General features: G+C 69.6%; 53 protein-coding genes and 2 pseudogenes (2 of these 55 cut by a window edge). 39 read left to right on the forward strand and 16 right to left on the reverse strand.

The genetic code is table 11. From position 1 onward, the window contains the following. From ACFXN1_RS23440 to ACFXN1_RS23460, 5 genes are all read left to right on the forward strand, one after another. Window positions 1-254: the 3' end of a peptidoglycan DD-metalloendopeptidase family protein gene (locus ACFXN1_RS23440; RefSeq protein WP_379443108.1), read on the forward strand. It extends 1,726 nt beyond the left edge of the window; 254 of the gene's 1,980 nt are visible here — the last part of the coding sequence; the start codon falls outside the window, past its left edge; its stop codon occupies window positions 252-254. A 44-nt stretch (window positions 255-298) separates the two neighbouring features. Continuing rightward, the gene (locus ACFXN1_RS23445) at window positions 299-778 is read left to right on the forward strand and encodes an RrF2 family transcriptional regulator (RefSeq protein ID WP_379443106.1); all 480 of its coding nucleotides are present in this window, start codon (window positions 299-301) and stop codon (window positions 776-778) included. Between the two features lie 66 nt (window positions 779-844). Continuing rightward, a complete protein-coding gene (locus tag ACFXN1_RS23450; RefSeq protein ID WP_379443105.1) occupies window positions 845-2,050 on the forward strand; it encodes an MFS transporter in 1,206 nt (401 codons plus the stop codon). A gap of 172 nt (window positions 2,051-2,222) precedes the next feature. Further along, the gene (locus tag ACFXN1_RS23455) at window positions 2,223-3,821 is read left to right on the forward strand and encodes an ABC-F family ATP-binding cassette domain-containing protein (RefSeq protein WP_379443104.1); all 1,599 of its coding nucleotides are present in this window, start codon (window positions 2,223-2,225) and stop codon (window positions 3,819-3,821) included. A gap of 209 nt (window positions 3,822-4,030) precedes the next feature. Continuing rightward, entirely contained in the window at window positions 4,031-6,391 is a 2,361-nt protein-coding gene (locus tag ACFXN1_RS23460; RefSeq protein ID WP_379443102.1) for a RelA/SpoT family protein, read from the forward strand. Window positions 6,392-6,428: 37 nt separating this feature from the next. Here ACFXN1_RS23460 and ACFXN1_RS23465 read toward each other — a convergent pair whose 3' ends face one another. Beyond that, window positions 6,429-6,743 (reverse strand): hypothetical protein, encoded by a 315-nt coding sequence (locus tag ACFXN1_RS23465; protein WP_379443101.1) that lies wholly within the window; start codon window positions 6,741-6,743, stop codon window positions 6,429-6,431. Window positions 6,744-6,996: 253 nt separating this feature from the next. Between ACFXN1_RS23465 and ACFXN1_RS23470 the strand changes: the two genes are divergently transcribed. From ACFXN1_RS23470 to ACFXN1_RS23485, 4 genes and pseudogenes are all read left to right on the forward strand, one after another. Continuing rightward, window positions 6,997-7,914: a patatin-like phospholipase family protein gene (locus ACFXN1_RS23470; protein WP_379443100.1), complete on the forward strand. Its 918-nt coding sequence runs from the start codon at window positions 6,997-6,999 to the stop codon at window positions 7,912-7,914. Window positions 7,915-8,004: 90 nt separating this feature from the next. Continuing rightward, window positions 8,005-8,313, forward strand: a complete 309-nt coding sequence (locus tag ACFXN1_RS23475) for a pyrimidine/purine nucleoside phosphorylase (protein WP_379386956.1) — start codon at window positions 8,005-8,007, stop codon at window positions 8,311-8,313. Between the two features lie 78 nt (window positions 8,314-8,391). After that, a pseudogene (locus tag ACFXN1_RS23480) lies at window positions 8,392-8,928 on the forward strand (LLM class flavin-dependent oxidoreductase); the annotation flags it as partial. Window positions 8,929-8,968: 40 nt separating this feature from the next. After that, window positions 8,969-9,265 (forward strand): hypothetical protein, encoded by a 297-nt coding sequence (locus ACFXN1_RS23485; RefSeq protein ID WP_379443112.1) that lies wholly within the window; start codon window positions 8,969-8,971, stop codon window positions 9,263-9,265. 25 nt (window positions 9,266-9,290) lie between these two features. Here the strand turns inward: ACFXN1_RS23485 and ACFXN1_RS23490 are convergent, their stop codons facing one another. Then, window positions 9,291-10,439: an epoxide hydrolase family protein gene (locus ACFXN1_RS23490; RefSeq protein ID WP_379443098.1), complete on the reverse strand. Its 1,149-nt coding sequence runs from the start codon at window positions 10,437-10,439 to the stop codon at window positions 9,291-9,293. Window positions 10,440-10,502: 63 nt separating this feature from the next. Here ACFXN1_RS23490 and ACFXN1_RS23495 point away from each other — a divergent pair, with 63 nt between their 5' ends. Then, window positions 10,503-11,447, forward strand: coding sequence for a helix-turn-helix transcriptional regulator (locus ACFXN1_RS23495; RefSeq protein WP_379443097.1), 945 nt, complete (start codon window positions 10,503-10,505; stop codon window positions 11,445-11,447). 96 nt (window positions 11,448-11,543) lie between these two features. Here the strand turns inward: ACFXN1_RS23495 and ACFXN1_RS23500 are convergent, their stop codons facing one another. The 4 genes from ACFXN1_RS23500 to ACFXN1_RS23515 all read right to left on the reverse strand — a co-directional run bounded on the left by ACFXN1_RS23500 (window position 11,544) and on the right by ACFXN1_RS23515 (window position 15,548). Then, complete coding sequence (locus ACFXN1_RS23500; protein ID WP_379395067.1) at window positions 11,544-12,374, reverse strand: alpha/beta fold hydrolase; 831 nt, start codon at window positions 12,372-12,374, stop codon at window positions 11,544-11,546. A gap of 146 nt (window positions 12,375-12,520) precedes the next feature. Beyond that, window positions 12,521-13,555: an NAD-dependent epimerase/dehydratase family protein gene (locus ACFXN1_RS23505; protein ID WP_379443096.1), complete on the reverse strand. Its 1,035-nt coding sequence runs from the start codon at window positions 13,553-13,555 to the stop codon at window positions 12,521-12,523. A 13-nt stretch (window positions 13,556-13,568) separates the two neighbouring features. After that, on the reverse strand, window positions 13,569-13,877 hold the full coding sequence (locus ACFXN1_RS23510; RefSeq protein ID WP_379443094.1) for a hypothetical protein: 309 nt from the start codon (window positions 13,875-13,877) through the stop codon (window positions 13,569-13,571). Window positions 13,878-13,886: 9 nt separating this feature from the next. Beyond that, on the reverse strand, window positions 13,887-15,548 hold the full coding sequence (locus tag ACFXN1_RS23515; protein WP_379443093.1) for a fatty acid CoA ligase family protein: 1,662 nt from the start codon (window positions 15,546-15,548) through the stop codon (window positions 13,887-13,889). Between the two features lie 430 nt (window positions 15,549-15,978). Between ACFXN1_RS23515 and ACFXN1_RS23520 the strand changes: the two genes are divergently transcribed. From ACFXN1_RS23520 to ACFXN1_RS23540, 5 genes and pseudogenes are all read left to right on the forward strand, one after another. Then, window positions 15,979-17,025 (forward strand): 3-oxoacyl-ACP synthase III family protein, encoded by a 1,047-nt coding sequence (locus ACFXN1_RS23520; RefSeq protein WP_379443092.1) that lies wholly within the window; start codon window positions 15,979-15,981, stop codon window positions 17,023-17,025. Between the two features lie 4 nt (window positions 17,026-17,029). After that, a complete protein-coding gene (locus tag ACFXN1_RS23525) occupies window positions 17,030-17,935 on the forward strand; it encodes a hypothetical protein (RefSeq protein WP_379443090.1) in 906 nt (301 codons plus the stop codon). A gap of 200 nt (window positions 17,936-18,135) precedes the next feature. Continuing rightward, window positions 18,136-20,172, forward strand: coding sequence for a LuxR C-terminal-related transcriptional regulator (locus ACFXN1_RS23530; RefSeq protein ID WP_379443089.1), 2,037 nt, complete (start codon window positions 18,136-18,138; stop codon window positions 20,170-20,172). Between the two features lie 87 nt (window positions 20,173-20,259). Beyond that, window positions 20,260-20,682 (forward strand): annotated as a pseudogene (locus ACFXN1_RS23535) (lipase family protein); the annotation flags it as partial. A 196-nt stretch (window positions 20,683-20,878) separates the two neighbouring features. Next, a complete protein-coding gene (locus ACFXN1_RS23540; RefSeq protein WP_379443087.1) occupies window positions 20,879-21,286 on the forward strand; it encodes a hypothetical protein in 408 nt (135 codons plus the stop codon). Between the two features lie 20 nt (window positions 21,287-21,306). Here ACFXN1_RS23540 and ACFXN1_RS23545 read toward each other — a convergent pair whose 3' ends face one another. Both ACFXN1_RS23545 and ACFXN1_RS23550 read right to left on the reverse strand, forming a co-directional pair. Beyond that, window positions 21,307-22,116 carry an SDR family oxidoreductase gene (locus ACFXN1_RS23545; RefSeq protein WP_379443086.1) on the reverse strand — a complete coding sequence of 270 codons (810 nt, stop codon included), beginning with the start codon at window positions 22,114-22,116 and terminating at the stop codon, window positions 21,307-21,309. A gap of 41 nt (window positions 22,117-22,157) precedes the next feature. Beyond that, window positions 22,158-23,192, reverse strand: coding sequence for an alpha/beta hydrolase (locus ACFXN1_RS23550; protein WP_379443084.1), 1,035 nt, complete (start codon window positions 23,190-23,192; stop codon window positions 22,158-22,160). A gap of 231 nt (window positions 23,193-23,423) precedes the next feature. Between ACFXN1_RS23550 and ACFXN1_RS23555 the strand changes: the two genes are divergently transcribed. Further along, window positions 23,424-24,197 (forward strand): metalloregulator ArsR/SmtB family transcription factor, encoded by a 774-nt coding sequence (locus tag ACFXN1_RS23555; RefSeq protein WP_364613085.1) that lies wholly within the window; start codon window positions 23,424-23,426, stop codon window positions 24,195-24,197. After that, entirely contained in the window at window positions 24,197-24,730 is a 534-nt protein-coding gene (locus ACFXN1_RS23560) for a hypothetical protein (protein ID WP_379443082.1), read from the forward strand. Before ACFXN1_RS23555 ends, ACFXN1_RS23560 begins: the two co-directional genes overlap by 1 nt. Before the next feature lie 52 nt (window positions 24,731-24,782). Here ACFXN1_RS23560 and ACFXN1_RS23565 read toward each other — a convergent pair whose 3' ends face one another. Continuing rightward, entirely contained in the window at window positions 24,783-25,544 is a 762-nt protein-coding gene (locus ACFXN1_RS23565; protein ID WP_354837256.1) for a 3-hydroxyacyl-CoA dehydrogenase, read from the reverse strand. 303 nt (window positions 25,545-25,847) lie between these two features. On the opposite strand from ACFXN1_RS23565, the gene ACFXN1_RS23570 reads away from it, so the two are divergent. The 13 genes from ACFXN1_RS23570 to ACFXN1_RS23630 all read left to right on the forward strand — a co-directional run bounded on the left by ACFXN1_RS23570 (window position 25,848) and on the right by ACFXN1_RS23630 (window position 39,131). Beyond that, window positions 25,848-26,528, forward strand: a complete 681-nt coding sequence (locus ACFXN1_RS23570) for a hypothetical protein (protein ID WP_379443081.1) — start codon at window positions 25,848-25,850, stop codon at window positions 26,526-26,528. Between the two features lie 16 nt (window positions 26,529-26,544). Then, on the forward strand, window positions 26,545-27,420 hold the full coding sequence (locus ACFXN1_RS23575) for a MinD/ParA family protein (protein ID WP_379443079.1): 876 nt from the start codon (window positions 26,545-26,547) through the stop codon (window positions 27,418-27,420). Continuing rightward, window positions 27,417-28,070 carry a hypothetical protein gene (locus ACFXN1_RS23580; RefSeq protein WP_379443078.1) on the forward strand — a complete coding sequence of 218 codons (654 nt, stop codon included), beginning with the start codon at window positions 27,417-27,419 and terminating at the stop codon, window positions 28,068-28,070. The genes ACFXN1_RS23575 and ACFXN1_RS23580 overlap by 4 nt, the downstream gene beginning before the upstream one ends. A 178-nt stretch (window positions 28,071-28,248) precedes the next feature. Further along, window positions 28,249-28,539 (forward strand): hypothetical protein, encoded by a 291-nt coding sequence (locus tag ACFXN1_RS23585; protein WP_213556317.1) that lies wholly within the window; start codon window positions 28,249-28,251, stop codon window positions 28,537-28,539. Next, window positions 28,539-28,820 (forward strand): hypothetical protein, encoded by a 282-nt coding sequence (locus tag ACFXN1_RS23590; protein ID WP_354837264.1) that lies wholly within the window; start codon window positions 28,539-28,541, stop codon window positions 28,818-28,820. Before ACFXN1_RS23585 ends, ACFXN1_RS23590 begins: the two co-directional genes overlap by 1 nt. A gap of 53 nt (window positions 28,821-28,873) precedes the next feature. Next, entirely contained in the window at window positions 28,874-29,698 is an 825-nt protein-coding gene (locus ACFXN1_RS23595) for a hypothetical protein (RefSeq protein WP_379443076.1), read from the forward strand. Window positions 29,699-29,741: 43 nt separating this feature from the next. Continuing rightward, window positions 29,742-31,220, forward strand: coding sequence for a hypothetical protein (locus ACFXN1_RS23600; protein WP_379395037.1), 1,479 nt, complete (start codon window positions 29,742-29,744; stop codon window positions 31,218-31,220). After that, a complete protein-coding gene (locus ACFXN1_RS23605; RefSeq protein WP_379395035.1) occupies window positions 31,217-32,707 on the forward strand; it encodes an SCO6880 family protein in 1,491 nt (496 codons plus the stop codon). Before ACFXN1_RS23600 ends, ACFXN1_RS23605 begins: the two co-directional genes overlap by 4 nt. An 891-nt stretch (window positions 32,708-33,598) precedes the next feature. Continuing rightward, window positions 33,599-35,791, forward strand: coding sequence for a hypothetical protein (locus ACFXN1_RS23610; RefSeq protein WP_379443141.1), 2,193 nt, complete (start codon window positions 33,599-33,601; stop codon window positions 35,789-35,791). 23 nt (window positions 35,792-35,814) lie between these two features. Continuing rightward, window positions 35,815-36,096, forward strand: coding sequence for a transposase (locus ACFXN1_RS23615; protein WP_354837274.1), 282 nt, complete (start codon window positions 35,815-35,817; stop codon window positions 36,094-36,096). A 155-nt stretch (window positions 36,097-36,251) separates the two neighbouring features. Further along, entirely contained in the window at window positions 36,252-36,812 is a 561-nt protein-coding gene (locus ACFXN1_RS23620; RefSeq protein WP_379443115.1) for a hypothetical protein, read from the forward strand. Window positions 36,813-36,849: 37 nt separating this feature from the next. Further along, window positions 36,850-38,751 (forward strand): TraM recognition domain-containing protein, encoded by a 1,902-nt coding sequence (locus tag ACFXN1_RS23625; RefSeq protein ID WP_379443117.1) that lies wholly within the window; start codon window positions 36,850-36,852, stop codon window positions 38,749-38,751. Continuing rightward, window positions 38,748-39,131, forward strand: a complete 384-nt coding sequence (locus ACFXN1_RS23630; protein ID WP_354837280.1) for a DUF4913 domain-containing protein — start codon at window positions 38,748-38,750, stop codon at window positions 39,129-39,131. The genes ACFXN1_RS23625 and ACFXN1_RS23630 overlap by 4 nt, the downstream gene beginning before the upstream one ends. Window positions 39,132-39,222: 91 nt before the next feature. Here the strand turns inward: ACFXN1_RS23630 and ACFXN1_RS23635 are convergent, their stop codons facing one another. Both ACFXN1_RS23635 and ACFXN1_RS23640 read right to left on the reverse strand, forming a co-directional pair. After that, window positions 39,223-39,783 carry a hypothetical protein gene (locus tag ACFXN1_RS23635; protein WP_379395025.1) on the reverse strand — a complete coding sequence of 187 codons (561 nt, stop codon included), beginning with the start codon at window positions 39,781-39,783 and terminating at the stop codon, window positions 39,223-39,225. A gap of 403 nt (window positions 39,784-40,186) precedes the next feature. Then, the gene (locus tag ACFXN1_RS23640) at window positions 40,187-41,044 is read right to left on the reverse strand and encodes a peptidylprolyl isomerase (protein WP_379443118.1); all 858 of its coding nucleotides are present in this window, start codon (window positions 41,042-41,044) and stop codon (window positions 40,187-40,189) included. A 181-nt stretch (window positions 41,045-41,225) separates the two neighbouring features. Here ACFXN1_RS23640 and hisS point away from each other — a divergent pair, with 181 nt between their 5' ends. The 3 genes from hisS (at window position 41,226) to ACFXN1_RS23655 (ending at window position 44,486) form a co-directional block, all read left to right on the forward strand. Continuing rightward, entirely contained in the window at window positions 41,226-42,506 is a 1,281-nt protein-coding gene (hisS, locus tag ACFXN1_RS23645) for a histidine--tRNA ligase (RefSeq protein ID WP_379443120.1), read from the forward strand. Between the two features lie 186 nt (window positions 42,507-42,692). After that, a complete protein-coding gene (locus ACFXN1_RS23650; protein ID WP_379443121.1) occupies window positions 42,693-43,340 on the forward strand; it encodes a hypothetical protein in 648 nt (215 codons plus the stop codon). Window positions 43,341-43,484: 144 nt separating this feature from the next. Further along, window positions 43,485-44,486: a malate dehydrogenase gene (locus tag ACFXN1_RS23655; RefSeq protein WP_379443122.1), complete on the forward strand. Its 1,002-nt coding sequence runs from the start codon at window positions 43,485-43,487 to the stop codon at window positions 44,484-44,486. Window positions 44,487-44,509: 23 nt separating this feature from the next. On the opposite strand, the gene ACFXN1_RS23660 is transcribed toward ACFXN1_RS23655, so the two are convergent. Continuing rightward, window positions 44,510-45,382 carry a TIGR03619 family F420-dependent LLM class oxidoreductase gene (locus ACFXN1_RS23660; RefSeq protein WP_379395019.1) on the reverse strand — a complete coding sequence of 291 codons (873 nt, stop codon included), beginning with the start codon at window positions 45,380-45,382 and terminating at the stop codon, window positions 44,510-44,512. Between the two features lie 247 nt (window positions 45,383-45,629). Between ACFXN1_RS23660 and ACFXN1_RS23665 the strand changes: the two genes are divergently transcribed. Beyond that, a complete protein-coding gene (locus ACFXN1_RS23665; RefSeq protein WP_379443124.1) occupies window positions 45,630-46,379 on the forward strand; it encodes an SDR family oxidoreductase in 750 nt (249 codons plus the stop codon). Between the two features lie 174 nt (window positions 46,380-46,553). Here the strand turns inward: ACFXN1_RS23665 and ACFXN1_RS23670 are convergent, their stop codons facing one another. Together ACFXN1_RS23670 and ACFXN1_RS23675 are read right to left on the reverse strand one after the other, a co-directional pair. Further along, window positions 46,554-47,840, reverse strand: a complete 1,287-nt coding sequence (locus tag ACFXN1_RS23670) for a hypothetical protein (RefSeq protein ID WP_379443125.1) — start codon at window positions 47,838-47,840, stop codon at window positions 46,554-46,556. Next, window positions 47,837-48,166, reverse strand: a complete 330-nt coding sequence (locus ACFXN1_RS23675; protein ID WP_379443126.1) for a type VII secretion target — start codon at window positions 48,164-48,166, stop codon at window positions 47,837-47,839. The genes ACFXN1_RS23670 and ACFXN1_RS23675 overlap by 4 nt, the downstream gene beginning before the upstream one ends. Before the next feature lie 137 nt (window positions 48,167-48,303). Between ACFXN1_RS23675 and ACFXN1_RS23680 the strand changes: the two genes are divergently transcribed. The 4 genes from ACFXN1_RS23680 to ACFXN1_RS23695 all read left to right on the forward strand — a co-directional run bounded on the left by ACFXN1_RS23680 (window position 48,304) and on the right by ACFXN1_RS23695 (window position 53,560). After that, on the forward strand, window positions 48,304-49,290 hold the full coding sequence (locus tag ACFXN1_RS23680) for an NAD-dependent epimerase/dehydratase family protein (RefSeq protein ID WP_379395013.1): 987 nt from the start codon (window positions 48,304-48,306) through the stop codon (window positions 49,288-49,290). 31 nt (window positions 49,291-49,321) lie between these two features. Continuing rightward, window positions 49,322-50,335, forward strand: a complete 1,014-nt coding sequence (locus tag ACFXN1_RS23685) for an Rv2578c family radical SAM protein (RefSeq protein WP_379443128.1) — start codon at window positions 49,322-49,324, stop codon at window positions 50,333-50,335. 106 nt (window positions 50,336-50,441) lie between these two features. Further along, window positions 50,442-52,481, forward strand: a complete 2,040-nt coding sequence (locus ACFXN1_RS23690) for a 2-oxoacid:acceptor oxidoreductase subunit alpha (RefSeq protein WP_379443129.1) — start codon at window positions 50,442-50,444, stop codon at window positions 52,479-52,481. Continuing rightward, window positions 52,481-53,560 (forward strand): 2-oxoacid:ferredoxin oxidoreductase subunit beta, encoded by a 1,080-nt coding sequence (locus tag ACFXN1_RS23695; RefSeq protein WP_379443130.1) that lies wholly within the window; start codon window positions 52,481-52,483, stop codon window positions 53,558-53,560. Before ACFXN1_RS23690 ends, ACFXN1_RS23695 begins: the two co-directional genes overlap by 1 nt. A gap of 10 nt (window positions 53,561-53,570) precedes the next feature. Here ACFXN1_RS23695 and ACFXN1_RS23700 read toward each other — a convergent pair whose 3' ends face one another. Beyond that, complete coding sequence (locus tag ACFXN1_RS23700; protein ID WP_379443132.1) at window positions 53,571-54,116, reverse strand: hypothetical protein; 546 nt, start codon at window positions 54,114-54,116, stop codon at window positions 53,571-53,573. Window positions 54,117-54,306: 190 nt separating this feature from the next. Next, window positions 54,307-55,230 carry a neutral zinc metallopeptidase gene (locus tag ACFXN1_RS23705; protein WP_379395006.1) on the reverse strand — a complete coding sequence of 308 codons (924 nt, stop codon included), beginning with the start codon at window positions 55,228-55,230 and terminating at the stop codon, window positions 54,307-54,309. 120 nt (window positions 55,231-55,350) lie between these two features. On the opposite strand from ACFXN1_RS23705, the gene aspS reads away from it, so the two are divergent. Next, on the forward strand, window positions 55,351-56,084 hold the 5' end (the start) of the coding sequence (aspS, locus tag ACFXN1_RS23710; protein WP_379395004.1) for an aspartate--tRNA ligase. 1,060 nt of this gene lie beyond the right edge of the window; only the first 734 of its 1,794 coding nucleotides appear in the window; the start codon lies at window positions 55,351-55,353; its stop codon lies off the right edge, out of view.

The raw sequence follows: 56,084 nt of genomic DNA on the forward strand, positions 1-56,084 counted from the left end.
CCGCGGTGTTCGCCGCCAGCGGCAGCACCATCAGCCTGCCGCGCACGGCCGAACAGCAGTGGGAGCAGGGCGTGGAGGTCCAGCTGCTCAATGCCAGGCCCGGTGATCTGGTGTTCGGGTCCTTCGGCCCGCGCGGACCCTCGGATGTCGGCGTCTACACCGGCAGCGGCCGCATGCTGCACGCCGAATCCGGCGGCAAGGTGACCGAGGTGCCGCTCTCGAACGGCATGAAGGCCCGCCGCATCAGCCGCTGAATCGGGCTTGGCCCGGGTATCCGGGACATGTATTATCCCTATTCATGATGATGGGTGAAGGCGTCGAATGGGGACTGCACTGCTGCACCGTGCTGGCCTGGCTCGACGATCACGCGCCGATCGCCACCGCTCGCCTGGCCGAGATCTTCGAGTTGCCGCCCGAATACCTGAAGAAGCGGCTGCAGCCGCTGGTGCGCGAGGGAATCCTCGACTCCACGCCCGGCGCGCGCGGGGGCTACCGGCTGGCGCGCACACCCGAGCGCATCACGCTCATGGACGTGGTGTCCGCGGTCGAGGGACGCACGGAAGCCTTCCGCTGCACCGAGATTCGCCGCCGCGGGGCCGGAGCCACCCGGGCGGGTACGGAATTCGCCAAACCGTGCGGCATCGCCCGGGCCATGGGGCGCGCCGAGCTGGCCTGGCGGCGCGAGCTGGCCGCGCAGACCGTGGCCGACCTGATGGCCGCCGCCCCGGCCAATGCCCCGGCCCACACACGCAGCTTCTACGAACATGTGACCGCCTGAGCGGTCGCGCCGCCCGCGAGAAACCGACCCGGCCCCGCGCCGGGTTTTTTCGGAAGGAGATTCGGGATGTCTAATATCCCGGTTACTGCCCGGCCGTCGACGGCCGAGGCCACCGCCGCGCCGAACGGGTTGCGGCGCACCCTGATCCTGGCGCTGGGCACCTTCGCCGTCGGCACCGACTCGTTCATCCTGGCCGGGTTCCTGCCGGACCTGGCCGGATCGCTGCGGGTGTCCACGGCGGCCGCGGGCGCGGCGGTGACGGTGTTCGCGGCGGCCTATGCGCTGGGATCGCCGGTGCTGGCCACGATGACCGCGCGGCTGCCGCGCCGGGCGCTGCTGGTGTCGGCGCTGCTGGTGCTCGCGCTGGCGAATCTGGGATCGGCTCTCGCGCCGACGTTCACGATCCTGCTGGCCAGCCGGATCCTGGCCGCGCTGGGAGCGGCGGCCTTCACGCCCAATGCGGGCGCGGTGGCCGCGGCGCTGGTGCCGCCGCAGGCGCGCGGGCGGGCGCTGGCGGTGGTGGTCGGCGGGCTGACCATCGCAACCGCGCTGGGTGTGCCGCTGGGTGATCTGCTGGGGCACTGGCTGGGCTGGCGGTCGGCGCTGACCGGGGTCGCGATCGGGTGCCTGCTGGCGGCGGCCGGTGTCGCGGCGTGGGTGCCCGCGCTGCCCGGCAATCCCGCGGTCCCGCTGGCGAAACGGCTGGCGGTGCTGCGCAATCGGTCGGTCGCGGCCGTGCTGCCGCTGACGGTGCTGGGCATGGGGGCGGCGTATGTCGTGTACGCGTATGCCGTTCCGGCATTGGGGGCCTTGGGAATCGGGGCCGCCACGACCGCGTGGATGCTGATGCTGTACGGCGTCGGCGCGGTGGCGGGCAACCTGTCGTCCGGTTACGCCACCGACCGCTTCGACGCCACCCGGGTGCTGACCGCCGGATACACGGTGATGGCGGTGACCCTGGCGATCATGGGTGTGCTGGCGGCGACCGACACCCGTGTTCCCGCCCTGGTCGGGCTGCTGGCCCTGGGCTGGGGTGCGGCCAGCTGGTGCCAGACGCCGGCGCAGCAGCACCGGCTCATCGCGGCCGCGCCGCAGGAGTCCGGGCTGGTGGTGGCGTTGAACGCCTCCTGCATCTACATCGGCATCGGCGCGGGGACCACGCTCGGCGGCATCACCCTGGGGCACGGCGCGACGGTCATGTACGGCCTGGCCGCCCTGCTGGCCGTGATCGCGCTCGGCTACCTGCGGTGCACCGCGCGAGCCGCGCGCTGACCGGCGGTGAGACGCGGCTCAGGAAATACGTTCTTGCCCGGGCTCGTTGATCTCGGTTACCGTAGTCGAGTTCTTTTCCCGTCCGATCGGAGACATGCCGTTGCTCTTCTGAGGTGATCGCCGAGTGGCCCGCAATCGCGCGCCGCATTCGCTCACTCTCGGGGAGGCCCGCATGTCAATGCCCGTTATTTCCATTTCCGATCTCACCTTCGCGTGGCCGGACGGCACCGGAGTCTTCGACGGTCTCGATGCCCAGCTCGGACCCGGTCACCTCGGCCTGGTCGGCAGCAATGGCGCGGGGAAGTCCACCCTCTTCCGCCTGATCACCGGCGAACTGCGCCCCGCGCGCGGTTCGGTGAGCATTCCGGGGCGGTTCGGGTACCTGCGTCAGGACCTCGGATTGGCCGCGGGGCAGCGGGTCGACGCGGTGCTCGGGCTGGCCGGGATCCGGAAAGCCCTGCACCGCATCGAATCCGGATCCGGCACCGACGCCGACTTCGAAACCGTGGGCACCGCCTGGGATATCGAGGAACGCGCCGTGGCACTGCTCGGACGGCTCGGATTGCATTACGTCGCAGGCGATGTCGCGCAGCTGGACCGGCGGCTCGACACCCTCTCCGGCGGTGAGACCGTACTGCTGGGCCTGGTCGCCGAACTGCTGCGCGAACCCGACGTCCTGCTGCTGGACGAACCGACCAACAACCTCGATCAGGTGGCGCGGCAACGCCTCTACGAGGTCGTCGGCCAGTTCCCCGGCACCGTGCTCACCGTCAGCCACGACCGCGAACTGCTCGACCGCGTGGACGCCGTCGCCGAGCTGCGGCAGGGTGAGATCCGGCTCTTCGGCGGCAATTTCAGCGAGTACGAGCGGATCATCGAGCTCGAGCAGGACGCCGCTCGCGCGGCGATCCGGGAGGCCCGCAGCGATGTCCGCAAGCAGGCGCGCGAACTCGTCGAGGCCCGCATCAAACTCGATCGGCGGCAACGCTACGGGCAGAAGATGTGGGACCAGAAGCGCGAACCCAAGATCGCCATGGGGGAGCGCAAGCGCCAGGCCCAGGTCTCGGCGGGCAAGCTGCGCAACAACCACATCGGCAAGGTCGAGGAGGCCAAGGATAATCTGACCGACATGCAGGACCGGCTGCGCGACGACCGCGAGATCCGCGTCGACCTGCCCGACACCCGGCTCTACCCGGGCCAGGACGTGCTCGAGCTGACCGAGGTGCGGCTCCCGTGCGGGCCGACGGTGACGCTGAAAGTCAGTGGCCCCGAACGCATCGCGCTCACCGGCCGCAACGGCATCGGCAAAACCACGCTGCTGCACCGCATCCGGGAGGAGTCGCCCAGGGTGCCCTGGCGCATGCTGCCGCAGCGCCTGGACGTCTTCGACGAATCCAGGTCGGTGTTCGAGAACGTGGCGGCCACCGCGCCGCACGCCTCGGCCGAACAGATCCGGGCCCAGCTGGCCCGGTTCCTGTTCCGCGGCACCGACGCCGATGTCGCGGCCGGCGCGCTCTCGGGCGGTGAGCGGTTGCGCGCGGCCCTGGCCATGCTGCTGCTGGCCGAACCCGCGCCCAAACTGCTGCTGCTCGACGAGCCGACCAACAACCTGGACCTGCCCAGCCTCGCCCACCTCACCGAGGCGCTGGCGAGCTTCCAGGGCGCACTGCTCGTGGTCAGTCACGACCCGCGGTTCCTCACCGAGATCGGGGTGACGCGGCGGCTGGAACTGACCCCGGAGGGCCTGGTCGAGAGCACGGGCGAACAATGAGCAGGGAGGCCCGGCCGACACCGGAACAATCCGGGTCCCATGCGGGCGCGAAACCGAGCCCCGACCGGGTATCGTTCATCGCTCCGGAGCTGTTCGGACCGGCGGCGACCGCTGTCCGGTCGGGATCCGATTCCAGGACTAAAGTGGATGATCTGGGTGGTTGAACGGTCCGATATGGTTTTCCGATCGAGGCCGCGAGCGGAGGTGGCATGACACAGCATCTGGAGCAGGCGAACTCGGGGCAATCGCCCGAGGGTGAGTCCGCCACCCCAGCGGCCAACGGGCAGTCCGCCGCTCGCAACTCCACCGCCGTTCCCACCTCCGCATCACGCCGCGTCCGCGCGCGCCTGGCCCGCCGGATGACCGGGCAGCGCGGCATCGCCGCCGTCAAGCCGGTGCTCGAGCCCCTCGCCAGCGTGCACCGGGAGCTGTACCCGAAGGCGAATCTCGCTCTGCTGCAACGGGCTTTCGACGTCGCCGACGAGAAGCACGCCCACCAGTTCCGCAAGTCCGGCGACCCGTACATCACGCACCCGCTGGCCGTGGCCAACATCCTGGCCGAGCTGGGCATGGACACCACCACGCTGGTGGCCGCGCTGCTGCACGACACCGTCGAGGACACCGGGTACTCGCTCGACGAGCTGACCGCCGAATTCGGCACCGAGGTCGCCCATCTGGTCGACGGTGTCACCAAGCTGGACAAGGTCAACCTGGGCGCGGCCGCCGAGGCCGAGACCATCCGCAAGATGATCATCGCCATGGCCCGCGACCCCCGCGTGCTGGTGATCAAGGTCGCCGACCGGCTGCACAACATGCGCACCATGCGCTTCCTGCCGCCGGAGAAGCAGGCCAAGAAGGCCCGCGAGACCCTCGAGGTGATAGCGCCGCTGGCGCACCGCCTCGGTATGGCCACCGTCAAGTGGGAGCTGGAGGACCTCGCCTTCGCGATCCTGCACCCCAAGAAGTACGACGAGATCGTGCGGCTGGTCGCCGACCGCGCGCCATCACGTGACACCTACCTGGCCAAGGTGCGCGCCGAGATCGTGAACACCCTGGCGTCGAGCCGGATCAATGCCGTGGTCGAGGGCCGTCCGAAGCACTACTGGTCGATCTATCAGAAGATGATCGTCAAGGGTAAGGACTTCGACGATATCCACGACCTGGTCGGCATCCGCATCCTCTGCGACGAGGTGCGCGACTGCTACGCCGCGGTCGGTGTCGTGCACTCGCTGTGGCAGCCCATGGCCGGGCGGTTCAAGGACTACATCGCCCAGCCGCGCTACGGCGTCTACCAGTCGCTGCACACCACCGTGGTCGGCCCCGACGGCAAGCCCCTGGAGGTGCAGATCCGCACCCAGGACATGCACCGGACCGCCGAGTTCGGCATCGCCGCGCACTGGCGGTACAAGGAGACCAAGGGCAAGCACTCCAACGACTCCACCGAAGTCGACGACATGGCGTGGATGCGTCAGCTGCTCGACTGGCAGCGGGAGGCGGCCGACCCGGCCGAGTTCCTGGAGTCGCTGCGCTTCGACCTCAAATCGCCCGAGATCTTCGTGTTCACGCCCAAGGGTGACGTGATCACCCTGCCGCAGAAGTCCACCCCGGTGGACTTCGCCTATGCCGTGCACACCGAGGTCGGCCACCGCTGCATCGGCGCGCGCGTCAACGGGCGGCTGGTCGCGCTGGAACGGCAGCTGGAGAACGGTGAGGTCGTCGAGATCTTCACCTCCAAGGCCCAGAACGCCGGACCCTCCCGGGACTGGCAGAACTTCGTGGTGTCCCCGCGCGCCAAGGCCAAGATCCGGCAGTGGTTCGCCAAGGAACGCCGCGAGGAGGCCCTCGAGGCGGGCAAGGACGCCATCAGCAAGGAGGTCCGGCGCTCGGGCCTGCCGCTGCAGCGCCTGATGAGCGTCGACGCCATGAGCGCGCTCGCCCACGAGCTGCACTACACCGACATCTCGGCGCTGTACGCGGCCGTCGGCGAGAACCAGGTGTCCGCGCACCACGTGGTGCAGCGGCTCATGGCCCAGCTCGGCGGCGTCAGCGATGTCGAGAACGAACTGGCCGAGCGGTCCACCCCGTCCACCATGCCGGCGCGTCAGCGCACCACAGGCGATGCGGGCGTGGAGATTCCGGGCGCGCCGGGGACGGTCTCGAAGCTGGCCAAGTGCTGCACCCCGGTGCCCGGCGACGAGATCATGGGCTTCGTGACCCGCGGCGGCGCGGTCAGCGTGCACCGCACCGACTGCACCAACGCCGATTCGCTGCGCTCGGAACCGGAACGGATCATCGAGGTCAAGTGGGCGCCGTCGCCGTCGTCGGTGTTCCTGGTGGCCATCCAGATCGAGGCCCTGGACCGCACCCGCCTGCTGTCGGACGTGACCAAGGTGCTGGCCGACGAGAAGGTCAACATCCTCTCGGCCGCGGTCACCACCTCCGGTGACCGGGTCGCCATCTCCAAGTTCACCTTCGAGATGGGCGACCCCAAGCACCTCGGCCACCTGCTCAACGTGGTCCGCAATGTGGAAGGCGTCTACGACGTCTACCGTGTGACCTCGGCCGCCTGATTCCGTTCCGCCCCGGCGAAAGCCGGTGGGGGACAGGTCAGTCCGCGCGCAGCAGCGGCTGGGTGGAGCAGCGGAACGCGCCGCCGAACAGCCGCGACACCGCGAAGTCGATGTACTCGACGGTGATGCCGCGGCCCTCGAGCTCCTTGCCCTCCAGGAACGGGCCGGGTCCTGCGCCGAAGTGCTGACCCCACACCGCGTTCAGGATGTCCGCCGCCCCCGGTTCCACCGGCATCGAGTGGCCGAGTATCTCGGCATTTGCTGGTGCTCGGAATTCGCTCTGCGAAACCACCACTGTTCGCAGCCGTGCGAATTCGCTGTCCACACGAACGTTCTGAGTTTCAGCAAGCATGGGATGACACGATAACGCCTGAATGCCTGCCCGGATTCAGCGGATTCAGCTCGCACGACTTGTGGAATTGTTGGTATGACCGGCTAGTCTTCTGGTGGCGGTTGCCGACTTCCAGAGTTGCGGCAATCGGATGGATACCCAATTCGGAGCGGATCGTCACCTCCGCGGTGGCCGCTGACCGGGCCGGTGGCGGCCGGGCTCTACCATGGTTTGCGATTCGATTGCTGGCTCCCGGGTGGGTAGGAGATCCATTATGTCGACGGGCAAGCGCGTCAAACTCGCCCTGGGTAGTGGCGGCGCACGCGGATACGCGCACATCGGCGTGATCGCCGAACTCCAGGAGCGCGGCTACGAGATCGTCGGCGTGGCCGGATCGTCGATGGGGGCACTCGTCGGCGGGCTGTTCGCCGCCGGGCGGCTCGACGAATTCACCTCCTGGGCAACCACTCTCGGCCAGTTCGAGGTGGCGCGGCTGCTGGATCCGGCGTTCAGCGAACCGGGCGTGATCCGCGCGAGCAAGGTCCTCGACCGGATTCGCGAGATGCTCGGCGCCCTGCGCATCGAGGACCTGCCCATCCCGTATGTCGCGGTGGCCACCGATATGACGACCGGCCGGTCCACCTGGTTCCAGGCCGGTGAACTCGATGCCGCCATCCGGGCCTCGATCGCCATCCCCGGATTCATCACCCCGGTGCTCGTCGACGGGCATGTGCTGGTGGACGGCGGCGTGCTCGATCCGCTGCCGGTGGTGGCGACCATGGCGCTGGGCCCCGCGGACATGACCATCGGCGTCGACCTCTCGGGCGCGCCGGACCCGGCCTACGACCGCGCGCAACCGCGCACGAACTGGTTCACCCAGTGGTGGCGGGCCTCGGCGCAGCGGCTCGGCGGGGCGCGCACCCCGGTTGAGGAGGTGCCGGCGCAGCCCCCGGCGCTGAGCAGCATCCGCGCCACCGATGTCGCCCAGCGGGCCATCGATCTCATGCTGGCCGCCCTCACCCGCCAGCAACTGGCCGCCCACCCGCCGGACCTGGTGATCGAGGTGCCGCAGAACATCTGCGGCACCATGGATTTCCATCGCGCCACCCCGATCATCGAGCAGGGGCGGGCGTTGACGGCTCAGGCTCTCGACGCCCTGCCCGACCCAGCCCTCGACGCCCTGCCCGACTGAACGATTGCCCGGCGGTCGCGGGTACGATCGGCGCGAACCGGACCGGCCCGCGCGGCCGGTCGTCACCCGTAGGAAGGGCCCCGTACCAGCATGAAGTTCGAGAATGTCACCGTCACCAAGCGCGCCAACGTCTACTTCGATGGCAAGTGTGTGAGCCACAACATCGAACTGGCCGACGGCACCAGCAAGTCGATCGGTGTCATCCTCCCCGCCACCCTGACCTTCAACACGGGTGCGCCGGAGATCATGGAGCTGCTCGAGGGCCAGTGCAACGTCACCCTCGCCGGTGAGTCCGAGGCCGTCACCTACAAGGGCGGCGAGTCGTTCTCCGTGCCGGGCAACTCCAGCTTCCAGATCGAGGTCATCGAGCCGGTTCACTACGTCTGCCACTTCGGCTGAGTTCCGAACCCTGGTGGCCCGGTCGCGAATGTGACCGGGCCACAGCTATTTCCGGCTCCGGCGTGGTACGCATGGGGTATGAGGACCCTGGGAGTGGTGTTCCGGCCGCAGCAACCGCCCGAGCGGCTGCGGGACGTGGTGCGAGCGGCGGACGAGTCGGGACTCGACGAGCTGTGGCTGTGGGAGGACTGCTTCCTGGAGGGCGGGATCGCCACGGCCGCAGCGGCGCTCGCGTGGAGTGAACGGGTGCGGGTCGGGGTGGGGGTGCTGCCGGTGCCGCTGCGCAATGTCGCGGTCACCGCGATGGAGCTGGCGACGCTGGAGCGGATGTTCCCCGGGCGGGGGATCTGGGGTGTGGGACACGGGGTTCAGGACTGGATGGGGCAGGTGGGGGAGCGGGTCGCCTCGCCGATCACCCTGCTGCGCGAATACCTCGACGCGCTGCGGGCGCTGCTGGCCGGGCAGCGAATCACGGTGCAGGGCAGGTATGTCCGGCTCGACGACGTCGCGCTGGACTGGCCGCCCGCCGTCGCACCGCCGATCCTGGCCGCCGCGACCGGGCCGCGGACGCTGAGTGTGGTGGGGGAGGCCGCCGACGGGGTGATCCTCACCAGCTCCACCCCCCGCCGACGGGATTCGCACGGCCGTCGGGATCGTGCGGGCCGGGCGGCCCGAAGCGCTTGCGGCACAGCCGTATCCGATCGTCGTGTACCTGCTGGCGGCGACCGGTCCCGATGCCGCGGAGCGGGTGGCCGCGGACCTGCGCGGGCAGGACCGCGACGATATCCCGGATATCGGTGTCGCGGGAGATGCTCGGGCCATTGCCGACACCGTGCTCCGCTGGGTCGAGGCCGGCGCCACCAGCGTGGTCCTGCAGCCCACCGGCGACGAACCGGACCCGGCCGGCTTCGTCCGCTTCGCCGCCGAGCAGGTCAGGCCCCTCGTTTCCTGATGCAGCCGAAGGCTTTCCGCACGGTCTAGCGCAGGTCGCGGAAGAACTCGCGGATGTCGCCGACCAGCAGTTCGGGTTCCTCCATCGCCGCGAAATGCCCGCCGCGATCCACGTCCACCCAGCGGGTGATGGTGTTGGACTGCTCGCAGTAGCGGCGGATGCAGACGTCGTGCGCGAACGCGATGACACCGGTCGGCACACCGGAGTTCACGCCGGGCGCACCCCACTCCCCGGTGTTCGCGTACCCGACATACGCGGCCGACCCGGCGGTGCCGGTGAGCCAGTAGAGCATGACGGTGGTGAGCAGGCGGTCGCGGTCGATGATCTTGTCCGGATCGACGCCGCGCGGGTGCGTCCACTCGCGGAACTTGTCCATGATCCAGGCCAGCTGGCCGACCGGCGAATCCACCAGCCCGTACGCCAGGGCCTGGGGTCGCGTGGACTGAATCGCGACGTAGCCGAACTCCTCTCGCATGAATGCCTGGATGCGCCGCACCCGGTCCCGCTCCAGGTCGGTGAGCTCGTCGAGATCGTTCGCGGCCGAGGGCGGGGGCAGGTTGGGGCCGCCGTTGACGTGGACGCCGATCACCCGGTCCGGTGCCGTGCGGGCCACCTCGGGGCTGACCGCGCCGCCGATATCGCCGCCCTGCACGGCGTAGCGCTGATAGCCGAGCCGGTTCATGAGTTCCGCCCACACCCGGCCGATGCGGGCCCGCGTCCAGCCGGTGTCGCTGACCGGACCCGAGAACCCGAACCCGGGCAGGGACGGAATGACCAGGTGGAAGGCGTCGGCCGGGTCGCCGCCATGGGCGCGCGGATCGGTCAGCGGGCCGATGACGTCGAGGAACTCGGCGATCGAACCGGGCCAGCCGTGGGTGAGCAGCAGCGGCACCGCATCCGGTTCGGCGGAACGGATGTGCAGGAAGTGGATGCGCTGTCCCTCGATTTCGGTGAGGAACTGCGGGTACCGATTGAGCTCGGCTTCGGCGGCGCGCCAGTCGTATCCGGTGCGCCAGTGCTCGACCAGCGCGCGCAGCCAGTGCACCGGCACGCCGGTGTCCCAGTCGTCGCCGGGCAGCGGGGCGGGCAGGCGCGCGGCGTCCAGTCGCCGGCGCAGGTCGTCGAGCTGCTCGGCGGGGATGTCGATGCGGAAGGGCGTGATCTGTTCGCTCATGAGAACCACGGTAGAAGGCGGTTAGGACAGGTTCTGCCCTAGCTGTGCGACAGAATCGAATTCATGTTGGAAACCTCCGCCAGACTGCTCCGACTGCTCTCGCTGCTGCAGACCCCGCGCGACTGGAGCGGCGCGGAACTGGCCGCGCAGCTCGAGGTGGATGTGCGCACCGTGCGCCGCGATATCGAAAAGCTGCGCGCCCTCGGCTATCCCGTGGACGCCACCGCCGGCGCGGCCGGATACCGGCTCGGCGCGGGCGCGACACTGCCGCCGCTGCTGCTCGACGACGAGGAGGCCGTCGCCGTCGCCATGGGATTGCGCACCGCGGCGGGCGGAACCATCGCCGGGATCGAGGAGAGCTCACTGCGGGCGCTGGCCAAACTCGAGCAGGTGCTGCCCTCGCGGCTACGGCATCGGGTGACGGCCTTGCAGGCCGCGACCGTGGCCGTCCCCGATGGCGGCCCGCGCGTCGACCCGGACACCCTGACCGCCATCGCCGCCGCCATCCGTGACCAGCATCGCCTCCGATTCGACTACCGCACCCACGATGGCGAATCCTCGCGCCGGACAACCGAACCGCACCGCCTGGTGCACATCGGCCGCCGCTGGTACCTGACCGGCTGGGATGTGGACCGCGAGGACTGGCGCACCTACCGCGTCGACCGCCTCACCCCGCGCATCCCGACCGGCCCCCGCTTCACGCCCCGCCCCGCGCCCGACGCCGCCGATCAGGTCTCCCGGGGAGTGACAACCGCGCCCTACCGCTATCAGGCCCGTATCACGCTGCTGACCTCCGCCGAGCGGGCCGCCGAGGTGATCGCGCCGACCGTCGGCGTGCTCGAGGCCGTCGACCCGGACACCTGCATCCTGCATACCGGCGCGGATTCACTCGACGCCATCGCCGTCCACGTGGCGGGTTTCGGTTTCGACTTCCGGATCCTCGAGCCGCCGGAACTGGCAGCGCACCTGCGTGAGCTGGCTACCCGATTGCACCGGGCGGCAGGCTGACCTGAGTTGTCGGCGCGCAACTGTTCTCTCGAGACGCCGGGTTCGGCGGATACACCGGGCGTCCGTGCCGGAGCGGGGGTTGGGTGCTGGGCGAGTTCAGCCCGCCAGGGCTGTGCGGGTGGCGGAACGGATGGCGGCCGTGACGGTTTCGGGCTGCTCCAGCATGACCAGGTGACCGCAGTCGGGGAGTTCGATGGCCTCGGACGGGCACAGGGTGGTGTTGAGGCGGGCGCCGGCGGCGGCGGACAGGATGTGGTTCTTGGCACCCCAGACGGTGGTGATGGGCGGGAAGCCGGGAGCGGGCCGGAAGTCGTCGAGGACGGCCAGCTTCGGGAGGTCGCGGGCGATGGCGGCGGGCGGGAGCAGGCGGCGCGGTTCGCTCCAGCGGCGGCGGAGACCGGTGAAGGTCGAGGCGGCCATGCCACGGCCGCGGGGGCCGAGCTGTTCACGGACCACGAGATTCGCGGCCAGGCCCGGGAGGCGGATCGCGCCGGCGAGAGAGTCGAGCGGGAGGTGCGCGGCAGTGCGGGCGGTCCAACCGGTCGGTGTGGGACGCAGGGTGGCGGCGGTCAGCGGGCTGCACAGCACCAGGGCGCGCACATTCTGCGGATTGCGGCGCGCGTACAGCAGCGACAGCGCGCTGCCGAAGCAGTTGCCGACCATCGTGACATTGGTGAGCCCGTGGGTGTCGATGAACTCCGACACCATGCGCACGTAGTTGTCGACGGTGTACCCGTCCGCGGGTGAGTCGGAGTCGCCGTAGCCGAACAGATCCAGCGCGTACACGGTGTTGGTGGCCGCCAGCGCGCGCGTCTGGTTCACCCAGATGCGCCGGTCACCGCCGATATTGTGCAGGAACAGGATCGGATCCCCGGACCCGGCGCGATCGTAGGCGACGGATACGCCGTGATAGTCGAACTCCGGCATCGGGCGCTCTCCTCATTGAGTAGCGGTGCTGCACTGCGTCTGCGGCCTCGAGGGCCGTCAGCACCGACTCACCCTCGCGCGGTACCAGCCATGTTAGCCGGTACCGCGCGTAACACAAGTTTTTGAGGGGAGCGTCCGAGCGCTGGTCAGCGGGTGGATCCGGCGATCACCTCCCCGCTGCGGATCCAGGATTTCAGTTCGGTCATGCCGGTGTCGCGATCCATTACGGGCCGATATCCGAAATCATGGGTGGCCGCGGAGGTGTCGTAGGTGCCCGAGCGGGTCATCACCGCCACCGAGTACCGCGACAGCGGCGGCGTCCAGTGATCGGCGAGATACGGTACCCGCCTGAGGTTTTCGATCACCGACACCACCAGCGCCACCACACGCGGATCGAGCCTGCGGCCGGGCCGCGGATAGCCGAGGTCCGCGGCGACGTCACCGAGGAACCCCCACACGTCGGTCCGCTCCGCATCGGCGATGAAATACGGCTTGCCGCCGACATTCTCGCTGGCAGCGGCCCTGACCGCGGCCTCGGCGATATTGTCGACATGGCACAGCGAGGCGTACACCTCGCGCCCGGCCGACAGATCCGGCAGGGTCCCGGCCGCCGCCCGTTCGAGCAACCGCACAATGGGCCCGGATCGGTCGCCCGCACCCCAGATGGCCCGCGGCCGTAGCGCGCAGGTGGTGAATCCGGGCGTATTCGCCTTCAGCACCAGGCGTTCGGCGGCGGCCTTGGTCTCGCAGTAGTGGTTGAGGTAGCGGCGGGGATACGGAACCGACTCGTCGATATCGATCTGGTCGCCGCCGTCACGGTCCATGAGCGCGCTCGGACTCGAGATGAACACGAACCGCTGCGCGCCTGCCGCCCGGGCAGCGGCCAGCAATCGCGCGGTGGCGGCGACGTTCTCGGCCCAGAAGCGGGCGCGGGTGCCGCGCTCGTCCACGCGGGCCGCGCTGTGGAACACGACATCGACCCCGGCGACGGCGCGTTCCAGCGAGTCGGGGTCGCCGAGATCGCCAACCACCCGCTCCACCCGGTCGAGCACCGGGGCCAGGTCCCGCAGATTGCTGGTGCGCCGCACCAGAATCGCCACCTCGTGGTCCCCGTCGCGCACCAGCCGGCGCGTGAGCGCGCCACCCAGGAAGCCGGAGGCCCCCGTCACCAATGCCTTCACGATGCTGCTGCTTTCACGATGCCTCCAGAAGTGTGTGGTCGCGTCGCCGGACGCGGCCGAGGAGCGGCGTCAGCGCCGCGGTGCCCCAGCCGATCCGGCTGGCCAGTTCGTCGGCGGCCATGCTGACCGGTATGCGGGTGGCCGGATCCGCGGCGCACAGTGCCGCGTCGGCCCACCACAGCAGCCGCAGCGCCGGATTCGACGGGGCGCGCCCGGCCACCGCGGCGATCAGTCCAGCCAGCAGATACAATCGGGCGGCGATCCCGGCGAGGAAACAAAATCGCGTGACCAGCGGAACCACCTGCGGCGCCGGGCTTCTCATGCTGCGGCCCTACCCGTCGAGCTGCTTGGCCGCCCAGACCGCCAGCTTCTCGCGGCCGATCTTGGCATTGTGGCGGATGTCGACCGGGAACCGCGGATGGAACAGGAACTCCGCCACCGGCTTGGTGATGTCGAATTCGTCGCGCCGCCCGCGCAATCGGTCCTCGACCGCGGCCCGGTCGGCCCCCGGCGCCAGCTCCACGCACAGCACCGGCTGCTGGTCCCCGCGCGCACCCACGCCCACCAGCGCGGTACGGGCCACGCCCTCGACGGTGTTGAACACCTGCTCGACCTGCACGGTGAACATCGGCCCGCTCGCCGTCTCCAGCCGCTGACTCTTGCGCCCGCAGAAGCGGATGCGCCCGGCGTCGTCGATCCAGGCCAGGTCTCCGGTGCGATGCCAGATCACCTCGCCCTCGGCGATCTTGCCGCTCCGGTTGGCCGCCTGCGGCCAGAAGTAGCGGGGGCTGACATTCGGCCCGGACACCACCAGCTCGCCGATCCCGCGCGACGCCGCCAGATCGGTCGCCCGCGCCTCCGCGTCCGACCAGTCCGGCAGCGGATCGTCGGTGATGGCGATGATGCGCGCCTGCACGTGGAGCGCGGGCGCGCCCACGCACACCCCGTGCCCGGTGTGCGCCTGCTCCACCAGATCGCCCAGTAGCTCGCGGGATTCGATGGTCGCCATGGGCAGCGCCTCGGTCGCGCCGTAGCCGGAGTACACCTTCGCCGGCTCGGGCAGCACCTGTCGCAGCGCGGCGATGCACCAGTCCGGGACGGGCGCTCCGCCGGAGTAGATGCTCTCGATGCTCGGCAGCGCCGCCCCGGTCTGCTCGATGTGCCGCAGGAGCGGGATCAGCACGGCGGGGGAGGCGAACATGGTCTTCACCTCGTACCGCTGCACCGCGTCGACCACGTGCGCCGGATCGGTGGCCCCGACCTTGGAGGGAATCAGCGGCGGTAGTACGCACCGGGATCCGAGCAGCAACTCCAGGATGCCCGCCACCGGCGCGGTGATGAGCGAGGTGCCCGGCGCGACGTGCTCGCGCGCGGCATCCACCTGGTCGATCATGGCGCTGAGATTGCCGTGGGTGAGCACCACCGCCTTGGCGGGCCCGGTGCTGCCGGTGGTGTACGCGATGAGCAGCGGTTCGTCATCGGGCGCGGGCTCGCGTTCGGGCAGCGCGGAAGCCGGTGTGCGGCCCCAGCTTTCGAGGGTGGGCCCCTGCCACCACGAGCGCCCGACCGTGACCGCCATTCGCACCTTGCGGAAGTAGGCGCGGAACACGATGCGCAGCGCCTGCGCCTCGGTGACGCCGACGAAGGCTTCGGCGTCGGCGGCCTGCAGGCAGCGCAGCATCTTGAACATGCCCATGCCCGGGTCGATCACCACCGGCACCGCGCCGATCTTGAACAGCCCGTAGAGGACGGCGTACAGCTCGGGTCCCGGCCGCACCAGCACGATGGTGCGCACGCCGCGGGTGACGCCGGCCTCGGCGAACCGCTCGGCAATGGTGTCCGACCACGCGTCGAGTTCGGCGTAGGTGAGGTGGCGGTAATCGGGCAGGCCGTCCCGATTCCTGCCGTCGGCATAGATCACCGCCTTCCGTTCGGGATGGGCGGCGACGATATCGCTGAAACGATCGAGAGCGCGCCAATAAATGGTGGGCAAGGAATGCGACACACTTCCCCCAGTGAATTGTCGAGGAATGCGAGGAATGTATCGGTGAGGCTACACGGGGTGATGTCGGACCGCTAGGCGTGGCGCTCCGTATTCGTTTGATATACAACAGTTTTAGTGTGTCCCCGGGTACCGACACCGGTTCTTCGTAACCCCCTATTCCACCCCTACGGGGTGACTCGGCGACCATTCGCCGATCGGCGTGCGCACCACTTACTTCCAGCGATTACGCTGTGAAAATCGCTCGATCGCACTGTGATCGGTGAGGCGCGTGGGGCACTCGTCTACCGGTGGGTACGGTAGCGTTTCACTTGGCATCGGGGCTACGGGATATCAGCGGGGCCGGCTCGGGGGACACCGAATTGCGGCCGCCGCAGCCACATTCGACCGGACGCACTCAGTCCAGAGAGCAGGGGGTCACATGCGTACACGCTTCGAATCGATCGGTGCGTACACACCCACGACCATCCGTTCCACCGAGGACGTGATCAACAGCCTTTCGGTACCCAGGGCATTGGACCTGGAACGAATTACCGGAATCAAGAACCGGCGTGTGCACAATAGCGATCCGGAGAATTACGAATCGTCGTTCGCACTGGCGCGCAACGCCATCGAGGACTGCCTCGCCCGCTCCGGCTACGCGGCCGCGGACCTGGACGTCATCATCTCGGTGTCGATCACCCGCTTCACCGCGCCCGGGCAGTACTGCTTCGCACCGTCCTTCGCCGCCCAGCTGGGTGCGGCCATCGGCGCGGGCCGGGCGTTGCACTTCGACCTGTCCAATGCCTGCGCGGGCATGATCACCGGCGTACTGGTGCTGGACCGCATGATCAAATCCGGTGTGGTGCGCCGCGGCCTGGTGGTCAGCGGCGAGCAGATCACCCCCATCGCCGAGACCGCCACCCGCGAGATCTCCCAGCCCTACGATCCGCAGTTCGCCGCCCTGACCGTGGGCGACGCGGCCGTGGCCGTGGTGGTCGACGACCAGGGCGACGACGCGGACGAGATCCACTACATCGAGCTCATGACCACCTCGGCCGGCGCCGAGCACTGCATCGGCATGCCCAGCGACAAGACCACCGGCATCGCCATGTACACCGACAACCGCGCCCTGGCCAGCGAATCCCGCTTCCTGCAGGGCATTTCACGCATGGCCGACTTCCTGCTGGAGACCGGCCGGGCCTGGGAGAGCGAGAAGTACGACTACTGGATCCACCACCAGTTCAGCGGCCCGGCCATCGACTACATCAGCTCGCTCACCGAGCGGCACTTCGACACCCCGATGCCGCAGGCGCTCAATGTCTACGCCGAATACGGCAATACCGCGTCCACCTCGCACTTCCTGGTGCTGCGCGAACACCTGGCGCAGGGCCGGATTCCGCGCGGCTCCAAGGTGCTGCTGATCCCCGAGGCATCCGGGGTGGTCTCCGGGCACCTCGCCGCGACCATCTCCCGGCTGGAGGCCTGAATCCATGAGCACCGCAATCGTTTCCGCGGCCGTCTGCACCGACGCCGACACCGGCAGCTACTTCGAGCTGGCCGCCCGCGCCGGCGCGCAGGCGCTGGCGGCGGCGGAGGTCTCCGCCGACCGGGTCGGCCTGGTGGTCAACGCCGGGGTGTTCCGGGACAGCAATATCGCCGAGCCCGCGGTGGCCGCGCTGATCCAGAAGCGCCTCGAGGTGGGCCTGGAGTACGCGACCGGGCGGGTGCCCGCGTTCTCCTTCGACCTGCTCAACGGCGGCACCGGGGTGGTGCATGCGCTCATGGCGGCCCAGTGCTTCACCGGTCTCGGCGATGTCGAGTACGCGCTCATCGTGGCCGGCGACACCCACCCGTCCACCGAGCGTGACCGCGAGGACTTCCCGTACGCCGCCAGCGGTGCGGCCATCCTGCTGCATTCCTCCGACAGCGCGGGCGGTTTCGGCCGCATCTACACCACCGAGACCCCGGGCGCGCTCACCCCGACCGCGTGGGCCGACCTGGATGCGGCGGGCACCGGCGGCCGCACCGCGCTGACCGTGCGCACCGAGACCGGGGACCCGCTCGCGCTGGCCGAGGCCGCGCTGCGCGAATGCCTGGCCGGTGAGGGACTGGAGCCCAGTGACTTCGCCACCGGCGGCGCGGTACTGCTGGCCCCGGCCCCCGTCCCCGGCTTCCGCGAGCGGGTGGCCTACCGGATCGGGGTGCCCTCGGTCGCGGTCGCCGGGATCGACCCGTTCGTCGGCGACCCGTATTCCGCGGGTCCGGTGCACGCGTATCTGAGCGCGGCCACCCAGGGCATGCTCGACGAGGCGCGCGCGGTGGTGTTCCTGGCGGTGGACGACACGTCGGCGGCCGCCCTGGTCTATCGCCCGCGAGCGCTCGTCACCACCTCCTAGGCGAATGTGAAATACACTGTTTGGCAGTACATTTCGAAACCGTTGTGCCCCCGGCTGATCCTGGGCGCCCACGCGCCCTCGCTGCAATGATGCCGCTCCAGCACACCGAAGCTCGCCGTGCCACGCCTGTCAGTCGGGCGCATCCCGATCGGTGAAAGGGACGTCAGATGGCACGGTCGGTCGCTCGGGACCGAGGGGATATGCCGGTGGGGGCCGGCGCCAGGACGAGCTGGGCGGTCGCTACCCAGGTGAGCGCGGCGGACGCGGAGCGGCTGCGGGTCGCGCGCGCGGTGGCGGTGCTGGGGGCTGCCGCGGGGGTGGGCCGGGTGGCGGCGCTGTTGGACACGGAACTCGACGAGACCCGTGCGGTGGTCACGGAATTGGCGGCGGCCGGGCTGATCGTGGGGGAGTGCCGCCCGCACCCGGAGCTGGCGGCCCCGGTGCTGCGCGACCTGCCCGACGAGGATCGGCGCGCCCTGCACACCGGGGCGGCCGAACTGCTGTTCCGGGAGGGCCTGCCCGCGGCGACGGTGGCCCGGCACCTGGTCGAGGCGGGCGACGCTCGCGGCTCGTGGGCGGCGCAGGTGCTCCTGGAGGTCGCCGACCGCGCCTTCGACGCCGATGAATTGGACAGCGCCGGAACCTATCTGGAGCTGGCCTATCGGGCCAGCAGACGCGCCGACGAGCGGGCCGCCATCGCGACCCGGCTGGTGGCGGTGGAGTGGCGGATCAACCCGTCGTGCCGCACCCGCAATTTCGGCCGGCTCAAGGCGGCCCTGCGCACCGGGCGGGTGCCGTATCCGGAGCTGCCCATGACGGTGCTGCAGATGCTGTGGCACGGTCATGTCCTGCACGCCGATCACGCGCTGGTCCAGCTGCGTCGCAGCACGGACGCGGCGGCGGCCGATCGGCTCGAATTCGTCGGGGCGTGGCTGCGCTACACGCATCCGGTGCAGGCGCAACGGCATCCGTGGCTGGTTCGCGCCCGCTCCGGCCCGGAATCGCCGTCGCCGGACCGTGATTCACCCCACCGGCAGGCCGCCGCACTGCTGGCGGGACTGTGGGAGCAGCGCTCACCCGCCGAGACCGCCGCCGCGGCCCAGCGCATCCTGGCACACCATCGGCTGACTCCCGCCACCGTCGAGGTGCTGGTGGCGGCGGTCGACTGCCTGCTGCACACCGATCGTCTCGACGCCGCCGACGCCTGGTGTACCGCCCTGCTGGCCGAGGCCACCGCGCGCCGCGCCCCGACCTGGCAGGCGCTGTTCGCCTCGGCGCGCGCGGAGACGCTGCTGCGCAAGGGAAATCCGGTCGAGGCGGCCGGACATGCCTTGACGGCACTCAATCTGCTGCCCGCCGAGCAGCTCGGGGTGTGGCTGGGCCGGGCGGTCGCGGTGCTGGTGCGCGCGCTCACCGCACAGGGCAGGCACGCCGAGGCCGCCGCGCAGCTGGAGCGGCCGATGCCGCGCGCCATGTTCGAATCCCGTTTCGCGCTCGGCTATCTGCGCGCCTGCGGCGAGCACTGCCTGGCCACCGGTCGGCCCGAGGAGGCGCTGCGGCACTTCCGCCGGTGCGGGCGGCTGATGGACGAGTGGGACATGGACTTCGCCTGGCTGGCGCCGTGGCGCAATGACCTGGCCGCGGCCGGCCTGGTATCCGGGCAGCAGCGGCAGGTGCGGAATCTGGTGACCCGGCACCTCGACCTGATCGGCGGAGCCGAGCAGCACCACACCGGTGGGGTGTCGCTGCGCCTGCTCGCCGCGACCAGCGATCCGCTGCGGCGGGTGACGCTGCTGCGCCGCTCGGCGGCGCTGGCCCGCTCGGGTGGCGACGAACTCGAATTGGCCACGGTGCTCGCCGATCTCGGGAACGCCTACCGGGCGCTGGGGGAGTCGGACCGGGCCCGGCCCCCGCTGCGGGAGGCGGCGCGACTCGCCGAGATCTGCGGGGCCGAACCGCTCCTGGCCCGGCTGCAGGTCGACCCGGTGCCGGCCGCGCGAGAAACCCTGGTCGACACCGGTTTCGACGCCTTGAGCCCGGCCGAACGGCGGGTGGCCGAACTGGCCGCGCTCGGTCAGCGCAATCGCGATATCGCCGAGGCCCTGAACATCACCACCAGTACGGTGGAGCAGCACCTGACGCGGGTGTACCGCAAACTCGCGGTCGCCCGCCGCAGCGAACTGCGGTTCGCGCTGGCGTCCCGGACCGAGACGAGCGCGCGGACCGCTACCGGATAACCGTCGGCCGAAAGGGGATTGGCATGATCGCGTATCCGACCGGGGCGCCGCGGCCGCCGCGGGACGACCATCCGCAACCGCTGCTGTCAATGCGCCATCGACGCCGTCGCCTCGAAGTGCCTGCCGTCGTATGCGTTCCGTCGCGGTGCGCGGGCGCTGGGCGCGGTTCCGCAGTTCGAGCTGCTGCTCGTCGAGCACGCCCTGACTCGCGGCTGGGTGGTGTCGGTGCCCGACCACACCGGGACCGCGGGGCGGTTCGGGGCCCCGCGCGAGCCCGGCCACCGCACCCTGGACGGCCTGCGTGCCACCCTGAATTTCCTGGCGCGGCCCGGTGATTCGCCGGTGGCGCTGTGGGGGTACTCGGGCGGCGGTCTGGCCACGATGTGGGCCGCCGAGCTCGCGTCGAGCTATGCCCCGGAGCTGAATATCCTTGCCGCGGTGCTGGGTTCGCCGGTGGGGAACCTCGAATCGACCTTCTTCCGGCTCAACGGCTCGGCCTTCGGCGGGCTGGCCGATGCGCGCCGCACCGCCCGCGCGGACCGCCGCGCAGCCGGGCACGCCGGAGTCGGACATCGCGCCCGCACTGCCGGTCACGTGATGCGCACGCCGCCCCGGCCGACGAGGTCAAGGTCGGGCATCGATTCCCCTGAACGCCCGCGACCAGGTGATTCGGCTCCTATCGTGGACGGATCCGGAAGGGGTCGCCATGACGGCAACCGACAAGATCCTCATCATCGGCGGACTGCTGACCCTCACCTATGGGGCCCTGCTCGGCTATCCGATGATCGCGCTGCGCATCCGCGAGGGGAACCCGCCCACGCCCCGCTATCTGACCGTCACCCATGTCGGCGCGGTCCTCCAGGGCGTCATCCTGTTCGGCCTGGTCTGGGCGGCCCGCCTGTCCGATCTGTCCAGCGGCTGGAACATCACCGCCGCCTGGCTGGTCGTCGCCAGCGGCATCTTCATCGCCGCCAAGGACACCATCAACTGGCTCACCGGCGTCGGCGACGAATTCGCCGACAAGGCCCGCACCGCGCCGCTCGGCCTGGCCGGCGCGGTGACCATGACGGCCGGCCTGGTCATCTTCATCGTGGGTGACCTGGCCGCGCTCTGAGGCACTACCGCAGTCAGGCACTACCGCAGCGAATCTGCCTTGCTGATCCAGCCCACCACCGCCCGGGTCACGAAGGGCGGGGACAGGCGGGTGGCGAGGGCGGTGAGTTTGGTCTGCAGGCCGACCAGGACGTGGGGGCCGGACAGCGGGCGGCGTCCGGTTGCGGTGTGCCACACCGCTTCCGCGACATCGTCGGGGGTGAGGTGGACGCCCAGCGTGATCGCGGATTTCGAGCCGCGGCTCACCTCCGTCATCATGTCGGTCGCGACGAACAGGGGCAGCAGATCGCTGACCGTGATGCCGAAGTGCCGCCATTCGAGGTCGAGGGCCTCGGTCAGGCTGCGCACCGCGGCCTTGGTCGCGCCGTAGGTCGCCAGGCCGGGCTGACCGTAGAGCGCCGAGGCCGAGGCCAGGTTGATGACCCGGCTGCCGAAGGTGCGGCGCAGATAGGGGAGGGCGGCGTGACAGCCGTTGAGGACGCCCTTGATGTTCACGTCCACGAGGCGGTGCTGGCGTTCCACCGGGATCTCGCCGAAGGGCCCGGAGACCAGAATGCCCGCATTGTTGACCAGCAGGTCCAGCCGGCCGGTCGCGTCGTCGAAGTCCTTCAGCGCCCGATCCCAGCCCGCCGGGTCGGTGACATCGAAGGCCCCCGTCACGGTGCGCCCGCCGATCTCGGCGGCGGTGCGGGCGACCGCGTCGGCGTCGATGTCGTACAGGCCGACGGTCCAGCCCTCCCGGGCGAACCGCGCGGCGATGGCGCGGCCGATACCGGCGGCTGCCCCGGTGACGAGGATCGCGGGCTGAGAAGCATTGGCGGGCTGGGACATCGGAGCCTCTCGGATCGGAGGGTCGGGACCGCCGGTGCGGATCAGGCGGCGCTGCGGCCGAGGCGACCTGGATCGATCATCGCACGGTGGAAATCGGCCGCGTCACGGGCGGCGTCCCGGCCGTCCGCGAGCAGGTCCGCACCCAGGTGGATGAGGGTGTGCGGGGCGCTCGGCCGCACCTGCAGGCGCAGGGGGACACCCGCCGCCTCGGCGCGTTTCGCCACCGCCAGCGCGTCGGCGAGCAGCATCTCGCGGGAGCCGACCTGCAGCAGAATCGGTGGCAGACCGGTGAAATCGTGGTTCACCACCGACCAGCTCGGATCCAGCTCGCCGTCCACGGCGATACCGCGGCGCACCACCATGTCGGGGCCGACCGCGGGCAGTACCGCGTCGTAGCGGGCATTGGGATGCGCGAGGCGGGCGGCGGAGTCGAAATCCGCCCACGGCGAGGTCACCGACAGTGCCACGGGCAGCGGCAGACCCAGCTCGCGCAGTGTCAGCGCCAGCCGGAGCGCCAGTCCGCCGCCCGCGGAATCGCCCGCGACGACGATCTTCTCGGGCGGGAACCCCTCGGCCAGCAGGTGCCGGTAGGCGGTGAGCGCGTCGTCGAGGCTCTCGTTGGGGTGGGCGTCGGGCAGCTGCCGATAGTCGACGGTCAGCACCGGCAGCTCGCTCAGCGCGGCCAGGCGGGCGGTGTGGCGGCGGTAGCTGTTGAGCCCGCCCGCGATGAACGCGCCGCCGTGCAGGTACAGGATCGCGGCGTCGCGGTCCACCCGCGGATCGGGAACCGGTGCGCTCCACAGCCATTCGGCATCGCAGTGCTCGAATCGCACCGGTTCGCGGCGGGTGCCGCGCGGGGTGCCGAGCACCCGGGCGGGCTGCTCGGACAGCCGCGTCATCCGGAACACCAGGTGCGCGGGACGCGGGCCCAGGTCGGCGACCCAGGCTCCGGCGCGCAGGAACTGCTGCACGGTGGTGCGCAGCATCGGATGGGCGAGCCTGGTCCCGATGCGCGCCGGCCGGATCGTCTCCACGATCACCGATGAGACGGGGTCCGAGGTCTGCGGCGTCGCCACGGGCGCTCCTGTCCGCGCCGCGAAACACCGGGCGCTGCTGAGACAACGATGTCAGTTCTGGCCGAGGGCCGTTGAACATCTTGACGGTGAATGCGCGGATTGTCATGTCCGAGAACGAAATTCCCACGTAAGAGGGGGTGCCGAGCCGCCCGTCCGGCTGGGCGCGGCGGTAGGGCGTTGACTTATGCAGGTAAATGCCTGCATAATTTTCCCGTGCAACCCGAACCCGAGATGGACGCGGTCTTCAAGGCCCTGGCCGACTCCACCCGCCGCCTGCTGCTGGACCGGCTGCGGGAGAACAATGGCCAGACCCTGCGCGAACTGTGCGAACGGGTCGAGATGGCCCGCCAGTCGGTGACCCAGCACCTCGACATCCTGGAGCGGGCCGGCCTCGTCACCGTGCTGCGGCGCGGTCGCGAACGGGTGCACTACATCAATCCGACCCCGATTCACGACATCGAACAGCGCTGGATCTCCGTCTTCGATCGCCCCCGGCTGGATGTCCTGCGCGCCGTCAAAAACCAGGCAGAGGAGTACGCCATGACCGCCACCGTGCCGAACTACGTCTACGTCACCTACATCCACGCCAGCGCCGAGCAGGTGTGGAAGGCCCTCACCGACGCCGACCTGACCGCGCAGTACTGGGGACACGCGAATGTGTCCGACTGGCAGCCCGGTTCGGAATGGGAGCACCGCCGCGTCGACGGCTCGGACAAGATCGATGTCGTCGGCAAGGTCCTCGAGGTCGACGAGCCCCGCCGCCTCGTCCTCACCTTCGAGGATTCGATCGGGGCGGACCGCGCCCCGTCGGTGGTGACCTTCCTCATCGAGTCCCACCAGGACATCGTCCGGCTCACCGTCACCCACGAGAACCTGCCGAATCAGGAAATGCTACAGGGCATTTCGAGTGGCTGGCCCGCCGTGCTGGCCAACCTCAAGTCGCTGTTGGAGACCGGCGCCGTACTGCCGCAGGCGCCCTGGGAAATGTCGCAGGCCCACGCCTGATGTTCCACGCCACCGCGCTGCGCGAGGTCTACGACACCCTGCTGGAAGCCGCTGCCGCCGTGGCGGATTCGGGCCCGCCGCTGCCGCCTCCACCAGGGGAGTGGAACGCCGAGCGGATCCTGGCCCACGTCTCCCTCGTCACCGCCGCCACCATGGCCGCCGCGTCGGCGGTGGCGGCGGGGGAGCACGCCACCTACGACAATCGCCTCGCCCTCGACACCTGGACCATCGACCGCGTCGTCGATCTCGCGGGCGGTTTCCCCGGCCTGCGCGAACGCCTGCGCCGCCAGGCCGAGATGCTGTGCGGTTTCGGCGGGCCCGCGCTCAGCGACGCGGAACTGGACAGCCCGGTGCCAACCCGCCTGCTCTCCGCGGGCGCACTGCTGCTGGATCAGGCCATGCCCCTGCGGAATCTGTTCATCGGCCTGATCGATGTCGAAATCCCCGGCCACACCCGGCAGCTGCTCGCGCTGCGCGGAAACGGCGACGGCACCGGGCGGGCGAGTGCCCGCGCCGGTGCCGTCACCAGGTGATCGCCGCGGTGATCACCGTGTGGCCGTGCTGATCACCGCGTGGCCCTGCTGATTACCGCGGGGCCATGCGGATCGCGCCGTCGAGGCGGATGACCTCACCGTTGAGCATCGGGTTCTCCACGATGTGGCGGACCAGCGCCGCGTACTCGGCCGGGTCGCCCAGGCGCGACGGGTGCGGCACCTGCGCGCCGAGGGCGTCGATGGCCTGCTGCGGCAGGGTCGCGAACAGCGGGGTGTGGAACAGACCCGGCGCGATGGTCATCACGCGGATCTTGTACGAGGCCAGGTCACGGGCGACCGGCAGGGTCAGGCCCACGATGCCGCCCTTGGAGGCGGAGTACGCGGCCTGGCCGATCTGGCCGTCGTAGGCGGCGACCGACGCGGTGTTGACGATGACGCCGCGCTCGCCGTCGGCCTCCTCGACCGCCGAGATGCGCTCGGCGGCCAGGCGGATGACGTTGAACGTTCCGATCAGGTTAACGTTGATGATCTTGGAGAAGGACTCCAGCGGGAACGCGCCCTGCTTGCCGACCGTCTTGATGGCATTGCCGATTCCCGCGCAGTTCACCGCGATTCGCAGCGTGCCGAGCTCCTGGGCGGCGTCCAGCGCGGCGGTCACATCCGCTTCGCTGGTCACGTCACCGGGCGAGAACACCACGCGCTCACCGAGTTCCTCGGCGATGGCTTTGCCGTCGGACGAGGGAAGATCGAGGATAACGACCTTCGCGCCGGCCGCGTGCAGTTCCCGCACGGTGGCCAGTCCGAGTCCCGACGCGCCACCGGTCACAACCGCGGCAATGTCTGCTGTCTTCACAAAACCTCCAAAATTCTTGGTCTTGTTAATGTAGATTCTGCTTCGTCCACAGGGAAGACCGCCCCGTCGGCGTGGCGTTCACACGATGTCGCGAACCCTGCTACTCGCACGCGCGCGCGGATTGAACGGAGTGTCGTCCGGCGCGTCGAGTCGTTGGAATCCTGTTCATGCGAGAGAATTTCCGATCGGGACCGTTTCGTGCGCGCCGCCCGTGGCGACGCGACGACGGCGGGCTGCACAGTACCGACGATCACCGACGACAACACACCGTCAGCCACGACCGACCGCTGAGAGGGTCAGACGATGCCGAGCGACGTGCCCGCAGCGGGAATGTTGAAGTCGTACAAAAAAGTGTCGCGCTGGTACCCCGCCCTGGAACTCGACGTACAGGCCCCGGCCCCCGAACGGCTCGTCGCCGACTCGGCGTTCGCCGACGAGCAGGGCCCGGCCCGCTACCCGCACTACATCCACGACGAACCCGAGCTCGAGATTCCGCCCGTGCCCGAATCGGTGCTGCGGCGCAACCACTTCGACGGGGCCTGGTCGGACTGGATGGGCGACTCCGGCGAGAGCGCCTCCTACGCACCGCCGCTGCGCTACCGCGGCAGCACGGTCGTCGAATTCCCCACGGGGAGTGGCGAAGCCGGTGCGGCATCGACCGGCGAGCGCGCTCCGAGAGCGCTCGACAGGGCCTCGCAACTGCTCGACGCGGTCGCCGACCGTGCGGCCGTGCCGGCCGAGCGCATAACGGGGCGGCGGTTTTTCGCCGTCGCGTTCCTGATCGTTGCCATTGTTTTGCTAGCCATTGCCGGTGGAGTTGCTCTATATGTGCTGAATTCCCACGGCGGCACTGCGCAATCCATCGGCACACTCGAGGCGGGACCCCGTTCCGGCCCGATCGCCGTCACGGCGGCGTACAACGAAATGACGGCCCCCGCGATCATCGGCGACCATGGACCCGCCGCGGGCATTCCGGCCGGATAAGAGGAGAGCGGAGACAATGGATCAGGACTGGAGCCGCTGGCTCGACGAGAAACCCGAAGAGGGCGAATCGACGGGCCGTGCCGCGCGTTCCAAGGCTCCGGTGATGCGCTTGCGCAAGCGCCGCGGCGACTCCGGCGAGGCCGGTCCCGCGCCGCGCCCGATTCTGGTGGTGGGTGGTTGCGGCGGCGCGGGCACCACCACGACAACGCTCGGCATCGCGGGGGAGATGAGCGCCGCCGGCGCCCAAACCGTCGCTGTGGACGGCACTTTCGCGGGCAGTGATCTCGCGTTGCGCGGTGCTGACGAGCACCTGAGTCCGATCAGTCTGCAGGCCTGGCTCTACGGCCGCGGCGACGAAGAGGCCGCGCCGCTCAAGGAATGTCTCTCCCGCGCCACCTCCGGCATCGGCCTGCTGTGGCGCGATCCCGCCCCGCTGCGCCGGCGCGCCACCTACCTGACCGTCGCCCGCGCGCTCGGCGAGACCGGGTACACCCCGGTTTACGACGGCGGCAATCCGATCGCGAGCCGGCATCTGCGCCCGCTGCTCGAGGACGCCGATATCGCGCTGGTGCTGTCGATTCCGGCGCGGGTGGACGCGGCCAACCGGCTGCGCGTGACGCTGGAGTGGCTCGACGATCAGTTCGGCGGGCAGGGCGAGGGTCAGGGCGACGGCATTGTCGGCGACACCACCATCGTCGTGTCACATCAGTTGCCGGGCAGCGATTCTCGGGTCGCTGAGCATTTGCGGGAGCATCTGGACGGCTGGGTCCGTGAGATCGTCGAGATACCCTATGACGCACACCTCGCACGCGGAGAGTTGGTGCGGCACAGCAACCTGGCCGCAGAGACACGCCGCGCGTATCGCCGCCTGCTTGCTGGAGTGGCATCATGACCGCAGCCATGAAGGAACGCCGATCCGCCTCCGAGGCCGCTCTGGCGGCCGGTGTGGTGCCGCCGCCGGAATCCCGCCGCGCACCGATCTGGGACCGACCCGTACCCGGCGACGGCCGAGCGCCCCTGGTGTGGCTGCTCGGCGTGCACGGGGGCACGGGCGCGACGACGCTCTCGCATGTGCTTGCGCCGGCGGCGGATTCGTATCGGCGCTGGCCGGGCGTGTTCGACCGGGAGTCCCCGTTCGTGGTGCTGGTGGCGCGCGAGACCATCGCCGGGCTCACCCGCGCCCACGATCTGCTGCGCCAGCATCACGCCGGGCTGGCCGGTCCGTGTGAGGTGCTGGGCCTGATCACCGTGGCCGCGCGGCCGGGCCGGCTGCCCGCCGAGATCCGCCGCTACCGCGATGTGGTCGGTTCGCTGGCGGGTCAGGTGTGGCAGTTGCCGTGGCACGAGGAATGGACCCTGGTCGAGGCCGATGAGCTGCCGGTGTGGTCGCCCGGCGACCCGGTGCCGCAGCAGCGCAAGCGCAAATCCGATCCGCTGGAAGAGATTACGTCCGACGTGCGGGAGCTCGGCGTAGGCATCGTGGCCGCCGTGCAGGACGCGCTCGACGCCCCCCGCCCCCAGTTCCCGGACCGGGAGGAGTGATCATGGACGCCGACGGATTGTGTTGTGCGGGAATGAGTTCCCGGTTGCGGGGACCTGCCCGGTCCCCAGGGAAGGTGGCAGGGCAGTCAGTAGAAGGAGTTGTCGTCGCCGGTTGGACGGCCGGGCCGTGCATCGGCGAGATTGTTACTAGCAGTTCGCTTTTGGATAAGGACAGACAATGAGCATGCTCCTCGCCGTACACGACGCGTACGGCCAGATCCTCGCCCAGGTCGGGAATCCGACCCCCGAGGCACCGCCCGCGTCGGACAAATTGCTGAAACTGGTTCGGTATTTCACCTGGTTCGTTCTGTTGTCGGGAATCCTGGGCATCACCTACGCCGGTGGCCGGTTCGCCTGGGAGAAATGGACAGGAGGCGGTTTGGAGTCGCCGAAGATGGTGGCAGGGGCCATGATCGGAGGAATCGTCGCCACGAGCGCGGGCACGATCATGAATGCAGTGATCACCTAATGTCCGCCGCGCTGGTTGCGCCAGCGATGGACGCCGTGCTGGCCTACAAGCAGATGCCGCCGGATGTGATCCGGCCGATCATGCAGCTCATCGACTGGCTGCTGTGGTGTGTGCTGCTGTTCTGCCTGGCCTGGATGATCCTGGCCGCGGGCCGGCTCTGGTACGCCTTCCGCGACGACCTGGCCGCCAACGACGCGACGCACGGGGTGGTGATGAGCCTGCTGGGCGCGATCATGGCGACCTCGGCCAGCGGGATCGCGCTGGCCCTGCTGCCGACCTGACGGGCACGGGCAGCTGAATTGTCCACTGGCACACACACTTCGGAGGCCATGCGATGAGCGAGAAGGAGTCGCCCGAGCGCGACCGCGTCTCGTTCGGCGTCATCGCCTCGGCCGCCCTGGTCGCGGTCATCCTGATCGCCGGCCTGGTGGTCTACTTCGGGCACGGCGACAGCAAGCCGAGCGCCAAGCCCGACGGGACCGTCCCGGCGACCGCCGACTCCGGCGCCACCGGATTCGCCTCGCCCGACGTGGATCTGTTCGGCCGGCGCGTCGACATCCCCAACAACACGGCCGGCCAGCCGCTGCCGCAGGATCCGTCCAAGCAGCGCAAGGCCACCGACGCCGACTGGCTCACCGCCGCCCCGCTGGGGACCACCGATCCCCACGGCTGGCAGCGGGTCTACGGCGCGTCCGTGCCCTTCTCCACCTCCGACGGTCCGGCGCGCCTGGAAAACGGCCTGGCCGTCGGCTATTCGCACACCCCGCAGGGCGCGGCGTTGGCCGCGGCCCAGATCACCTACCGGCTCAACGCCCGCCCGGCCGACCGGGAGCTCTACGTCCGGCAGGTGCGGGTGCCCGCCGAACAGCTCACCGCCTACGACCAGGCGCTGGCCGATCAACGGCTGCCGAAACAGCAGCCCGAGAAGGTGACTCACTATCTGGTGGCCCCCGACGGCTTCCAGATCGAGAACTACGCAGACGACATGGCCATCGTGCGGCTGGCCGTGCGCGGGCCGGTGGTCGACAACCGGCAGCTGTGGGCGGCGGTGCGCCTGATCATGGTCTGGGACGCCGGCGACTGGCGGCTCAAACCTTCGACTTCCAAGACCGCGCAAACCGAATACGTCGATTCGCTTGCGGGGTGGACCCGATGGTGACAACAACAGATATGGCATCGCGACCCATCGAGAGGTGGACCACATGCTGAGGCGGCTAGTCACGATCCTTGCGGTCGTCTTCACCGTCATGATCGCAACCCCGACGGTGGCCTACGGCCAGACGTACGGTTTCGACCAGGCCTGCAACGAATTACACGACTCCCTCGACGGGCTGGGCGTGCCCGGCATCTCGCTCGGCGACGCGGCCTCGGCCGCGTGCAAGGCGGGCAATGTCGCGACCCACCCGAACGACGTCGCCGCCACCGTGCGCGACAAGGCGTGGGACTCCACCTTCGGCAAGGTGGTGGACTCGCTGATGAACGGTCTGGGCGAGGCGTTGATCCTGGCGTTGACGTTCTGGATGAAGATCCCGAACGAACGCGTCAGTGACGCGGGCGCGCTCTTCACGAAGATCAACGACTACACCTATCAGGTCCAGATCCTGTTACTGATGGCGTCGGTGATCCTCTCCGGCCTGAAACTGGCACAGGCCAGACGCGGAGCCGCGGTCAGCGAGGCCACGGAATCGTTCTGGATGTTCGCCCGCGTGGTGTTCAGTTCCTGGATGCTGGGCGCGGTGATCGTGGCCGCCACCCAGGCCTCGGACAAGTTCTCCGAGTGGATCATCAACGACTCCACCGGCGGCAATGCCAAGAACATCGCCGAGCTGATGGTGAAAACCTCTAAGCTGCAGGCGTTCTCGCCGGGTCTGGTGCTGATCATCGCGATCGTCGGCCTGCTCGGGGCGCTGGCCCAGATCGTGCTCGCCATCGTCCGCCAGGGCCTGCTGGTGGTGGCCGCGGGCGTGCTGCCGCTGGCCGCGGCCGCGTCGGGCACCCAGATCGGGCGCACCTCGTACTCGAAGCTGCTGGGCTGGATCATCGCGTTCATGCTCTACAAGCCGGTGGCGGCGATCGTGTACATGATCGCGTTCACCACCGCGGGCAATACCGACGACCTGACCGGCACCGCGAACCTGCCCGACGCCGACGAGGCCCAGCGCATGCTGGTCGCCATCGTGCTGCTGTGCACGGTCGCGTTCGTGCTGCCGGCGCTCATGCGCCTGGTGACCCCGGCGGTGGCCATCGTCGGTTCCGGCGGTTCGGGTCTGGCCGCCACCACCGGCACACTGGTCGGCATCGCCGCGCTCGGTGCGGTCGGTTCGCGCGCGGTGGCCCCGCGCGGTGCCGCCGGACCCGGCGCCGCCGGATTCGTCGGACCCGGTCGCGGCGGGCGTCCCCGTCCCGGTCCCGGGGGCGGTGGTCCCGGCGGCGGTGCGCCACGCCCGACACCCTCGCCACGCCCGGCGGGTGGTGGCGGCGGTGCGCCCGCCGCGAGTCCTGCCGCCCAAGGCGGTGGCGGCGCAGTACCGTCAGGCGCGTCCCGCGTCGCCAACCGGGTCGCGCAGGCGCGCGCGGCGACCGCCTCGCTGAGCAAGGCCGAGTCCACCGCGGGCGACCTGGCCGGTGACCGCTGGGCCAACCGTTCACCCGACCTCGGCAGGAGCACCATCCCGCGATGACGATGACCGAGACCTACGAGCGCCGCTCGTACGGACTGTGGCAGAAGCCCCGCAGCGCCGGCCTTTTCGGCCTGCGCTGGGGTGAGACCGTGGTCGGTTTCGCCGTCGTGATCACCGCGCTGCTGACGGCGCTGGCGGCCGGGCCGAAACCGGCCGCCGTGGTGGCGGGCATCGGCACGGTCGTGATGGTTCCACTGGTGTGGCGGACGGCGGGCCGCTCCGGCTACGAGAACGGATTGATGATGTTCCATTGGTTGCGCGGCCGGTCCAAGGGCGAGCACGTGTACCGGGGCGGGCGGTTCTCCCGGATCCCGGGCGGCGTCACCCGCCTGCCCGGGCTGATGGCCCCGTCGCGGCTCTACGAGGGCATCGACGCCGGCGGCTACAGCTTCGGCATGATCCACCTACCGCAATTCGCCCAGTACACAGTCGTTCTGCGCGCTTGGCCGCAGGGCCACGAGGCCGTCGACCAGCCGGTCATCGACCGCTGGGTGGGCGCTTGGGGCACGTTCCTGGCCTCGCTGGGGCAGACCTCCGACATCGTGGCCGTGGTGCCGGTCATCGACACCGTGCCCGAGACCGGAAACCGTTTGCTCACCGAGGTTTCCACCATCACCCGGCCCGAGGCCCCCGATCTCGCGCAGCAGGTCATGTACGAGCTGGCCACCGAACTGCCGCAGGAGCGGGTGCAGCTGCTGCCGCGGGTCGCCATCACCTTCAAGGCGACCACCGCGGAGCGCCGCAAGAATCCGGCCGAGGAGGCGGTCGAGATCGGCCGCCGCCTGCCCGGCATCTGTGCGGCCCTGGCGGAGGCCGGCGTTCGCGCCCAGCCCATGGCCGCCGACGAGATCATCTCGTTCATCCGCCGCAGCTACGACCCGGCCGCCCAGGCCGATCTCGAGGTGGCCGCGGGCGAACCCGGTGGGCACGGCCTGGATTGGGCCGACGCGGGCCCGGTCTCGCACGAGGAGCGCTGGGACCACTTCATTCACGACGGTGGCCGCTCGGTCACCTGGGAGATGGACACCGCCCCCGAGGGCGCGGTCGACGAGCGGGTGCTGCAGCGGCTGCTCGCGCCGAATCCGGAGGTGCCGCGCAAGCGCATCACCATCGTCTACCGCCCGCACTCGGCCGGCGACGCCGCCCAGATCGTGGACGACGACTACAAGAACGCCCTGGTGGCACAGCAATCCGAGCGCGGCGTCGTGTCCGCCGCCGCCACCCTGCGCGTCGGCGCCACCCAGCAGGCCCGCGAGGAGCAGGCCCGCGGGCACGGCGTCACCCGCTTCGGCGCCCTGGTCACCATTACCGAACCCCTGCGCGGCGATCTGCCGCGCATCGAGGCCATCACCCGCGACCTGTCGACCCAGGCCCGCCTCAAGATCCGCCGCTGCTACCGCTACCAGGCGGCGGCGTTCGCGGCGTCGCTCGGCTGCGGGGTGATCCTCCCCGAACACGCCACCATTCCGAAAGCGCTTGCGGGGTAACCCATGCCACGTGACTTCGACCCCTCGGTCCGCGAACGCGACGCCGCGCCGCCCACCCGGCGTGGCTCCCGCCGCGACCCGGCTCCCGTCGACCCCCACGACGAGCCGGACCCGTACCCGCCCCCGTCCACCCGCGTCATGCGCGACGAGCACCGGCCCCGGCGCGGCACCCTCCCGGACCGCCGCATGCTCCGCCGCGACCCCATCGAGCCGCCCGACCAGGATCGACCGGCCGAGGTTATGGGCGAGCACGAGGGCGAAGCGGTGCGTGCCGAGCCGGAGATCGTCACGGATCCCGCTGCGCCCCAGCATGATCCGGAGGCGATGGCGCAGCCGGAACCGCCGGTCGGCGAGCGGCCGGTGGAGGAGCGCGGCGCCTCGGTCCCGATGCCCGAGGCCGAGCCCGAGCGGGCCCAGACGCACGCGGAGATCACGAGCCGGGAGCCGGTCGAGGTCGGCACAGCGCCGCAGCTCAGCGAGACGGTGGCCGAGCCGATCGGAGTTCCCGAAGCGGACAGCGGCGCGGAGCCGGTGACGAAGGCGGCCCGGAGACGGCTTCCGGCGGTGCCCGCCCTCGAACCCACCGGTGGCACAGGCGAATCGGGCAGGGTCCAGGGTGTCGCCGCAGCCGAGGTCGTGGAGGTCCCGGCGACCGGGCGAGAGCTGGCGGTACAGGCGGAGGCCGATTCGGGGGATGCACTGCGGGCCGCGGCCGATGTGCTGGGGGAGCCCACGGCGGGATCGGCCGGGCGTCCCGGCGGCACCGAGCGGTCGGAGCGCGTGCTGGACAAGGGATCCGGCCGGAGTGGCGCGGTGGCGCGGTCCGGCGGTGTGCGCGAGGGCGAGGCTCGGTCACGGGCGCGCGGGCCGGAACGGACCGAGGGGGATCGCATGGAGCGCAAGCGGAGTCGCGAGACCACACCCGAGGCGGGTGCGGCGCGCCGCGGGGAGCCCGGTGACCGGCGGCGCGAACGACCGCGCGCAGACGGCGAACCCGGACGTGGGCGGCGCAGTGACAGTGAATCCGGGCGCGAGCGGCGTGCGGCCGAAGGCGGGCGTGAGCGCCGTGCCGACCCGGAGCGGGATGCCCGGCGCGGCAATGGCTCCGAGGGTCGCGGGCGGTCCACGGACCCGGATCGGGTGCATCTGGGCGGACGGGCCGGCGTGCCCGGTCGGACCCGCCCGGCGCGGCCGGAGGGCGAGGCTGGGGAGCGGCCGGTGCGCAACCGGCCCGCGCGTGACGGGCGGCCCGAGCGGACGGGCACCGAGGAGCGTGGCCGCGGCGCCCGTAAGGACAAGCGGGACAAGGTCGCCGACCAGGCCGAGCGCGACGCGTCGGCCAAGCGCGCGGCGGCGCGCAAGGCCGCGGCCAAGAAGAAGCAGTCCGGTCCCAAGCTGCTCGACGACACCATGCGGGCCAAGCTCGAGGTCACCGCGCGCGAGGGCAATGGCATCAGGGCGGCCTGGGCCACCTTCCGCCTGCACACCGACGATCTGCGCCGGCGCAACTTCGCGGCGCGCGCCGAGCGCATGGAGTACGGCAGCTTCGACGAATTCGACCGCACCACAGCACAACTCACCGATCGCGGCTACATCGGCGCGGGCGGCGGGCGGATGAACGTGGTCGGCCGCCCGGTCGAGTACCGCGCTACCACCGCGCAGGTCGCGGGCCTGTGGCCGTGGTCGGTCGGCGCGGGTGCGCCGCTCATCGGCACGCCGCTGGGCTCGCACCTGCACACCGGCGCACCGGTCTGCTTCGACCCGATGAACTGGTTCATGCGCGGCAGCTTCATCACCGCGCCCAGCCTGTTCGTGCTGGGCCTCAATGGTTTCGGCAAGTCTTCGCTGGTGCGACGCATCGTGCTGGGCGGCGTGGCGCAGGGCATCACCCCGCTGATCCTGGCCGACGTCAAGCCCGACTACCGCAAGCTGGTGGAACTGGTCGGCGGCCAGGTGATCGACCTGGGTTACGGGCACGGCAAGCTCAATCCGCTCGCCGCCGGTGTGCTGGGTTCGATCGTGCCGATGCTGGGCGAGTTCCCCGAACTGCAGACCCAGGTCATACAGGAGATGCGGGCCCGCCAGGTCACTTTGGTGGCCGGGCTGGTGGAACTGGTGCGCGGTGCGCGCGTGCGCGACTTCGAGGAGACCCTCATCTCCACCGCGCTGCGCATCCTCTATCGCGAGGGCAGCGCGTTCACACCGGACCACCCGCCGATCATCGAGGACCTGCTCGATGTGGTCGTGGCGGGTGGCGACGAACTGCAACTCGATGCGGGCGCGGACAATCCGGATGAATACCAGGAGGCCATCAAGGGCCTGCGCCGCTCCCTGCGCGCCCTCACCCAGGGCCCGTTCGGCGCGGTCTTCAACGGCCACACCACCACTCCGATCGACACCACCGCCACCGCCGTCTGCATCGACGTCTCCCATATCCCCAACGGCGACAAGAAACTCAAGGCCGCCGTCATGCTGGCCTGCTGGGCAGACGGTTTCGCCTCCGTCGAGGCCGCGCATGTGCTGGCCGACGCGGATCTGGGCCCCCAGCGCTACTTCCAGGTGGTGATGGACGAGCTGTGGCAGGTGCTGGGCCTGGGCGACTTCATGGTCGACCGCGTCGACGAGCTCACCCGTCTGCAGCGCGGCATCGCCACCTCGCTCATCATGATCAGCCACACCATCAAGGACCTGCAGTCCCTGGGCTCCGAGGCGGCCATCGCCAAGGCCCTCGGCTTCCTGGAACGCGCCCGCGCCAAGATCTTCGGCGCGCTCCCGGCCGAGGAGATCGCGCGTCTGGATTCCACCGTGCCGTTCACCGCCGCCGAGGAGGAGATGGTGACCAGCTGGTCCGCGCCGCAGGCGCTCACCGGTGAGGCGCTCAAACCGGGCCAGCAGCGCCCGCCCGCGCCCGGCACCGGTAAGTTCCTGCTCAAGATCGGCGAGGACCGCCGGCCCGGCATCCCGTTCCACATGGAGTTCACGCTCTCGGAACGGGAGAGCGGAATCCACGACACCAACCAGCGTTTCAGCGAATTCACCGAGACCACCGCGAGCCGCGGCTCGGACGAGGGGAGCGCCGCATGATGCCGCACCGGTCGTATCGAAGAGTGTCGCCGGAGGTCCGGCAGGCCGCCGTCGAACAGGTCATCGCCCTCACCGGCAAACTGCGCTCGGAATCCGAGGCCTGCCGGGTGGTCGCCGAACAGATCGGCGTGCACACCAATTCGGTGCGCAACTGGGTGCGTGCCGCCGAGAGCCCCGGCCTGGAACGCATGGATGCGATCGCGTTGCGCCGCAAGGTGGCTCTGCTGCAGCAGCAGCTCGCGGCCGCCGCCGAAATGAACCGCACGCTGGTGGAAACCCTCCACGACGCCAAGCGCGGCACATGAGCCGCTGCCGCGAGAACGAACACGCCGACTCGGGAAACCCGCTGGTATGGCCCGGATATACCGCTCAGCGACTAGCCTGGAAGGGTGGTCCGGTGCTGCGCCGCCGGCGCGGGCCGGTGAGCGCGAGCACGGGTGTGCACGGTGCGAGCGCAGGCATGCGTCCCGCGATTGGGGTGGTGATGCTGGTAGTGAGCATCGCAATGCTGGCCACCGCATGCGGCGGCGGCAGCTCGACCGGCGGCGGCTCGAATCCGTCTGCCGGGCAACCGCCCACGTCCACCACCCGGTTGCTGGAGGATGCCCCCGCCCCCGACCCGACCACGCCCGACGGTGTCGCGGTGACCGCGCTGGAGCAGATCTACACCTGGTACCCGGCGACCGAGTCCGAGGGCGATGCGCTGCGCCGGGCGCGGAAATGGCTGGGACCCAGCCTGATCCGTACACTGGACAACCCGTCCACCGGCGTGGAAACCCCGAGACCGTCACTGCGCTGGGCCGACTGGGCCAAGACGGGCGCTCACGTCGAGGCGTTCGCGTTCGCCTCCGGTGAGAAGGCCCCCGCCGGCGCCGACCCGAACCGGCAGCAGTACAAGATCGGCATCGAGCAGACGGTCGTCTATCCGGACGGCAGGCGGGAATCGCTACCCCCGGCCACGGTCGTCGCCACCGTCGTGCGTGGACCTGCCGGTGGCTGGTTGCTGGACGAATTCCGTTGAGCGGTAACGACTCACAGGTCATCCCAGGAGGTTAGAGATGGCGAAGAAACCGATTGCGGACCCGGCCGACCCGGGTCCCGATCGTGTCCTGCACCTCGTCTACGCGGGTTTCTACATCTTCGGAACCGTGTGGCTGGCAGTGCAATTGGGCAACCTGCTGAGCTCGCCGCGCCAGCACGTGCCGATCAACCCGATCGCCATCGTGGTCAACCTGCTCGAGGGCGAGCTGCGCTGGCCGGCCGCCGCCACCGTGATCATCGTGCTCGTCTTCGGGGGGACGCTGGGCTGGGTGCTGTACCGGCGCCGCCGCGAGCTGAGCGCCAAGAAGGGCCGACTGGCGATCGACGACAAGGCCGATCACATGGGCACCGGCGGGGCCATCAAGGCGCTCACGCTGTCCGGTGTCCGCGAGAAGGCCGGCCAGATCGGTGTGCCGCTGCACAAGCACCTCACCGGGGACATGCTCATTCCCGGTTCGCTGATGCGGCCCGGGGACATGCTGGTTCCGGGCATCCCGATCGGCATGTCGGTCGCCGACGGCGAAATGATGTACGGCTCTTACGAGGATCTGCAGGTCGACATCTGGGGCCCGCGGCAGGGCAAGACCACCTCCCGGGTGATCCCGGCCGTGCTCGCCGCCATCGGCCCGGTGGTCGTCACCTCCAACAAGCGTGACGTCGTCGACGCCACCCGGGATGTGCGCGCGGGCAAGGGCAGTCAGATCTTCGTCTTCGATCCGCAAGGCGTGGCCCCGGATTCGCACGACCTGCAGGCACAGCAGGAACCCGGCTGGTACTGGGATCCGCTGGCGTGGGTCGACGTGCACCGGCCCGGCTGCGAGGTGCGGGCGGTCAGCCTGGCCGGTCATTTCTCCGATGCGGAGGGCAGTCCCTCGGCCGGCCAGGGCGCGGACTCGTACTTCGACCCCGAGGCCGAGGATCTGCTCGCGGCGCTGTTCCTGGCCGCGGGTTTCGAGGGCAGCAACATCCTGCGCGCCTGGGAATGGGTGAACAACCCGATGGACACCACCCCCATCGAGATCCTGCGCGCGCATTCCAAGCACTACATGGCCGAGGGTCTCGCCGGCCAGTACAACCTCGACATCCGTACGCGCGACGGCATCTTCGGTGGCGCGAAGGCGATGATCAGGTGCCTGAAGTTCCCGCACATCCAGCCGTGGATCATCCCCAACGGCGGCCGGTCGGCCTTCGACGAACTGGAATTCCTCGAGCGCAACGGCACCCTCTACTGCCTGTCGCTGGAGGGCCGGGGTTCGGCGGCGCCGCTGGTGAGCGCCCTGACCGCGGCGGTCATCGACGTGGCCTCCCGGGAGGCGTCACGGTCGCCGGGCGGGCGACTGCCGGTGCCGCTGCTCGCCGCGCTCGACGAGGCCGCCAATGTCGTGCGCTGGAAGGATCTGCCGAAGCAGTACAGCCACTTCGGTTCTCGCGGCATCGTGGTGATGACGGTGCTGCAGTCCTGGGCGCAGGGCGCGCGCTGCTGGGGACCCGATGGCATGGAGGCGCTCTGGGGCGCCGCGAACATCAAGGTCATCGGCAGCGGCATCGACGACATGACCTTCCTGCAACAGCGCTCCGAGGCCATCGGCGACTACGACAGCATCTCGCAGTCGGTGTCGGAATCGAAGGGCGGCAAGAGCTATTCGCGCTCGCTGAGCTCGTCGCGGACCTTCAACGCCCATGCCCTGGCGACCCTGCCGCGCGGCCGCGCCATCCTGTTCGCCGCGGGCACACCGGCCGTGCTGCTGCGCACGGTGCCGTGGTGGGAGGGCCCCGACTCCGCCGCGGTCGAGCGGTCGATCGAAGCCCACGACCCGTCACCGACGCGCAAGACCGAGATTTCCGATCTGATCAGCCCCGCGCTGATCAAAGAGACACTGCCGGATGTTTCGGCGCCCAAGGAGGTTCGACCGCTGTGAGCGAAGAGTCAACACCCATGGTCTACGCGAGCGTGGTCGAGTTCGTGGAGAACTACCTCAGCCTCGTGTACCGCCGGCAGGTGACCGATATCAGCGACACCGTGTGGTGCCCCGAATGGTGGAAGCACGCCGAGGCGGTCGCGCGACTGGATGCCATGTGGCGGGCGTGGGAGCACTTCCGCCACGACGGCAAGACCGGGCTGAGCATCTGGTTCCTCGACCACGCCGACCCGCACATGGCGAAACTGTTCGATCCCAAGGGCCCGTTCAAGTACTGCAGTGTGCGCAACGGCCACAAGGACATGCTCACGCCGCTGCCGTTGAAGTCCCCCCAGCAGGGCTTGTTCAGCAATCCCACGATGGGGGAGTTCCCGCTCTGAGATGAAACCGTGGGCGCCGGTATGGTGCCGGCGCCGAAACGGAAAGTGGCGGATCGGGTTGCGATCCGCCACGGTTGGAAATTATTGCTGCTCAGACTCGTTCACGCGAGCGAGCGCGTTCGCGGTCCCGCTCGTGCGCTTCCTGCTCCCGCACCCGCCGCTGCGCTGCCTCCTGCTCCCGGAGCCGCACGGCGTCCTGTGCCGACTGGGCCTGCCCGACCTCCATCAGCAGCCGTACCGATTGCAGTTCGGGCGAGATGCCCATACGCGAAAGGTGTTGCGCCAGAGCGGTTCGCCGTTCCACCGAGTCGTATCGCACGGAGCCGCGGTTGGCTTGCTGCGCGGCCATTCGAGATGCCTCCGCCTGCGCGGAGAATCGATCCTTTTCGAGAGATACGCCCCGTTCACGCGTCGGGCGCTCCAAGATTCGCGAGAGTTCGCGGTTACGCGGATCACGTGCCTTGGCATCCGCTGCCTCACGCAGCCGACGCTCGCGGCCCTCCTTCTGGCGGGCCTCGGTGACCCTGACGCGTGCTTCCGCTTCCTTCTGGCCACGTTCCCGGGTGCGCAGCGCGACAAGTGTCGCGAGCTGCAACATTTGCCTCATCATCGCCGCTGTTTCGCGGCCGATGTCGTCGAGTTCCTCGGCCATTGCCTGCTCCCCGATGCTGCAGTTAGATCACTATGGATGATTGTGGTGCTTCGTCACGGATATCGCCACACGAACGGTGGTTGCGCGTAGCCATATCCCGCCTGCAAACGTGGACACCCGGAGCCCATCAGGCGTCGCAGCGGCCCGGTGGGGATTGCCCGGTGGGCTTTACTACGCCTTGGTACTCCGTTCTACGAGATTACCAGCGAAAACTCCGAAACCACCGTACGCGCGCGTCGCGATCCAGCATATATCGCACAATTCCGGCAGGTCGTGGAAAAGTCAGGATTTTCTTTGGTTAGGGAAGCCTTACGCAAGAGGTTCAACGGGACCTTCCCGAGACCTACGCCGGAAAAGAATCGGGCCCGGCGCGGGAAGCGCCGGGCCCGAAAAACCATGCTGGTCAGTTGATTTGGACCGACTGGATGTTCACGTCCGCGGCCGGCTTCCCGTCCTGGCCGCCGCCCTGGACACCCGCCTTGGCGATCTTGTCGAGGGTGGCGAGACCGGCGTCGTCGATCGTGCCGAAGATGGTGTACTGCGGCGGCAGTTGGGAGTCGCCGTAGACCAGGAAGAACTGGCTGCCATTGGTGCCCGGGCCGGCGTTGGCCATGGCGAGCACGCCGCGCTTGTAGGCGACCGGGTACTGGGCGGCTTGATCATTCGGGTCGTACTGGTCGGTCGGGTACTCGTTGTCGAACTCGTAACCGGGACCGCCCATTCCGCTGCCGGTCGGGTCGCCGCACTGCAGCACCTCCAGGCCCTTGCCCGTGGTGATGCGATGGCAGCTGGTGTTGTCGAAGAACTTCTGCTTGGCCAGGCTCTCGAAACTGTTGACCGTGCAGGGGGATTCACTCGGGGTCAGGGTCATGGAGATCGGACCCTGGCTGGTGTCCATGGTCGCCTTGACATCACCGGCGGTGGAGATATTGGCCGTGCTCGGCGGATTCACCGGCTTGTCGGCCGGCTTCTGCGACGGACGGTATGTACAGCTGACCGAGGCCGGCTTGGCCTTGGCGGCCGGCGGGGGAGCGGCGGTCAGCGAGGCGTCCGGAGTCTCCGAGGCCTTGGCACTGGTGCTGTTGTCATCGCCCTTGGTCAGGAAGTAGATGCCGACACCGGCCGCGACCGCGACCACAACACCCAGGGCCGAGGCCGCGATGGTGAGTTGCTTGCGCTTACGCGCCCGCTGGGCCCGATTCTCCAGTTGACGCTCCAGCTTCCGCTTCGCCGCAGCGCGTCGCTGTTCATTGCTCGGCACTAACTGTCCCTCCGTGAACGGTCGGTATCTGATGTCTGTACAGACTGCGGCCGTCAGCCCAGCGGCCGCGGCAGACATTACCTGCATTCGCTGAGAAAAACCTACATATGGACAGGCCCTCGTGACCGTCGGCCGGTAACCGGTTGGACTTGGCGGACGGGCGTGGTGAAAACTGGGCATCGTGACCAAGACCAGCAGCTTCCGTGCCCCGAGGGGGGTCCCCGACTATCTGCCACCCACGTCCGCCGAGTTCGTCGCCGTCCGCGACGCCCTCGTGGGGACGGCGCGATTGGCCGGATACGGGCATGTCGAGCTGCCGATCTTCGAAGAGACCGCCCTGTTCGCGCGGGGTGTGGGTGAATCCACCGACGTCGTCACCAAGGAGATGTGGACCTTCGCCGACCGCAACGGCGAGAGCTTCACCCTTCGCCCCGAAGGCACCGCCGGCGTCATGCGGGCGGTCATCGAGAACGGCCTCGACCGCGGTGCGCTGCCCGTTAAACTCTGCTACGCCGGGCCGTTCTTCCGGTACGAGCGCCCGCAGAAGGGTCGCTACCGGCAGCTGCAGCAGGTCGGCGTGGAGGCCATCGGCGTCGACGATCCGGCCCTGGACGCCGAGGTGATCGCCATCGCCGACGCCGGATTCCGGGGGCTCGGACTGGAGGGTTTCCGGCTCGAGATCACCTCGCTCGGCGACGAGACCTGCCGGCCGCAATATCGAGAACTGTTGCAGGACTTCCTGTTCAAGCTGCCGCTGGACGAGGAGACCAAGCGCCGGGCGCTGATCAACCCGCTGCGGGTGCTCGACGACAAGCGTCCCGAGGTCAAGGCGATGACCGTCGACGCGCCGCTCATGATCGACCACCTGTCGGAGTCGGCCAAGGCGCACTTCGAGCAGGTGCTCGGCCTCCTCGACGCGCTGGGCGTGCCGTACGTGGTCAACCCGCGCATGGTGCGCGGGCTCGACTACTACACGAAGACCACCTTCGAATTCGTGCACGACGGGCTGGGCGCGCAGTCCGGCATCGGCGGCGGCGGCCGTTACGACGGGCTGATGGCCGAGCTCGGCGGGCAGCCGCTGTCGGGCATCGGCTTCGGCATCGGCGTCGACCGGACGGTGCTGGCGCTCGAGGCCGAGGGCAAGTCCGCCGTCGACGGTCCCCGCGTCCAGGTGTTCGGCGTCCCGCTCGGTGAAGTGGCCAAGCAGCGCCTGGTGGTGCTCGCGGCCGAGTTGCGCCGGGCCGGCATCCGCATCGACCTCGCCTACGGCGGCCGCGGTATGAAGGGCGCGATGAAAGCGGCCGACAAGTCCGGTGCGCAGCTGGCCCTGGTGCTCGGTGACCGCGAGGTCGCCGAGGGCCAGATCGGGCTCAAGGATCTGAGCACCGGCGAACAGCGTCAGATCCCCCTGGACGAGGCCGTCGCCCAGGTCGCGGCCGCACTCGCGGGCGAGCAGAACTGACCCGTCGGCCGAGCCGGACAGCGCCGCTGTCCGGCCCGGCCGGCAGCCGCCGCGCCGATGGGGGCTTGGGGTGGGGCAAATCGGGGTATGGGGTTAGGACCTGCTGGTACCGTGCGGTGCGTCCCGCGGGGGCGGTGCGTGCCGCCGGTAGGCCCGACCCATCGAGACTTGGACGAATGCGCTGCTGTGACTGATGAATCGAAACCGGCGTCCGACCGCGAAATCGGCCTCGACCTGATCGCCCCCGAACTGCTGGCCCCCGCCCTGCGCAGGCTCACCCTGGCCGCGCTCGGCATCGGCATCGGGGTCGGACTGCTGATGGCGCTGTTCGTGCACTGGCCGATCGCCCTCGCCACCGGCCTCGTGCTCGGCGCGCCCACCGCCCTCTACGCCGTGGCCGTGCAGCGGCGGCGAATCACGGTGTCCGGCACCGTCATCCGTGCCCGCACCTGGCGCGGCGAACGCCGCCTCGACCTGGCCGGCGCCAGCGCCGTCGAAATCCTGGTCTACCCGGGCAAGATCAGCCGCATCGTGCTGCGCGTCACCGCGGGCGCCGACACCCAGGTCGTGCCGCTGGCCATCTACAGCGACTCCGGCAGCGGCCGCGAACTCCACATTCTGGGCCTGCGCAAACTCGCCGACGCCCTGGCCGGTTGCCCCCTCGCGGCCGCCCTCGCCATCTCCGGACTACTCGTCCAGCAACTGCGCGCCGAGGCCCGCGACGCCGTCGCCGAGCAACGGCCCCTCTACCGGGCCGTCCGCATGGTCCGCGACCGCGACCAGGTCGCCCCGGTCGTCCTCAGCGACTCCGACATCGCCGACCTCGCCCACTGAGCGGTCAATTCACCGATCCCCGAGCCGGATTCACCGGCCGGTGCCGATGTCTGTTTGCTCACGTGCTGCTCACGGGGCGGGACGCGGGGGAGTGAGCCTGGCTAGGGTGAAGACGGACCTACCCGCCATCGCGAGGAGATCGTCGTGAGCACCACCGCGCCAGTGACCGTCACCGTGACCGGAGCCGCCGGGCAGATCGCCTACGGATTGCTCTTCCGCATCGCGTCGGGGGCGCTACTCGGATCCGAGACGCCGGTGCGGTTGCGGCTGCTGGAGATTCCGGCCGCCGTCGGATCGCTCGAGGGCGTGGCGATGGAACTCGAGGACGGGGCGTTCCCGCTGCTGGCGGGCATCGATATCGCCGATGACCCGTGGATCGGGTTCGACGGGGCCAATATCGCGATTCTGGTGGGGGCGCGGCCCCGGACCGCAGGCATGGAACGGTCGGATCTGCTGGCGGCCAACGGGCCGATCTTCACCGATCAGGGCGCGGCCATCAATGCCAATGCGGCCGAGGACATCCGGGTGCTGGTGGTCGGGAATCCGGCCAATACCAATGCCTTCATCGCCATGAGCAATGCGCCCGACGTGCCCGCCGGGCGGTTCACCGCGCTCACCCGGCTCGACCACAATCGCGCGATCGCGCAGGTGGCGAAGAAGACCGGGGCGGCGGCCGCCGACATCGCGCGGATCACCGTGTGGGGCAATCACTCCGCGACGCAGTACCCGGACCTCGCCCATGCGACGGTCGGCGGGCGCGGCGCGCTCGAGCTGATCGCCGACGATGCCTGGGTCACCGGCGATTTCATCCCGACCGTGCAGCAGCGCGGCACCGCCATCATCAAGGCGCGCGGCGCGTCCTCGGCGGCGAGCGCGGCCAGCGCCGCCATCGACCACATCCACGACTGGGTGCTGGGTACCGCGCCCGGCGACTGGACCTCGATGGCGGTGCCCTCGGACGGCTCCTACGGCGTGCCCGAGGGACTGATCAGCTCGTTCCCGGTGACCTGCGCCGATGGCGAGTACGCCATCGTGCCGGACCTGGAGATCGGCGAGTTCGCCCGCACCCGGATCGAGCACAGCGTCGCGGAACTCGTGAGCGAGCGCGACGCCGTGATCGACCTGGGGTACGCCAAGCGGTCCTGATCAGCCGCGGCGAGCGGAGGTGATCAGCTGAGCTTGCTGATCACGTTCTCGCCGTACCACTTGATCTTGACGATCTTCTCCTCCAGCGACTCCGTGTCGGGCTCCATCGCGTAGGAGTTGCGGAAGCCGACGATCAGATCGGTGATGCCCTTCTCCTCGAGGCGCTTCACCCCGTCGGTGGTGTAGCCGTCGCGGGAGACCGCATGGATCTCGAACTCGCCCGGATTGTCGCGCTCACTGCGCAATTCGTTGATCCGCGCCAGGTACTTGTCCAGGTCGTCGCCCTTGCCGCCGGCGTGCATCCAGCCGTCGCACAGCCGCACCGCGCGACGCAGCGCGGCATCGCTGTGCCCGCCGACCAGGATCGGCAGCGGCTGGGTCGGGGCGGGGGTGAGCTTGATCTTCGGGATGTCGTAGAACTCGCCGTGGTACTCGAAGTACTCGCCGGAGGACAGGCCGCGCACGATCTCGATGCACTCGTCCAGGCGCTTGCCGCGCTTCTCGAACGGGACGCCCATCATCTGGAAGTCCTCCGGCCACGGGCTGATGCCCACGCCCAGGGCGAAGCGGTTGTTGCTCAGGCGGGCCAGCGAACTGGCCTGCTTGGCCACCAGCACCGGCGGGCGGATGGGCAGCTTGAGCACGAACGGGGTCATGCGCAGCGTGGTGGTGGCCGCGGCGAGGGCGGCCGACAGCACGAAGGTCTCGATGAACGGCTTGCCGTCCAGGAACTCGCGATTGCCGTCTGCGGTGTACGGGTACTTGGAATCCGACTCGGCCGGGTAGGCGATGCTGTCGGCCACGGTGATGCTGTGGAACCCGGCGGCCTCGGCGGCCTGCGCGAGGGGGATGTAGTAATCCGGGTTGGTCATCGCCTCCGCGTAGGTGAAGCGCATCGATCGTCCTCTCGACAGTGAGCCAGTACAAAAACTAGAACCGATTCTAGTTCTGTGAGTGATGCTAGCGGGAGGCTCGCGGGAAAGGCAGTCGAACGAGCGATCCGCATCCTCCGTACCCGATCCTGCTGGAGGTGCTCACCTGTCGTATCGCAGCGGCAGACCGCCCGGTCGTAGCCGTCCCGGTGGCTGAGATGCCCGTCCCGATGGGCTTGTCCGGATTCCTGGATCTTGTTCTAATCGCGTCATGACGATCGCCATCACCGGCTCCGGCTCGGGCATCGGCGCGGCCACCGCCGCCGCCCTGCGCGCCGCCGGGCACGACATCATCGGGATCGACCTGCGCAACGCCGACATCACCGTCGACCTCACCGACGCCGCGGCGCGCGCGGCCGCGGTCGAGGAGATCGTGGAGCGATCCGGGGGAGTGCTGGACGGCGCGGTGCTGTGTGCCGGTGTCGGCCCGCAGGTGCCCGACCCGAACCTGGTGGTGGAGATCAACTACCGGGCCACCGTGGCCCTGCTCGACGCCCTGCTGCCCGCGCTGCGCAAGGGTGAAAACCCTGCGGCCGTGGTGGTTTCGTCGGTGGCCTCCACCCAGATCAAGTGGGAGGACAACCCGATCCGCACCGGCACCGAGGCCGAGGCCTTCGCCCAGGCCGGGGATTTCGCGGGCCACTACGCCTACGCGTCCTCCAAGAACGCCGTCACCGTGGCCGTGCGCGAACGCGCCGTAGAGTGGGGTGCCGCGGGCGTGCGCCTGAACACCGTCGCCCCCGGCAGTGTCGAAACCCCGCTGCTGCAGGCCGGTCTGGACGATCCGCGCTACGGTGACGCCATCCGCAACTTCGTGGCCCCCATCGGCCGCAATGGCAAGCCCGAGGAGATCGCCTCCCTCATCGCCTATCTGGTCGGCCCGCAGGCCGGCTTCATCCACGGCGCCCAGTTCGTCATCGACGGCGGAATCGACGCGCAGACGCGGCCGACCGCGGTGTAATCCACCGCGGCGCGCCGACCCGCGCCCTGAACGGTGGCCGAGCCCGCGGGGTGTACAGCCGCATTTCGGCCTCCACCGATGCCGCGGTGACCGGGGTACCCGACCCGATCGCCGCGGCATTCTGCTGTCCGGAGACGACCGTGCCGGCGCGGAAGCGGCTGTGCCGCACTCGGATCAGGCGGGATCGGTCTCGGCCGCGTCCGTGCTCTCTGCGGGCCCGCCGATGACACCGGGGGCGAAGGTGCCCAGGTTGCCGGTGAGTTCGCTTTCGGCGGTGTGGCTTTGGTGCGGCTGCACGGTACGGCCGTGCTTGGCATCGGCCGCACCGCCCTTGCCCGTGCCCGCCGCAGCAGGGGAGCCCATGAAGCCCGAACCGGCCGGGCCACCGGGGCCGGGAATGCCGGCCGCGCCTGCGCCGAACGGATCGGCGGGGTTGGTGAGCTTGCCACCGGGGATCGAGGACCCGGGGCCGCCAGGGATTGACGGCAGGCCGCCTCCGAGACCGCCACCGCCGACTCCGATCCCGCCGGCCCCTGCGGCGGTGGTGTTCGGGAGACCGCCGACCGGATCGGCCTTCCGCGGTGCGCCGGGCGTGCGGGTGGCTGCCTGCAGGCCGCTTTCGAACAGGCCCTCGGCCTGCTCCAGGATCGGCCGGCCGACATTCTGGGCCAGCGACTGCGCGACCTCGGCCGGGTTCGGACCGCCGCCCTGGCCGAGCAGCTGACCGATGATGCCGTGCACCTGCGCGGTGTAGACCGAGAGTTCGCCGTGCGTGGCGTTCACGACCGTGACCGCCTCGCCGAGATGCCGGGCGGCCGAGGCGATCAGCGTGGTCTGGCCGATCGGGGTCAGGATCAGCGGGGCCAGCGCCGTGGCCTCGGCGGTGAACGCCTCCGCGATGGCGGTGAGCTGGATATTGCCCCGCTGCACCACGGCCGCGGCCTGAGTGGTGATCGACGACAGGTCGAAGCCCCGCTGGGCGGTCCCCCGGCCGTGGTTCCCGGCCTGCCGGCCCGACTCCTGCGCACGCTGGGAAGCCTGGCCCTGCCACAGGGATTCGACGGTCTCGAGCGCGCCCCCGCCGATCTGGACCGCGGCCTCGATGAGCTTCGACCCGGTGCTGAGCAGGGTCGCCGGATTCAGCCGGCCGAGGCTGCCGGTGCCGAAGCTCTGCAAGAGGTCCAGGAACGGCTCGAACAGCGCGTCCAGTCCGGGAATCGCGGGAAGCCCCAGGCCCTTCATGAGATCGCCGACCGGATCGGCGGGCAGCGGCGGCAGCGCGGCCGCGGGATCGGCGGCGACCCGGGCCAGCGCGGTCTGGGCGGCATCGAGCGCGGCGGGCACCGCGTTCGGCAGATCCGGGAGCAGACCGCTGACGCTCACACTGTCGGCTCCCCTCGCGCTGGTGTCCGGCCCGGCCGGGCGGAGGGCATCGATGACGCCGGAGTCGATCGGCCTCATGCTCGTTCGCCGATCTGCCCGGCGGCCGTGCCGAGGCCCCCGGCGAATTCGGCGTCGGTGGTGTCGTAGGTGGCGGCCGATCCGAAGCCAGCCCGGCCGAGGGCGCCGAAGCGGGCCGAGAGGGCGGCGATGTCGCGATCGTGCAGGAGTTCGGCGACCGCGAAGCCGGCCAGGAAGTCCGCGCCGATGAGTCCGAAGACCGGTGTCATGGCCGCGACGTGGGACACCGTGTCGAGGCCGCCCTGGGCGGCGATGTCGGCGGCGACGCCGTCCTGTGCGGCGGCGAATGTACGCACCGCACCGGTGTCGACCCAGAGATCGGCCATGGCAGTACCCCCTGATCGTCATGGACATGCGGATGGTGAATATATCCCCTCGATCGTCCAGACCGGCGTGGCGTGCGCGGCCACACCGCAACCACACCGTTGTTGCAAATTAGAACAAGTTCTATATTCTCGTCACCATGAAGGTCGCAGTCACCGGCGCTGCCGGGTTCCTTGGCACCAATTTGCTTCGCCTGCTTACCGATCGCGGTCACGAAGTGACTGCCATCGACCGGGTCGCGGGCGCGAGCCAGCCCGGTGTCACCTGGGTCAACGGTGACGTGCTGGACCCGGCGTCCATGCGTGCGGCGCTGGACGGGGCCGAGGTGGTCTACCACCTGGTCGCGCTCATCACCCTGGCCCACAAGAACGACGTGGCCTGGCGGGTCAACACCGAGGGCGTGCGCATCGTCGCGGACGCCGCGCGCGAGGTCGGCGTGCGGCGGATGGTGCACACCAGCTCCATTCACGCGTTCAATCAGTACAGCTGCGGTGGCCGGATCAACGAGCGCTCGCCGCGGTCCATCGATCCCGAGCTGCCGGTGTACGACCGCTCCAAGTGGCAGGGCGAGATCGAGCTGCGCAAGATCATCGACAAGGGCCTGGACGCGGTGGTGTGCAACCCGACCGGTGTGTACGGCCCGATCGACAACACCGCCTCGCGCATCAACACCACGCTGTGGGACGCCGCGCGCGGCCGGGTGCCGGTCATGATCAGCGGCGGCTTCGACCTGGTCGACGTGCGCGATGTGGCCCAGGGTCTGGTGCTCGCGAGCGAGCGCGGCCGCACCGGTGAGAACTACCTGCTCGGCGGGCACTTCACCGACATGTTCCAGGCCACCCGCACCGCCGCCGAGGTCAACGGGAAGATGAAGCCCGCCTTCGCGATTCCGGCCAAGGTCATCAACGCGTGCATGCCGGTCATGGAGCCCGTCGCCCGTGCGCTGGGCAGCGACCGTATCTCCAAGGCGGCCATGGGCGCGCTGCTGTCGGCGCCGATCGTCGAGCACACCAAGGCCACCGAGGAACTCGGCTACCGGCCGCGGCCCGCCGAGCAGACCATTCGGGATCTGGTCGCCTTCTACAACGGGCAGCCGATCGAGTCCGACACGCAGAAGATTGCTTGACAGTCGTTAGAACGCATGTTCGACTGGGGTGGTGCGTTGGCAAAGGCAAACCCTCGGCGCTGATGACGGCGCGCTACCCGGGCTCGAACGTGCGGGTTTCGTACGCAGCGTACAGACGCCCGAGTTCGAGGGCATCACGTTTCACGAGGTGCTCTGCAAGAGTGCCCTGAACCGGGTGCCCGACAGCAATCTGCCCTTCAGCTGGACCATCAACCCCATGCGAGGCTGCTCGCATGCGTGCCGCTACTGCTTCGCCCGCGGCTCGCACGAGTACCTCGACCTGGATGCGGGGGCCGATTTCGACTCCCAGATCGTGGTCAAGACCAATGTGGTCCCGGTGCTGCGGCGCGAACTGCACAAGCGGTCGTGGCGGCGGGAATCGGTTGCGCTGGGCACGAATACCGATCCCTATCAGCGCGCCGAGGGCCGGTACCGGCTCATGCCCGGCATCATCTCCGCGCTCGCCGACTCCGGCACCGGGTTCTCCATTCTCACCAAGGGCACGCTGCTGCGGCGGGATCTGCCGCTGCTCGTCCAGGCCGCCGGGCAGGTGCCGGTGCACCTCGCCGTCTCCATCGCCATCCTGGATCCGGAGCTGCACCGCGGCCTCGAGCCCGGCACGCCCTCGCCGCGGGCGCGGCTGGAACTGGTGCGCGCCCTGGCCGACGCCGGATTCGCGGTCAATGTCATGGTGGCGCCGGTCATTCCGTACCTCACCGACTCCCAGGCCCATCTCGACGCGCTCTTCGCGGCCATCGCCGAGGCCGGGGCCGCCGGTGTCACGGCCTTCCCCATGCATCTGCGCGGCTCCACGCGCGGCTGGTTCCTCAATTGGCTCGCCGAAGCCCACCCGGCGCTGCTGCGGCGCTACCGGCAACTGTATGGTCGGGGTGCTTCGGTGACACCGGAGTATTCTGCGTGGCTACGCGGCCGAATCGAGCCGTTGCTGGAGAAACACCGTTTGAACCGCGATCGGCCGGCCGAACCCGAGGTCCGCGTCGCCGAATCGCACACGCCCGATCCGCAGCTGGCGTTGTTCGCCTGACGGCGGTTCTTTGATCGAAACCATTGCGCTTCACGGGTGTGTCGCGAATATTGCGGAGTAGTTTGGCGTTGGTACCTCACACCTGACGAGGAAGTGATGCACGCGCATGGTTTCGCAGCATGACGACCCTGCGGCGCTGCCGCACAAAGATACTGTGGCTCCGCTGCACAACAGCACTGTGAAAGCTCCGTCCGACGGCGGGGTTGCGGCGGGTGGAAACGGCCGCGCCACAGCGAAATTGGCGGTCGAGAAATTGGAAAGAGTCGTCATCCGCTTTGCGGGTGACTCCGGTGACGGTATGCAGCTCACCGGTGACCGATTCACCCACGAGGCCGCCGCCTTCGGCAATGACCTTGCCACCCAACCGAACTTCCCCGCCGAGATCCGCGCGCCCCAGGGCACGCTGCCGGGCGTGTCGTCGTTCCAGATCCAGATCGCGGACTACGACATCCTCACCGCCGGGGACCAGCCCGACGTTTTGGTCGCGATGAATCCTGCTGCGCTGAAGGCAAATCTGGAGGATTTGGCCCGCGGGGCGACGGTGATCGTGAATACTGACGAATTCACCAAACGGAATCTGACCAAGGTCGGCTATACCGGTGATCCACTCACCGATGACACGCTGACCGATTTCGTGGTGCACCGGGTGCCCATGACTTCCCTGACGCTCGGGGCAACCGAACCGACCGGTGTGGGCAAGAAAGATGGGCAGCGCGCGAAGAATATGTTCGCGCTCGGATTGCTGTCGTGGATGTACGGGCGGCCCATCGGCGGCACCGAACAGTTCATGCGGGAGAAATTCGCGGCCACACCGGATGTCGCCGAAGCGAATATCCTCGCATTCCGGGCAGGCTGGAATTACGGCGAAACCACCGAGGCCTTCGCCACCACCTACGAGATAGCCCCCGCGACGCTGCCGCCCGGCACCTACCGGCAGATCACCGGCAACACCGCGCTCGCCTACGGCATCGTCACCGCCGGGCAGCTGTCCGGGCTGCCGGTCTTCCTGGGCACCTACCCGATCACCCCGGCCTCGGACATCCTGCACGAACTGAGCAAGCACAAGAACTTCGGCGTCACCACGTTCCAGGCCGAGGACGAGATCGCCGGCATCGGCGCGGCGCTGGGCGCCGCACTCGGCGGCGCGCTCGGGGTGACCAGTACGTCCGGGCCGGGGCTGGCGCTCAAGAGCGAGACCATCGGCCTGGCCGTCATGACCGAGCTGCCGCTGGTGATCATCGACGTGCAACGCGGCGGGCCCTCCACCGGCCTGCCCACCAAGACCGAACAGGCCGACCTGCTGCAGGCGCTCTACGGGCGCAACGGCGAGTCGCCGGTGGCCATCGTCGCGCCGCGCTCACCGGCGGACTGCTTCGACGCCGCGGTCGACGCGGCCCGCATCGCGCTGACCTACCGCACGCCCGTGCTGCTGCTGTCCGACGGCGCCATCGCCAATGGTTCCGAGCCGTGGGCGATTCCACAGGTCACCGAGCTGGCCCCGATCGATCCGGGCTTCGAACCCGAGGGCGCGGAGGGCGATTCGTTCCAGCCCTACGCGCGCGATCCGGAGACCCTGGCCCGGCCGCTGGCGGTGCCCGGCACCGTGGGCCGCGCCCACCGCATCGGCGGGCTCGAAAAGGCCGACGGCAGCGGCAATATCTCCTACGACCCGGCCAATCACGAGCTGATGGTGCGGATCCGGCAGGCCAAGATCGACGGCATCGCGGTGCCCGATCTCGAGGTGGACGATCCGGGGGACCGCGCCGAACTGCTGCTCATCGGCTGGGGCAGCTCCTACGGGCCGATCGGCGAGGCGTGCCGGCGGGCGCGGCGGCGCGGGGTGCCGGTGGCGCAGGCGCATCTGCGGAACCTGAACCCCTTCCCGCCCAACCTCGGTGAGGTGCTGCGCCGCTACCGCACCGTGGTCTGCCCGGAGATGAACGGCGGTCAGCTGGCCATGCTGCTGCGCGCCCGCTACCTGGTCGACGTGCAGCCGTGGACCAAGATCGCCGGCACCGCCTTCCAAGCACAGGAACTGGTCGGCGTCATCGACGCGGCCCTGGACGGTTCCATCGCGGAGATGGAACAGGCCAAGGCCTTCGCCGCACGCGCGCGGGCGACCTACCGCACCCCAGGGGGCAACTGATGACCATTCTCGAAAACCCGCTCGTGGGTACCGATCTCGGCCTCACCGGACTGTCCGGCGTGCCGCGGGCCGACGGGCCGCAGAAGGCGAAGGACTTCACCTCCGACCAGGAGGTGCGCTGGTGCCCCGGGTGCGGCGACTACGTCATCCTGGCCACGGTGCGCGGCTTCCTGGCCGATCTGGGACTCGAGCGCGAGAACCTGATGTTCGTGTCCGGCATCGGCTGTTCGAGCCGGTTCCCGTACTACCTGGAGGCGTACGGGATCCACTCGATCCACGGCCGCGCGCCGGCCATTGCCACGGGCATGGCGGTGACCCGGCCCGACCTGTCGGTCTGGGTGGTGACCGGGGACGGCGACGCGCTGTCCATCGGCGGCAATCACCTCATCCACGCGCTGCGCCGCAATGTGAACATGACGATCCTGTTGTTCAACAACCGGATCTACGGCCTCACCAAGGGCCAGTACTCACCGACCTCGGAGACCGGCAAGGTCACCAAGTCCACCCCGATGGGCTCGGTCGACCATCCGTTCAACACCCTGTCGGTGGCGCTGGGCGCCGAGGCCACCTTCGCCGCCCGCGCGCTGGACTCGGATCGGGCCGGGCTCACCGAGGTGTTGCGCGCCGCCGCCGAACACCGCGGCACCTCGTTCGTGGAGATCCTGCAGGACTGCCCGATCTTCAATGACGGCTCCTTCGACGTGCTGCGCCGGGAGAACGCCGAATCCCATCTGGTCCGGTTGCGGCACGGCGAGCCCATTCGGTTCGGCGCGGACGGTGAATTCGCCGTGGTCCGTGCTGGTTTCGGCCTGCGGGTGGCGCGCGCCGACAGTGTCGCCGAAGCCGAGATCGTGGTCCACGACGCCTATACCGACCACCCCGAATACGCCTACGCCCTGTCCCGCCTGTCCGACCAGGACCTCACCCACGTGGTGACCGGCATCTTCCGCAGCGTCTCCCGCCCCACCTACGACGACGGCGTCCGCGCCCAGTTGAACACCGCCGTCGAACGCAAACCGGTGAGCGAGAACTCGCTGCAGGAGCTGCTCACCGGCCGCGAAACCTGGACGGTCGGCTGATCTTTCGCCGCTAGGCCGGAACGAAGGCGTTCAGCAAGCGCTGGAACAGATCGTCGAAGCGCTTGCGGGACGCCTTCTGGTCATCGCTGAGCCCGTCGCCGAGCTCGGGCGCGTACACGATCAGGTGCACGTCCTGATCCGGCGACTGCGGCATGTAGTCGATGATGGAGGTCCCCTTGTCGGCCTGTTCCGGTGTCCCCATGTCCACGGCCGCCAGCGCCTTCACCTCGGCCGCCGCGGCCCCGATGACGTCGGCGGGCACGGTCCCGGTCACCGGCTGCGCGCCGTTGTCGGTGCGCTTCACCGCCCGCCCGTCGGGCTGAATCTCCAGCGACGGATGCAGATCCGTGCGCGTCTGCCATCCCGCGGGCATGGCGGTCAGCGTGAACAGCGCCACGCTGGGTGCCGGTGCCGGGTCCGCCTTCGCGAATACCCCTGTGCCCGTGAGCATCACCACTGCGAGCGAGGTCATCGCCCCCGTCCGCCACCCACGCCGCCGCGCCACCCGGGCGAGTCCCGCCTCGCCGAAAAGTCGTGCCGCCCTGGCTATCTGCATCGCATTCCTCCGAATTCCCTTGCGGGCACCCACCCGCCGCCGCCGATTCTGCCGCCAACCCCACGGCGCACCCGCGCTGCCACGCCGACCCCACCCCGGGTACCGCCCTCGCCCTGAGCGAAAACGGGTGGAGGCCGGAAATGGCAAGGTCCCCAGCCTGTTCGAGGCTGGGGACCGTGGGGGTGTCGGGTCAGCGGAGAGCGGGCGGGTTGTTCAGGTCCTGGGCCGAATAGGTGTCGCAGGCCTTGACCTGGCCGGTTTTGTAGCCGGTCAGGAACCACTTCTGACGTTCCTCCGACGAGCCGTGAGTCCAGGCTTCCGGGTTGACGCGTCCGGTGGCGGCCTTCTGGATGCGGTCGTCGCCGACGGCGGACGCGGCGGAGAGCGCGTCGCGGATGTCGTTGTCGGTCAACGGCTTCAGGAACGGGGTGGTGGAGCCGGGCGCGGGGAGCTTGTCGGCGTAGTTGGCCCAGACCCCGGCGTAGCAGTCGGCCTGGAGTTCGGTGCGGACGGCACCGGAGGTGGGGCCCTGGGGGTCGCGCTGGGCGCGGTTGATGTCGCCGAGCAGGTTCTGGATGTGGTGGCCGAACTCGTGGGCGACCACGTATTCCTGGGCGAGCGGGCCGCCGCTGGAGCCGAAGCGGTCGACCAGTTCCTGGAAGAAGCTGGTGTCGAAGTAGGCGGTCTGATCGGCGGGGCAGTAGAACGGGCCGACCGCCGAGGAGGCACGGCCGCAGCCGGTGCTGACCGCGCCGGAGAAGAGGTTGAGCTTCGGGACCACGTACTTGCGGTTGGTCTGCTTCGGCAGTTCGGTGCCCCAGATCGCGTCGAGGCTCTGGGCGGTGAGGATGACGCGGCAGTCGACGTACTTGTTGGCGTCGGCTCCGGTCTTGCAGTGCGTGGGCAGGGTCGCGGTGCCCGGCTTGGCATTGCTGTCCGCGCCCGTGAACTGGCCGAGAATGCTGCCCGGGTCGCCGCCGAAGATCAGTGCCGCGATCACCGCGATAATGCCCAGCGCACCGCCGCCGAGAGCCAATCCACCGCCCATACCCGGTCCGCCACCGCCACCACTCGCCCGGTTCGGGTCGATTTGCAGGCCCTCGTTGAAGGTCATGGCTATCACTGTGACACGGGCGAGTCGATATCGGTTTCCACTCGCTGAACGTGTCTCTCTACGATGGGTCTGCACCTGGTCACACCTCACCGGTGCTTCGAGCCCGTCGAAAGGAATCCCGTGCTGCGCACCCACTTGGCTGGTTCGCTGCGAAGCGAGCACGCCGGTCAGACCGTCACCCTCACCGGCTGGGTGGCCCGGCGGCGAGACCACGGTGGCGTGATCTTCATCGATCTGCGCGATGCGTCGGGCGTTGCCCAGGCCGTCTTCCGTGAAGGCGAACCCGCGGCGGCCGCCCACAAGCTGCGCAACGAGTTCGTGGTGAAGGTCGTCGGCGTGGTCGAGAACCGCCCGGCCGGTAGCGAGAACCCGAACCTGCCGACCGGCGCCATCGAGGTCAACGTGACCGAGCTCGAGGTGCTGAACGAGGCCGCGCCGCTGCCGTTCCAGCTCGACGACGAGCCGGGCGAGGAAGCCCGCCTCAAGTACCGCTACCTGGACCTGCGCCGCGAAGGCCCGGCGCACACGATCCGCCTGCGCTCGAAGGTGAACGCCGCCGCCCGCGCCGTGCTGGCCAAGCACGCGTTCGTCGAGGTCGAGACCCCGACCATGACCCGCTCCACCCCCGAGGGCGCGCGCGACTTCCTGGTTCCGGCCCGCCTGCAGCCCGGCAAGTTCTACGCCCTGCCGCAGTCGCCGCAGCTGTTCAAGCAGCTGCTCATGGTCGGCGGCATCGAGCGCTACTACCAGATCGCGCGCTGCTACCGCGACGAGGACTTCCGCGCCGACCGCCAGCCCGAGTTCACCCAGCTCGACATCGAGATGAGCTTCGTCGAGCAGGAGGATGTCATCCT

The sequence above is a fragment of the Nocardia sp. NPDC059154 genome (assembly GCF_042755705.1).
GTDB lineage: Bacteria > Actinomycetota > Actinomycetes > Mycobacteriales > Mycobacteriaceae > Nocardia.

Bases quoted from the DNA above. Each gene is read 5' to 3' on its own strand.
- ACFXN1_RS23445 (WP_379443106.1), top strand. From the start codon at position 299: ATGATGATGGGTGAAGGCGTCGAATGGGGACTGCACTGCTGCACCGTG.
- ACFXN1_RS23450 (WP_379443105.1), top strand. From the start codon at position 845: ATGTCTAATATCCCGGTTACTGCCCGGCCGTCGACGGCCGAGGCCACC.
- ACFXN1_RS23455 (WP_379443104.1), top strand. From the start codon at position 2,223: ATGTCAATGCCCGTTATTTCCATTTCCGATCTCACCTTCGCGTGGCCG.
- ACFXN1_RS23460 (WP_379443102.1), top strand. From the start codon at position 4,031: ATGACACAGCATCTGGAGCAGGCGAACTCGGGGCAATCGCCCGAGGGT.
- ACFXN1_RS23465 (WP_379443101.1), bottom strand. From the start codon at position 6,743: ATGCTTGCTGAAACTCAGAACGTTCGTGTGGACAGCGAATTCGCACGG.
- ACFXN1_RS23470 (WP_379443100.1), top strand. From the start codon at position 6,997: ATGTCGACGGGCAAGCGCGTCAAACTCGCCCTGGGTAGTGGCGGCGCA.
- ACFXN1_RS23475 (WP_379386956.1), top strand. From the start codon at position 8,005: ATGAAGTTCGAGAATGTCACCGTCACCAAGCGCGCCAACGTCTACTTC.
- ACFXN1_RS23490 (WP_379443098.1), bottom strand. From the start codon at position 10,439: ATGAGCGAACAGATCACGCCCTTCCGCATCGACATCCCCGCCGAGCAG.
- ACFXN1_RS23495 (WP_379443097.1), top strand. From the start codon at position 10,503: ATGTTGGAAACCTCCGCCAGACTGCTCCGACTGCTCTCGCTGCTGCAG.
- ACFXN1_RS23500 (WP_379395067.1), bottom strand. From the start codon at position 12,374: ATGCCGGAGTTCGACTATCACGGCGTATCCGTCGCCTACGATCGCGCC.
- ACFXN1_RS23510 (WP_379443094.1), bottom strand. From the start codon at position 13,877: ATGAGAAGCCCGGCGCCGCAGGTGGTTCCGCTGGTCACGCGATTTTGT.
- ACFXN1_RS23520 (WP_379443092.1), top strand. From the start codon at position 15,979: ATGCGTACACGCTTCGAATCGATCGGTGCGTACACACCCACGACCATC.
- ACFXN1_RS23525 (WP_379443090.1), top strand. From the start codon at position 17,030: ATGAGCACCGCAATCGTTTCCGCGGCCGTCTGCACCGACGCCGACACC.
- ACFXN1_RS23530 (WP_379443089.1), top strand. From the start codon at position 18,136: ATGCCGGTGGGGGCCGGCGCCAGGACGAGCTGGGCGGTCGCTACCCAG.
- ACFXN1_RS23540 (WP_379443087.1), top strand. From the start codon at position 20,879: ATGACGGCAACCGACAAGATCCTCATCATCGGCGGACTGCTGACCCTC.
- ACFXN1_RS23545 (WP_379443086.1), bottom strand. From the start codon at position 22,116: ATGTCCCAGCCCGCCAATGCTTCTCAGCCCGCGATCCTCGTCACCGGG.
- ACFXN1_RS23555 (WP_364613085.1), top strand. From the start codon at position 23,424: ATGGACGCGGTCTTCAAGGCCCTGGCCGACTCCACCCGCCGCCTGCTG.
- ACFXN1_RS23560 (WP_379443082.1), top strand. From the start codon at position 24,197: ATGTTCCACGCCACCGCGCTGCGCGAGGTCTACGACACCCTGCTGGAA.
- ACFXN1_RS23570 (WP_379443081.1), top strand. From the start codon at position 25,848: ATGCCGAGCGACGTGCCCGCAGCGGGAATGTTGAAGTCGTACAAAAAA.
- ACFXN1_RS23575 (WP_379443079.1), top strand. From the start codon at position 26,545: ATGGATCAGGACTGGAGCCGCTGGCTCGACGAGAAACCCGAAGAGGGC.
- ACFXN1_RS23580 (WP_379443078.1), top strand. From the start codon at position 27,417: ATGACCGCAGCCATGAAGGAACGCCGATCCGCCTCCGAGGCCGCTCTG.
- ACFXN1_RS23585 (WP_213556317.1), top strand. From the start codon at position 28,249: ATGAGCATGCTCCTCGCCGTACACGACGCGTACGGCCAGATCCTCGCC.
- ACFXN1_RS23590 (WP_354837264.1), top strand. From the start codon at position 28,539: ATGTCCGCCGCGCTGGTTGCGCCAGCGATGGACGCCGTGCTGGCCTAC.
- ACFXN1_RS23595 (WP_379443076.1), top strand. From the start codon at position 28,874: ATGAGCGAGAAGGAGTCGCCCGAGCGCGACCGCGTCTCGTTCGGCGTC.
- ACFXN1_RS23600 (WP_379395037.1), top strand. From the start codon at position 29,742: ATGCTGAGGCGGCTAGTCACGATCCTTGCGGTCGTCTTCACCGTCATG.
- ACFXN1_RS23605 (WP_379395035.1), top strand. From the start codon at position 31,217: ATGACGATGACCGAGACCTACGAGCGCCGCTCGTACGGACTGTGGCAG.
- ACFXN1_RS23610 (WP_379443141.1), top strand. From the start codon at position 33,599: ATGGAGCGCAAGCGGAGTCGCGAGACCACACCCGAGGCGGGTGCGGCG.
- ACFXN1_RS23620 (WP_379443115.1), top strand. From the start codon at position 36,252: ATGCGTCCCGCGATTGGGGTGGTGATGCTGGTAGTGAGCATCGCAATG.
- ACFXN1_RS23625 (WP_379443117.1), top strand. From the start codon at position 36,850: ATGGCGAAGAAACCGATTGCGGACCCGGCCGACCCGGGTCCCGATCGT.
- ACFXN1_RS23635 (WP_379395025.1), bottom strand. From the start codon at position 39,783: ATGGCCGAGGAACTCGACGACATCGGCCGCGAAACAGCGGCGATGATG.
- ACFXN1_RS23660 (WP_379395019.1), bottom strand. From the start codon at position 45,382: ATGCGCTTCACCTACGCGGAGGCGATGACCAACCCGGATTACTACATC.
- ACFXN1_RS23665 (WP_379443124.1), top strand. From the start codon at position 45,630: ATGACGATCGCCATCACCGGCTCCGGCTCGGGCATCGGCGCGGCCACC.
- ACFXN1_RS23670 (WP_379443125.1), bottom strand. From the start codon at position 47,840: ATGAGGCCGATCGACTCCGGCGTCATCGATGCCCTCCGCCCGGCCGGG.
- ACFXN1_RS23675 (WP_379443126.1), bottom strand. From the start codon at position 48,166: ATGGCCGATCTCTGGGTCGACACCGGTGCGGTGCGTACATTCGCCGCC.
- ACFXN1_RS23680 (WP_379395013.1), top strand. From the start codon at position 48,304: ATGAAGGTCGCAGTCACCGGCGCTGCCGGGTTCCTTGGCACCAATTTG.
- ACFXN1_RS23690 (WP_379443129.1), top strand. From the start codon at position 50,442: ATGGTTTCGCAGCATGACGACCCTGCGGCGCTGCCGCACAAAGATACT.
- ACFXN1_RS23695 (WP_379443130.1), top strand. From the start codon at position 52,481: ATGACCATTCTCGAAAACCCGCTCGTGGGTACCGATCTCGGCCTCACC.
- ACFXN1_RS23700 (WP_379443132.1), bottom strand. From the start codon at position 54,116: ATGCAGATAGCCAGGGCGGCACGACTTTTCGGCGAGGCGGGACTCGCC.
- ACFXN1_RS23705 (WP_379395006.1), bottom strand. From the start codon at position 55,230: ATGACCTTCAACGAGGGCCTGCAAATCGACCCGAACCGGGCGAGTGGT.